Source organism: Mesorhizobium sp. P3_A8, from assembly GCF_056402995.1.
Genome location: NZ_JBFUGI010000010.1, coordinates 169019 through 226689, shown reverse-complemented (window position 1 = coordinate 226689; position 57671 = coordinate 169019). Strand labels below are relative to the sequence as shown.

47 protein-coding genes and 1 pseudogene (1 of these 48 cut by a window edge) are annotated in these 57671 nt (G+C 60.7%); 24 read left to right on the top strand and 24 right to left on the bottom strand.

Going from position 1 to position 57671, the window contains the following annotated elements:
* The 3 genes in view from hisD to AC1DX4_RS23610 are tightly spaced (at most 16 nt apart) and all read right to left on the bottom strand, a layout consistent with a single transcriptional unit that may run on beyond the window.
* Nucleotides 1–741 carry the 5' portion of a histidinol dehydrogenase gene (hisD, locus tag AC1DX4_RS23620; protein ID WP_477222655.1) on the bottom strand. The gene continues 567 nt to the left of window position 1, outside the view, so only the first 741 of its 1308 coding nucleotides appear in the window; the start codon lies at nt 739–741; its stop codon lies off the left edge, out of view.
* Entirely contained in the window at nt 738–1667 is a 930-nt protein-coding gene (gene mmsB, locus AC1DX4_RS23615) for a 3-hydroxyisobutyrate dehydrogenase (RefSeq protein ID WP_477222582.1), read from the bottom strand. The genes hisD and mmsB overlap by 4 nt, the downstream gene beginning before the upstream one ends.
* Nucleotides 1668–1683: 16 nt before the next feature.
* Nucleotides 1684–3099, bottom strand: coding sequence for an aldehyde dehydrogenase family protein (locus AC1DX4_RS23610; RefSeq protein WP_477222581.1), 1416 nt, complete (start codon nt 3097–3099; stop codon nt 1684–1686).
* A 183-nt stretch (nt 3100–3282) separates the two neighbouring features.
* On the opposite strand from AC1DX4_RS23610, the gene AC1DX4_RS23605 reads away from it, so the two are divergent.
* From AC1DX4_RS23605 to AC1DX4_RS23590, 4 genes are all read left to right on the top strand, one after another.
* Entirely contained in the window at nt 3283–4281 is a 999-nt protein-coding gene (locus AC1DX4_RS23605; protein WP_477222580.1) for a 4-hydroxythreonine-4-phosphate dehydrogenase PdxA, read from the top strand.
* Between the two features lie 36 nt (nt 4282–4317).
* The gene (locus AC1DX4_RS23600) at nt 4318–5319 is read left to right on the top strand and encodes a LacI family DNA-binding transcriptional regulator (protein ID WP_477222579.1); all 1002 of its coding nucleotides are present in this window, start codon (nt 4318–4320) and stop codon (nt 5317–5319) included.
* A 78-nt stretch (nt 5320–5397) separates the two neighbouring features.
* Nucleotides 5398–6165, top strand: coding sequence for an SDR family NAD(P)-dependent oxidoreductase (locus AC1DX4_RS23595; protein WP_477222578.1), 768 nt, complete (start codon nt 5398–5400; stop codon nt 6163–6165).
* A 186-nt stretch (nt 6166–6351) separates the two neighbouring features.
* Nucleotides 6352–7128: an SDR family oxidoreductase gene (locus tag AC1DX4_RS23590; protein WP_477222577.1), complete on the top strand. Its 777-nt coding sequence runs from the start codon at nt 6352–6354 to the stop codon at nt 7126–7128.
* A 228-nt stretch (nt 7129–7356) separates the two neighbouring features.
* On the opposite strand, the pseudogene AC1DX4_RS23585 reads toward AC1DX4_RS23590, so the two are convergent.
* From AC1DX4_RS23585 to AC1DX4_RS23565, 5 genes and pseudogenes are all read right to left on the bottom strand, one after another.
* Nucleotides 7357–7593, bottom strand: a pseudogene (locus tag AC1DX4_RS23585) (GlxA family transcriptional regulator); the annotation flags it as partial.
* A 171-nt stretch (nt 7594–7764) separates the two neighbouring features.
* Entirely contained in the window at nt 7765–8601 is an 837-nt protein-coding gene (locus tag AC1DX4_RS23580; RefSeq protein WP_477222576.1) for an N-acyl homoserine lactonase family protein, read from the bottom strand.
* Nucleotides 8602–8611: 10 nt separating this feature from the next.
* A complete protein-coding gene (locus AC1DX4_RS23575; RefSeq protein WP_477222575.1) occupies nt 8612–9607 on the bottom strand; it encodes an ABC transporter permease in 996 nt (331 codons plus the stop codon).
* Complete coding sequence (locus AC1DX4_RS23570; RefSeq protein WP_477222574.1) at nt 9604–11136, bottom strand: sugar ABC transporter ATP-binding protein; 1533 nt, start codon at nt 11134–11136, stop codon at nt 9604–9606. Before AC1DX4_RS23570 ends, AC1DX4_RS23575 begins: the two co-directional genes overlap by 4 nt.
* 61 nt (nt 11137–11197) lie before the next feature.
* Nucleotides 11198–12139 carry a sugar ABC transporter substrate-binding protein gene (locus AC1DX4_RS23565; RefSeq protein ID WP_477222573.1) on the bottom strand — a complete coding sequence of 314 codons (942 nt, stop codon included), beginning with the start codon at nt 12137–12139 and terminating at the stop codon, nt 11198–11200.
* Nucleotides 12140–12318: 179 nt separating this feature from the next.
* On the opposite strand from AC1DX4_RS23565, the gene AC1DX4_RS23560 reads away from it, so the two are divergent.
* The gene (locus AC1DX4_RS23560) at nt 12319–13323 is read left to right on the top strand and encodes a LacI family DNA-binding transcriptional regulator (protein WP_477222572.1); all 1005 of its coding nucleotides are present in this window, start codon (nt 12319–12321) and stop codon (nt 13321–13323) included.
* Between the two features lie 530 nt (nt 13324–13853).
* On the opposite strand, the gene ccoS is transcribed toward AC1DX4_RS23560, so the two are convergent.
* The 12 genes from ccoS to AC1DX4_RS23500 form a co-directional block, all read right to left on the bottom strand.
* A complete protein-coding gene (gene ccoS, locus AC1DX4_RS23555) occupies nt 13854–14009 on the bottom strand; it encodes a cbb3-type cytochrome oxidase assembly protein CcoS (RefSeq protein WP_477222571.1) in 156 nt (51 codons plus the stop codon).
* Nucleotides 14006–16288 (bottom strand): cation-translocating P-type ATPase, encoded by a 2283-nt coding sequence (locus tag AC1DX4_RS23550; protein ID WP_477222570.1) that lies wholly within the window; start codon nt 16286–16288, stop codon nt 14006–14008. Before AC1DX4_RS23550 ends, ccoS begins: the two co-directional genes overlap by 4 nt.
* A 5-nt stretch (nt 16289–16293) precedes the next feature.
* Nucleotides 16294–17100, bottom strand: a complete 807-nt coding sequence (locus tag AC1DX4_RS23545; protein ID WP_477222569.1) for a DUF2189 domain-containing protein — start codon at nt 17098–17100, stop codon at nt 16294–16296.
* 46 nt (nt 17101–17146) lie between these two features.
* Nucleotides 17147–17359: a hypothetical protein gene (locus AC1DX4_RS23540; protein WP_477222568.1), complete on the bottom strand. Its 213-nt coding sequence runs from the start codon at nt 17357–17359 to the stop codon at nt 17147–17149.
* Nucleotides 17356–18237 carry a cytochrome-c oxidase, cbb3-type subunit III gene (gene ccoP / locus AC1DX4_RS23535; RefSeq protein ID WP_477222567.1) on the bottom strand — a complete coding sequence of 294 codons (882 nt, stop codon included), beginning with the start codon at nt 18235–18237 and terminating at the stop codon, nt 17356–17358. The genes AC1DX4_RS23540 and ccoP overlap by 4 nt, the downstream gene beginning before the upstream one ends.
* Nucleotides 18228–18398 (bottom strand): cbb3-type cytochrome c oxidase subunit 3, encoded by a 171-nt coding sequence (locus AC1DX4_RS23530; RefSeq protein ID WP_477222566.1) that lies wholly within the window; start codon nt 18396–18398, stop codon nt 18228–18230. The genes ccoP and AC1DX4_RS23530 overlap by 10 nt, the downstream gene beginning before the upstream one ends.
* The gene (ccoO, locus tag AC1DX4_RS23525) at nt 18395–19135 is read right to left on the bottom strand and encodes a cytochrome-c oxidase, cbb3-type subunit II (RefSeq protein ID WP_477222565.1); all 741 of its coding nucleotides are present in this window, start codon (nt 19133–19135) and stop codon (nt 18395–18397) included. Before ccoO ends, AC1DX4_RS23530 begins: the two co-directional genes overlap by 4 nt.
* A 5-nt stretch (nt 19136–19140) precedes the next feature.
* Nucleotides 19141–20793 (bottom strand): cytochrome-c oxidase, cbb3-type subunit I, encoded by a 1653-nt coding sequence (gene ccoN, locus AC1DX4_RS23520; RefSeq protein WP_477222564.1) that lies wholly within the window; start codon nt 20791–20793, stop codon nt 19141–19143.
* A 156-nt stretch (nt 20794–20949) separates the two neighbouring features.
* On the bottom strand, nt 20950–21402 hold the full coding sequence (locus AC1DX4_RS23515; RefSeq protein WP_477222563.1) for a group III truncated hemoglobin: 453 nt from the start codon (nt 21400–21402) through the stop codon (nt 20950–20952).
* 61 nt (nt 21403–21463) lie between these two features.
* A complete protein-coding gene (locus AC1DX4_RS23510; protein WP_477222562.1) occupies nt 21464–22327 on the bottom strand; it encodes an SUMF1/EgtB/PvdO family nonheme iron enzyme in 864 nt (287 codons plus the stop codon).
* 78 nt (nt 22328–22405) lie between these two features.
* Nucleotides 22406–23509, bottom strand: coding sequence for a copper-containing nitrite reductase (gene nirK / locus AC1DX4_RS23505; protein WP_477222561.1), 1104 nt, complete (start codon nt 23507–23509; stop codon nt 22406–22408).
* A 224-nt stretch (nt 23510–23733) separates the two neighbouring features.
* Entirely contained in the window at nt 23734–24180 is a 447-nt protein-coding gene (locus tag AC1DX4_RS23500) for a pseudoazurin (protein ID WP_477222560.1), read from the bottom strand.
* A gap of 285 nt (nt 24181–24465) precedes the next feature.
* Between AC1DX4_RS23500 and AC1DX4_RS23495 the strand changes: the two genes are divergently transcribed.
* From AC1DX4_RS23495 to AC1DX4_RS23455, 9 genes are all read left to right on the top strand, one after another.
* Entirely contained in the window at nt 24466–25986 is a 1521-nt protein-coding gene (locus AC1DX4_RS23495; protein ID WP_477222559.1) for a PAS domain S-box protein, read from the top strand.
* Nucleotides 25973–26593, top strand: a complete 621-nt coding sequence (fixJ, locus tag AC1DX4_RS23490) for a response regulator FixJ (RefSeq protein WP_477222558.1) — start codon at nt 25973–25975, stop codon at nt 26591–26593. The genes AC1DX4_RS23495 and fixJ overlap by 14 nt, the downstream gene beginning before the upstream one ends.
* 121 nt (nt 26594–26714) lie before the next feature.
* Entirely contained in the window at nt 26715–27074 is a 360-nt protein-coding gene (locus AC1DX4_RS23485) for a transcriptional regulator (RefSeq protein ID WP_477222557.1), read from the top strand.
* A 101-nt stretch (nt 27075–27175) separates the two neighbouring features.
* On the top strand, nt 27176–27823 hold the full coding sequence (locus AC1DX4_RS23480; RefSeq protein WP_477222556.1) for a helix-turn-helix domain-containing protein: 648 nt from the start codon (nt 27176–27178) through the stop codon (nt 27821–27823).
* A 380-nt stretch (nt 27824–28203) separates the two neighbouring features.
* A complete protein-coding gene (locus tag AC1DX4_RS23475; protein WP_477222555.1) occupies nt 28204–30627 on the top strand; it encodes a phosphoketolase family protein in 2424 nt (807 codons plus the stop codon).
* Between the two features lie 48 nt (nt 30628–30675).
* Nucleotides 30676–31869, top strand: coding sequence for an acetate/propionate family kinase (locus AC1DX4_RS23470; protein WP_477222554.1), 1194 nt, complete (start codon nt 30676–30678; stop codon nt 31867–31869).
* Nucleotides 31870–32036: 167 nt separating this feature from the next.
* Nucleotides 32037–33095, top strand: a complete 1059-nt coding sequence (locus tag AC1DX4_RS23465) for an Acg family FMN-binding oxidoreductase (protein WP_477222553.1) — start codon at nt 32037–32039, stop codon at nt 33093–33095.
* Complete coding sequence (locus tag AC1DX4_RS23460; RefSeq protein WP_477222552.1) at nt 33092–33460, top strand: hypothetical protein; 369 nt, start codon at nt 33092–33094, stop codon at nt 33458–33460. The genes AC1DX4_RS23465 and AC1DX4_RS23460 overlap by 4 nt, the downstream gene beginning before the upstream one ends.
* 14 nt (nt 33461–33474) lie before the next feature.
* Nucleotides 33475–34188 carry a DUF6544 family protein gene (locus AC1DX4_RS23455; protein ID WP_477222551.1) on the top strand — a complete coding sequence of 238 codons (714 nt, stop codon included), beginning with the start codon at nt 33475–33477 and terminating at the stop codon, nt 34186–34188.
* 70 nt (nt 34189–34258) lie between these two features.
* Here the strand turns inward: AC1DX4_RS23455 and AC1DX4_RS23450 are convergent, their stop codons facing one another.
* From AC1DX4_RS23450 to AC1DX4_RS23440, 3 genes are all read right to left on the bottom strand, one after another.
* A complete protein-coding gene (locus tag AC1DX4_RS23450; RefSeq protein WP_477222550.1) occupies nt 34259–34705 on the bottom strand; it encodes a pyridoxamine 5'-phosphate oxidase family protein in 447 nt (148 codons plus the stop codon).
* A gap of 45 nt (nt 34706–34750) precedes the next feature.
* Nucleotides 34751–35005, bottom strand: coding sequence for a lipoyl domain-containing protein (locus tag AC1DX4_RS23445; protein ID WP_477222549.1), 255 nt, complete (start codon nt 35003–35005; stop codon nt 34751–34753).
* A gap of 123 nt (nt 35006–35128) precedes the next feature.
* A complete protein-coding gene (locus AC1DX4_RS23440; RefSeq protein WP_477222548.1) occupies nt 35129–35560 on the bottom strand; it encodes a potassium channel family protein in 432 nt (143 codons plus the stop codon).
* Between the two features lie 634 nt (nt 35561–36194).
* Here AC1DX4_RS23440 and AC1DX4_RS23435 point away from each other — a divergent pair.
* The 6 genes from AC1DX4_RS23435 to AC1DX4_RS23410 all read left to right on the top strand — a co-directional run bounded on the left by AC1DX4_RS23435 (nt 36195) and on the right by AC1DX4_RS23410 (nt 52151).
* Entirely contained in the window at nt 36195–36866 is a 672-nt protein-coding gene (locus AC1DX4_RS23435; RefSeq protein ID WP_477222547.1) for a response regulator transcription factor, read from the top strand.
* Complete coding sequence (locus AC1DX4_RS23430; protein WP_477222546.1) at nt 36856–38229, top strand: sensor histidine kinase; 1374 nt, start codon at nt 36856–36858, stop codon at nt 38227–38229. The genes AC1DX4_RS23435 and AC1DX4_RS23430 overlap by 11 nt, the downstream gene beginning before the upstream one ends.
* 225 nt (nt 38230–38454) lie before the next feature.
* Nucleotides 38455–40638 (top strand): type I secretion system permease/ATPase, encoded by a 2184-nt coding sequence (locus tag AC1DX4_RS23425; protein ID WP_477222545.1) that lies wholly within the window; start codon nt 38455–38457, stop codon nt 40636–40638.
* Nucleotides 40635–42167 carry an HlyD family type I secretion periplasmic adaptor subunit gene (locus AC1DX4_RS23420; protein ID WP_477222544.1) on the top strand — a complete coding sequence of 511 codons (1533 nt, stop codon included), beginning with the start codon at nt 40635–40637 and terminating at the stop codon, nt 42165–42167. Before AC1DX4_RS23425 ends, AC1DX4_RS23420 begins: the two co-directional genes overlap by 4 nt.
* A gap of 374 nt (nt 42168–42541) precedes the next feature.
* Nucleotides 42542–42910 carry a hypothetical protein gene (locus AC1DX4_RS23415; protein WP_477222543.1) on the top strand — a complete coding sequence of 123 codons (369 nt, stop codon included), beginning with the start codon at nt 42542–42544 and terminating at the stop codon, nt 42908–42910.
* Entirely contained in the window at nt 42903–52151 is a 9249-nt protein-coding gene (locus tag AC1DX4_RS23410) for a beta strand repeat-containing protein (RefSeq protein WP_477222542.1), read from the top strand. Before AC1DX4_RS23415 ends, AC1DX4_RS23410 begins: the two co-directional genes overlap by 8 nt.
* A gap of 470 nt (nt 52152–52621) precedes the next feature.
* On the opposite strand, the gene AC1DX4_RS23405 is transcribed toward AC1DX4_RS23410, so the two are convergent.
* Nucleotides 52622–53707: a LacI family DNA-binding transcriptional regulator gene (locus AC1DX4_RS23405; protein ID WP_477222541.1), complete on the bottom strand. Its 1086-nt coding sequence runs from the start codon at nt 53705–53707 to the stop codon at nt 52622–52624.
* Nucleotides 53708–53833: 126 nt separating this feature from the next.
* Between AC1DX4_RS23405 and AC1DX4_RS23400 the strand changes: the two genes are divergently transcribed.
* The 4 genes from AC1DX4_RS23400 to AC1DX4_RS23385 are packed head-to-tail and all read left to right on the top strand — an operon-like array spanning nt 53834 to nt 57617.
* Nucleotides 53834–54874 (top strand): ABC transporter substrate-binding protein, encoded by a 1041-nt coding sequence (locus AC1DX4_RS23400; protein WP_477222540.1) that lies wholly within the window; start codon nt 53834–53836, stop codon nt 54872–54874.
* 37 nt (nt 54875–54911) lie between these two features.
* Entirely contained in the window at nt 54912–55949 is a 1038-nt protein-coding gene (locus AC1DX4_RS23395) for an ABC transporter ATP-binding protein (RefSeq protein ID WP_477222539.1), read from the top strand.
* On the top strand, nt 55946–56833 hold the full coding sequence (locus tag AC1DX4_RS23390; protein ID WP_477222538.1) for an ABC transporter permease: 888 nt from the start codon (nt 55946–55948) through the stop codon (nt 56831–56833). The genes AC1DX4_RS23395 and AC1DX4_RS23390 overlap by 4 nt, the downstream gene beginning before the upstream one ends.
* Nucleotides 56826–57617, top strand: coding sequence for an ABC transporter permease (locus tag AC1DX4_RS23385; protein ID WP_477222537.1), 792 nt, complete (start codon nt 56826–56828; stop codon nt 57615–57617). The genes AC1DX4_RS23390 and AC1DX4_RS23385 overlap by 8 nt, the downstream gene beginning before the upstream one ends.
* The last annotated feature ends 54 nt before the right edge of the window (nt 57618–57671 follow it).

Here is a 57671-nt window from a genome sequence, read left to right as displayed (position 1 = left end):
AAGATCGGTCGCGCATAGCTCGGCGTCGACGCTGTCATCGGCAATGACCAGGGTTTCCGTCGGACCGGCGAAGAGATCGATGCCGACCTGCCCATAGAGCTGGCGCTTGGCCTCCGCCACAAAGGCGTTGCCTGGACCGACCAGCATGGCGACCGACTGGATGCTTTGTGTGCCCAGTGCCATGGCGGCTACGGCCTGCACACCGCCGAGACAGTAAATTTCATCCGCGCCTGCCAGGTGCTGGGCGGCAACGATCGCCGCGGCAGGTCGCCCCTCATAAGGCGGCGCAGCCGTAACGATGCGCGGCACGCCGGCAACCTTGGCCGTAATGACCGACATATGGGCCGAGGCCAGCAATGGATATTTTCCGCCTGGCACATAGCAGCCGACGGACTGAACGGGGATGTTCTTGTGCCCAAGAACAACGCCGGGCAAGGTTTCGATCTCGATATCGCGCAACGCTTCGCGCTGATGCTGCGCGAAGTTGCGAACCTGTTCCTGCGCGAAGCGGATGTCGCTCAGGTTCTGTTCGGACAGTTCCGCAAGGCAGGCGCGTATCTCCGCATCGGTAAGGCGAAAATCGTTGCGGTCCCATTTGTCGAAGCGGATCGAAAGCTCGCGAACCGCAACATCACCACGCGCACGGACATCGGCGATGATGCCTTCTACAGTGGCTCTGACGGTGGCCTGATCGGCTGCCACGGCGCTCGGATCGCGCCCCTCTTTGAGCTTGCGGATCACTTGGTCGCTCCTTCCGTCGTCCTGCCTTCGAAGTAGCTGTCGAGATCGAGCGCCAGTTTGATGATGCTCGAATAGTCCTCGCCGGCATGTCCGTTCTGGCAATGGATGGCGAAGAGCTCTGTTGCCAGATTGCCCATCGCTGCCAGGACTTTCGAGCTGTTCGCCAATTCCTTGGCGAGCCGCATGTCCTTCAACTGGAAATCCGAGCGGAAACCGCCGGCAAAACCGTTGGCAGAGGGCACATTCTCCATCAGGCCCGGGAATGGGTGATAGCGCTCGAGCGCGTAGTTGTTGCCCGAGGAGTTGCGCATGACATCACTCAGCACAGCTGGGTCGAGACCATTGGCGACACCGAGTGCCAGCGCCTCGACGGTTCCCGCCATGCAGATGCCCGACAAGATATTGTTGCAGAGCTTTGCCGTATGGCCCGCTCCCGATGCTCCGACATGGTAGATGCGCTGGCCCATCGCCTCGAGCAGTGGTCGGGCCTCCTCGACATCCGCGGCTTCGCCGCCGACCATGAAAGTCAGGCTGCCCAAATGAGCTCGAGGCGTCCCACCCGAAACCGGTGCGTCGATCATGCGCCGTCCCGCCGCGCGGGCGGCAGTCGCGATTTCCACGGTAACGGTCGACGAAATCGTGCTGCTATCCATCAGCAGCGCACCCTTGCGGGATACCGCGATGAGACCCGACGCTCCAAGATAGGCGTCGCGGACATTGTCTCCGGTCGGAAGCATGGTGATAACCACATCGGCCGACGAAGCCGCCTCGGCGGCGGAGGCCGCACGCTGCACGCCCTGCTTCTCAGCCGCGTCGAGCGCCGCCGAAGACGGATCGAAGCCAATGACTGGAAAGCCAGCTTGGACCAGATTGCGGGTCATTGGTTGACCCATATTGCCAAGACCAAGGAAAGCGACGGTTTTCACTTGAGCATTCTCCCGGTCAGGCAGCCGACGTGTTGACGATGACGGTCTTCGACCAGGTGAAGTGCTGGACCATGCTTGCCAGCGAGAGCTCACGTCCCATGCCGCTCATTTTCGTCCCCCCATATTCGATGTTGGCTTCCGCGACGGCAAACTGGTTGACCTGCACGAAGCCGGCGTCGATGCGCGACACGAAGTCGAACGCCGCCGGGAGGTTTTCCGTGAAAATCGTTGCCGCGAGGCCGTAAGGCGTATCGTTGGCCTCCTGCAGCACGGTCTCGAAATCGGTAAAGCGCGAGACGGTCGCGACTGGCCCGAAGATTTCGTCGCGGCAAACGGGTGAACTTGCGGGAACGCCCTCGATCAGCGTCGTCGAGTAGTAGTAACCCTTGTCGAGACCTTCGGGACGCTGGCCGCCGCAAAGGATACGGGCACCCGGCGTCTGCCGCGCCATTTCGATATAGCGTTCGACGCGATCGAACTGCTTGCGCGATACGATACAGCCCACCTGTGTCACTTCATCCAGCGGGTTTCCAACCCGAAAAGACTGAATGCCGGCCAGGACGCGCTCGATCACCGCATCATAGATGGCGTCGTGGATATAGATCCGCGTACCGGCGGAACACGACTGGCCCTGACGCTGAAGCCGAAGCCCCTGCAGAATGCCACGCGCCGCGCGATCGACATTGGCATCAGCCAGGACGATGTTCGGATTCTTGCCACCGAGTTCGGCTGTGACTGGTATGATCTTGTCGGCGGCGTAGTGCATGATCAAGGCGCCGACGGCGCTCGATCCGGTGAAGCTGATCTTGCGTACAGCCGGATGTTGGCAAAGCAGGCGACCTGCTTCCTCGCCGAGCCCGGTGATTGCGTTCGCGACGCCGGGTGGCAGAACCGCCTGCAGCAGTTCGAACACCCGAAGCACTGCCAAGGGTGCTTGCTCGGCCGGCTTTAGCACGACGGTGTTGCCCGCGGCGAGTGCCGGGGCGATCTTGCTGGCAAGCTGCATCAGCGGTGCATTCCACGGAATGATCGCGCCAACGACGCCAAGCGCCTCACGCCGCGTATAGAGCAGCCGGCCAGGATCGGGCGGATAGGTCTGGCCGTTGATCTCTCCAGCCAAGCCGCCGAAATAGCGCAGTATATCGACCATGGTGCGCGCTTCATTGCGCGATTGGGTTGGCAGCGCGTTGCCTGTCTCCAGGGACGACAGCCGTGCAATGTCTTCGCGGAAACCGTCGAGATGATCGGCTGCCCGAATGAGCAGGGCGCCGCGCTCTCTCGCCGGCAGGGCCGACCACGACCGGAATGCCAAAGAGGCCGCATCGACTGCGGCATCGACATCTTCGGCACCGCAGCGGGGCGCGTACCCAATGACCTCTTCGGTCGCCGGGTTCTCGACATCGAACTGCGCGTGTGTGAGCGCCTTCCTCAATCGACCTCCATAAACGATCTGGCCCGAAAGGCGGCTCGCTTCGGCCGATTGTGCGGCGATGCGCGTTTCAAGCGAGTCTGTTGCAAAGGCGTTCATACGAAGTGGCTTCTATCGGTTTTTGATTGAGCATACGTATGCACTCTGTTAGACATTTGAAACAAGCTTGTCAAACAGGAGCGAGAAATGTCTGTGACAACAATCGGTCTCGTGGCCGGCGACCCATCCGGTGTCGGTCCCGAACTTTGCGCCAAACTAGTCAATGCAAAGAGGCGCCTGAGCGACCTTCGCGTTGCCATCTTTTGTGGGGAAGGGAGCTTTCGCGACGGAATGCGCATCGCCGGTCTCGATGCTGAAATCCTGGTCGCCGACAGCGTTTCATCGGTTCCGGAGCATGGCGGCGTGGCGCTGATTTCAGGTCTGGATCGAGGCGGCTACAAACCCGGCGTGGCGAGCGCGGAGGCCGGAACTGCCACGCTCGCGGCGCTGGAGAGTGCAGCAGACGCGGCCGGGGCAGGGCAGCTCGATGCGATTGTCTATGGTCCGCTCAACAAGCAGGCGATGTGGCTGGCCGGTCACAAGGCGATCGACGAACTGCATTTTTTCTCGAGCCGCCTCGGTGTTACCGGCTTCTGCTGCGAAATGAATAACCAGGGCGCTCTTTGGACCGCCCGCGTAACCTCGCATATCCCGCTTCGCGCCGTGGCCGACAACATCTCCGTGGAGTCCATCGTTGCGGCCACCGTGGCGGGCGCCAAGGCGGTCGAATCATCAAGCGGCAAACGTGCGAGAATAGCCGTTGCCGGCCTTAACCCGCATCTGGGAGAAGGCGGCGCAATGGGCACTGAAGAGATCGAGATTATCCTTCCCGCTATCGAAAGGCTAAGGCAGCTTGGATACGATGTCGCAGGCCTCTATCCGGCTGATACCGTCTTTCTGCGCGTGGGGCCGGAGAAGCTCGACCTGATCGTCACCATGTTCCATGATCAGGGCCAGATCGCGCTAAAGACGCTCGGTTTCGCCAATACCTCGACCGTTCTTGGCGGATTGCCGCTGCCAATCGTTACCGCCTCACAAGGAACAGCCTACGACATCGTCGGACAAAATCGCGCCGACCCCGCCGGCCTGACAGCAGCGTTTGATCTCGCGCATCGTCTTGCTATTGCTGCGGGCAAGGCAGCATAACAGGCGCAAAAGCTGATTTGCGCAAGGATCCAATACATGAGACGGTCAACTTCGGTGGATGTCGCGCGGGAGGCTGGCGTATCGCAATCGACGGTTTCTCGCGCGCTTGCCGGTGATGGGAGAATCTCGGAGGAGACGAAGAAGAAGATCCGCAAGACCGCAGAGCGATTGGGCTACACGCCAAATGGGATCGCGCGCAGCCTGCAGACGAAGAAGACAAATATGGTTGGCCTGATCATGGCCGACATCCTCAATCCGTTCTACCCGGCCGTCCTGGAAATCTACACTCAGAAGCTCAATGCCATGGGCAAGCAGCTCCTGTTGCTTTCCGTACCGAAGGGTTTTGAAGTCGACGACGTGCTGCCATCGATGCTCCAATACGAGATCGACGGTTTGATCGTGACGTCAGCGGTGTTGTCGTCGCGAATGCGCGACATTCTGCACAATAGGAACACTCGGGTGGTTTTATTCAATCGCTCCGTCGACGACTTTTCGATCAATTCGGTGTGTTGTGAGAACAGGTCGGCTTCCATCGAAGTTGCCGCCCTTCTTGTTGCTGCAGGACATAGGCGCATAGCCCTTATCGGGGGCCGCCCTGACACGTCGACCCACCGCGAACGCAGCGCCGGGTTTCAAGATGAATTGCGCCGCCACGGCCTCCAAATCCTTGGCGAGCAATTCGGCGAAAACACCTATGGCGGGGGCTACCGGGCAGCAATCAATCTGCTTTCCGGCCCGAGTCCGCCAGACGCTATCTTCTGTATCGCCGATGTCATGGCGCTTGGCGCACTGGATGCCGCGCGCTTCGGGCTTGGGCTGAAAGTTCCGCGCGATGTTTCGATCGTGGGCTTCGATGACATTCCCTCGGCCGCCTGGCCGGCATACGACCTCACCACCTTCCGCCAGCCGATCGAGGCGATGGTGGGGCGGTCCCTGTCCCTGCTGTTTGATCCGGCAGACTTTCCACCGGCGGCTATTCGCATACCCGGCGAACTGATCATTCGCGGCTCTACCAACATCGGTCCTGCAACCACCTGAACTGATCAAACGCCAGATACTAATTTAGCCAAAGCGTGCGCATACGTATTCCCAGTTCAAAGAAATGGAGAACGGTTTATGGAGGAAAATCAAGTCGCGCCAAATTTCAGGCTGGACGGAAAACGAGCGCTCATTACGGGAGCCGGACGGGGTTTGGGACTGGCTGCCGCACATGCGCTCGCCCACTATGGGGCCGAGGTTGTTCTGGCCGCTCGCACATTGAGCGAGGTGGAGGCTGCCGCGGCCAATATCACTCGCTCGGGCGGACGAGCCGAAGCCATCGCTCTCGATATCCGGGACGTTGAAGCAGTGAGTGAAGCAGTGTCACACAGGTCAGCTTTTCATGTGCTGGTCAACAATGCCGGGATGAACCGCACCAACCCATTCCTTGATGTAACGCAGGCCGATTTCGATGATATCATGGGCCTCAATCTGCGTGCTTCCTTCTTTGTTGCGCAGATCGTCGCGCGACGCATGGTCGAGCAAGGCGTGAGTGGCAGCATCATAAACATGTCGTCGCAGATGGGCCATGTCGGTGCCGCGACGCGCAGCGTCTACTGCGCCTCGAAGTGGGCCATGGAGGGCATGACCAAGGCGGCGGCAATCGACCTGGCTCCATACAAGATCCGTGTCAACACCGTCTGCCCTACGTTTGTCGAAACGCCGCTCGCTCAGAATTTTCTCAAGAATGAGGCCTTCAGGGCGCAGGTGCTCTCCAAAATAAAGCTGGGCCGCATCGGTCATGTCGACGACATAACCGGGGCGGTTGTCTTCCTGGCGTCCGATGCATCCTCTCTCATGACGGGGTCGTCCATGGTCATCGACGGCGGTTGGACCGCGGACTAGGAGCCTGCTGGAGGGGCGCATGATCTGGACGGGACACGCGAACTGAGAATGAAAGCACGATTCAGAAACGGCGCTCGAAAGTGTTATTCAGCAGTTTTTGCATGCTAGCCAGGAATGATCCTTGCGGCTGGCGAACAGGGCCCAGATTGATTGGATCGGAGCCGTAGCTATCGGGAAGGAATGCACATGGACCTCGGCCTTGAAGGCAAGATTGCATTGGTATCGGGAGGCTCCAAAGGCATAGGGCTCGCTTGCGCCAAGTTGCTCGCGGCGGAAGGTGCAAGGATCGTCATCTGCTCCCGCTCGCCGTCCAACATCGATGCCGCCCTTTCCGTGCTTCCAGGTGCGGTTGGTATCGCCGTGGATTTGGGATCGGGCGATGACGCGAAAGAGGCTGTGGACAGGATGTGGCGGGACGTCGGTCCCTTCGACATCCTCGTCAACAGCGCCGGGGCCGCAAAGCGCACGCCTGTACAGGACCTCAGTCCGCAAGCCTGGCGGGCAGCGATGGATGACAAGTATTTTCCCTACATCAACGTCATCGATCCAGTGGTCAAGAAGATGGCTGACCGCGGCTCGGGCGTGATCGTCAACATCATCGGAAATGGCGGCAAAGTCGCCTCGCCGACCCATCTGGCTGGCGGCGCCGCCAACGCGGCGCTGATGCTGGCAACGGTCGGCCTCGCAAACGCCTATGCCGGTCGCGGCGTGCGCATTGTTGGGCTCAATCCCGGTCTCACGCAAACAGGTCGGGTGAGTGAAGGAATGAAAGCGGTTGCGGCAAGCCAGGGGATCAGCGAGCAGGAAGCCCTGCGCCAGGCGACAGACTCCATACCCATCGGCAGATTGGCCGATCCCGCCGAAATCGCATCGTTCGTCGCCTTCCTGTGTTCCGCGAAAGCGAGCTACGTGACCGGTGTTGTTATCAACATGGATGGCGCGTCGGTGCCGATTGTGGTGTGACGCGCGCGGCGTTTCCTGGCCGGTTGCCAACAGAAGTTCAACCGATGGACAAGACCGCGGCGAGCAAGCCGCTCAACAACAAAGTACCGCGAGCAAGTATGGTCTCATCAAAGTCGAAATGCGCCGTGTGGTGACCATCCGCGATATCGAAGCCGAGAACGAAAACTCCAGCAATTCCACCCTCGGTCGGCCATCGCTGAAGTCAGAAGAGTTGCAGCCTCGCTCGCACCGATGCTGCGGGCGTCGCCTCCGCGCTGCCTCGCCCCGCAGGTTCTCGACCGTCTTGGCCGGAGATTGGCCCGCCTCATCATGGAAGGCTTGACTGAACTGCCGGGGGCTGAGATGAGCGGCCTCAGCAAAATCGGGAACGGTCAGCGGCTTGTGCAGGCCATAGGTGAGCGCAACTTGGGTGCGATCCGACGACAGTTCGAGGAGGGTAGAGAACTGCGACTGGCCGCCGCGGCGATCGGCAGATCGGAAAAAAGGCCTCGCGTAGCTCGAGCCTCCCGGTTTCGAACGACCATTTCAGCACCTGGCGCTGCAACTGGCGATGGCGATTCCGATTGAGCGGGCTCTGGTTCAGACGCAGTCTGAAAGGCTGGTTTCGAACCAACCGTTTTTCGAAAAATACCGATCTTAAGCTGCCTTGACGATGCGGAATCCTTCGATTTCCTTGATCACCGGGAGGCCTTTCCAGCGGTCGGAATCATGCAGGATAATCAGTCGGTCGAGGTTGCCTCCGATCTCGATGTTGATGCGGTCGATGGTCTTGAGCTGATCCCAAACGCTCCCGACGGCATTGTTGAGCGGCTGATAGACACCGTCGTGCTTGTGGCCAGTAATCTGCCGAGATGAGTAGAGACAATCGCCCGAAAGGACGATGCGGCCGCGCGACGTCTCAACGATAACGAACTGCTGCCCCATCGTGTGACCCTGCCCCAGCCTCACATGGATGCCCGGCAGAAGATCGTCGCGGTCTCCGTCCACCAACGTCAGGCGGTGCTCCACCGAGGCGTCGAAGGCGGCGCGCAGATCGTCCGGATCGATGATGGCGGTGAGGAAGCCGAATTGCGGCGGCAGCGCCATCGCCTCGTGCCAGGACAGCAACTCCTGCTTCTGCAGATAGAGGCGGGCTTTGGGAAACTGATCGATCGAGCCCATATGGTCAAAATGCGCATGGCTGACGATGATGTCAGTGATATCGCCCGGCGCCAGCCCCAGTTCGGCAAGCATGCGAACGGGGGAAATCCACCAGGGTATGCCAAATTTGTCGGAAAAGTTCGGGCCGCTTTCGTCCTTCATGAAGCCGGTGTCGACAAGCACGTTGCGGTCGCCGCGGCGCGCCAGGATGAAAGAAAACGGCAGATCCGTGGGGCCGTCGTCATACATCCCGTTGACCAGATCGACCCATGGCTGGTTCTTCGATCGTGCGAACTCGATGACATAGATTTCCCAGTGCTCAGTCGGTCCCATGCGATCCTCCTCAACTTTCCGCAAGCGAGCGGCCAAGGCTGGAAAGCCCGACCGCGATGATCAGGATGGCGCCCTGAAACACATATTGGGAGAAGGTTGGGGCGCCGAAAATGTTGAGGCCGTTGAAGCCGAAAGCAATGATCAGGGCGCCCACCAAAGTCCCGAGGACATGGAACTCGCCATCGCGCAAGGTTGCCGAGCCCAGAAAGACTGCGGCGAACGCGGTCAGCAGATAGGAATCGGCCGCGCTGGTCGTGCCGCTGCCCAGCCGCGACGCGAGCAGAATGCCGGTAAGGGCGGCGCACATGCCGGAAGTGACGAAGCCAAGCGTCTTGATGCGATCGACGTTGATACCGGCGAGGCGCGCGGCGGCGGGATTGCCGCCGACCGCCTGAATCTCTTGCCCGATCGAGGTGCGCTCCACCAGAACCCACAGGATGCCTAGCACAACGACCATGACTACGATGTTGTTGGGGATGCCGAAGAGCCAGCGGCCGAGCGAAAGCTGAAGAAAGGCTTCCGGTACGCCGGCAACGATGGGTACCCCGGCTGAGTAGGCGAAGGCGAGACCCGTGATGATGGTCCCGACGCCAAGCGTCGCGATCACCGAATTGACTTTCATCTTGGTGACGATGAAGCCATTGACCAGGCCGATCAGCGCGCCAAGGGCGAGCACGATGAAGATGGCCAAAGGGATCGGCAGCTTGTCATGGACAATGAAGCCGGTGACGAGAATGCCGTGCAGACTGGCGGCAAAGCCGATCGACAAATCGAGCTCGCCAACGACGACCGCCAATGTCAGCCCGCCGGCGATGATCATGGCGAGCGAGGCCTGGTTGAGAACATTGGTGAAGTTGCCCAGGGTCGAGAATGCCTTCGGCGACAGGATCGAAAAGGCTACGATCATGGCAAGCAGCCCAAGGATGGTCGCGTAGCGCGCGAAAATTCCGAGCGCAGACTTGGCTCTTGGTGTGAGGCGCCTGTTGTAGGTCGAAACATCGCTCATGTGGTCATCCTCTCGGTCAATGGCTCCCGCTCACCGTAGCTTGCCTCGACAATAGCGGAGCGCGACACCGATGCGCCGCTCAGTTCGCGAACGACAAGGCCTTCCGCCATCACCAGCACGCGATCGCAAAGGTCCGGCAGTTCATCGGGTTCGGACGAGATGACGAGAACCGCCATGCCGGCCGCCGCGAGGTCGCGGATTTGGCGGTGGATCTCCGCGCGTGCGCCGATATCGACGCCGCGGGTCGGTTCATCGAGAATGAGGATGTGCGGCGCGCGCCGCAGCCAGCGGCCGATAACCACCTTCTGCTGGTTGCCGCCGCTGAGCCGGCCAACAGGGGTGTCCACGCTTGCCGCCTTGATCGCCAGCAGCTTCATCGTATCGCGCGCGAGCGAGGACTGCGATTTTCGGCTGAGAAGCGGCACCCTGCGACCGAGTACAAGCTTGTCCAAACTGACCAGACCAAGATTGAAGGCGACGCTCTTCGACAGGAAAAGCCCTTCCGTACGCCGCTCCTCCGGCACCAAGCCGAGCCCGGCGGCAACCGCAGCCTGCGGCGATTTCGGCGCGTAGGGCTTGCCTTTGAGCATCATACCGCCCGAGTCGGCGCGATCGGCACCATAGATCAGCCGCACCAGTTCACTGCGTCCGGCACCGACCAGGCCGCCGATGCCCAGAACTTCGCCGTGGCGAAGTTCGAAACTTACGCCACGCACCTTGGGCAGGCGTGTCAGGTTCCGAACGCGCAGGACGATCTCATGGGTCTGCGGCGCATATTCAGGCCTACCGTCGTTACCGACATGGGCAGAGCCGACGATCGCCTCGACCAACGCCTTCCTGGTCAATCCAGCACGGGTGAATTCGGCGACGGAATTGCCGTCGCGCAATACCGACACCCGATCGCAGAGTTTCAGAATCTCATCCAGGCGGTGCGAGACGTAAAGCACGGCCACACCGGATGCCGAGAGGTCCTTGATGATAGCGAAGAGCTTCTCGCTCTCGTCGGCCGAGAGCGAGGCGGTCGGCTCGTCCATCACGATAAGTCGCGATTTGCGAACCAGCGCTCGGCAGATGTTGATCAACCAATTCTCGGCGGTCGACAACCCTTTCACATTTGCGTTGAGGGAGGCCGTAATGCCGACGCGTCTCGCGATGGGCTCGACATTGCGGGCGATCGCCGCCCAATCGGTCAAGCCGAAGCGCGAGCGTTTCGGCACGCCGAGCATGATGTTCTGGAGGACAGTCATTCCCGGAACGAACGCCAGTTCCTGGTGAATAAAGCTCATGCCGAATGCCGTCGCGCGGTGCGCCGTCTCGATGCCGACGGCTTGTCCGTCGACCTCGATCGACCCCTGATCCGGATGGTTGAGGCCGGCGAGAATCCTGATCATCGTCGACTTGCCCGCCCCATTGGCGCCGACCAGCCCGTGAACCTCCCCCGCGATAATGTCGAGGGAAGCATTTCGCAATGCCTTGGCGCCACCGAAGGCCTTGCTGATGTTGCGTACGACAAGAAATGGAGGCGCCACGGGCGCCCCCATCTCGATTGCCGCATCTCCTGTTACCCTATCGGTCAAAAGCTGGCTGCGCCTACTGGATCGCGTCAGGATGCTTGGTCAGAAAATTCGCCACTGTATCCTTGGTCACCAGCACCGCCGGCACTTCGGCGGCTTTCGGCGTCCAGCTCTTCCCGGCGGCGGTGATCTCTTCAACCATTTTTGCCATATTGTAGCCTTCGGTGTAGCTGTCTTGCCATGCCGTTGCGGTCATGAAGCCATTTTTGATATTCTCGAGAGCCTGGGCATTTCCGTTGATGCCATACACCATCACATCGGTGCGGTTCTGAGCACGCAGTGAGCCGATCGCGCCGATCGCAGGATCATCCCAGCAGCCCCAGATAGCTAGGTTTTCAGCGCCTGCCGGATGCGAGGCGAGCCATGCATTGGCGTACTGCGCGCCATCTTCAAAGTAGCCGGGAATGCGCACTTCGTTTTTGGTCACCTTGATGTCGGGATATTTGGCGACCATTTCATCCATGACCTGCTCGCGGTTTCGGCAAACTTCACCCGTGTGATACGTGAGGGCAAGGATGGAGCCCTTGCCGTTCATGTTTTTGAGCATCAGGTCCACGACCGGGATGGCCATCGGGCCGCCCGAGCCGTTGGTGGCGGCAACGGTGCCGCCCAGCCCGCCCCCCCAAGTGACTACGGGAATGCTCGCGGAACCAGCCGCGGCTAGCCCGGCGCCGATCGAAGAGAACGGGAACACCATGTCAACGATGGCATGCGCGCCCAGCTGCGCAAAGTTCTGGATGGCAGCGTTGGCTTGGTCTGCATTGCCCGCCGCGTCGACCACGGTAACTTTCCAACCGAGTTCGTCGGCCGCTTTGGTCGCGCCCTGGATATAGCGGACATTGTTTGCTTCCGTGGCGCTGATCGACACTATGCCGAGCAGCGGCTTGTCGGCCGCGCTGGCGTGCGCGCCGGACAATGCTAGGGCCACTGCGAAAACGCCGAACGTCAGGTTTTTCATTGTTCTCTCTCCCATGTGAGGTTGGACGCGCATCTTCAGATTCAAAGCTGATAACCGCCTAACCGTTTCGGTAGATTTTCCCATCTTGGGCGGCTTCGCAAGAAAATTCGTGCAAACGAGCACGAAATAGGCGAGAGATTGGCGCCAAGATACAGCTAAACGATTAGCTAAGAGAGCAGATGGCCACCATAAAAGACGTCGCAAGAGCTGCCGGTGTGTCGACGGCGACGGTGTCCGCGGTCGTCAACGACACTGCCTATGTGAGTCCGGATTTGCGGGGTCGTGTGCTTGCCGCGGTTCGCGACCTTCGCTACGCGCCCTCGTTGGTCGCGCGGAATCTACGCAGCGGGCGCAGCCAGCTGATCGCGCTTGCCGTGGCGGATCTGGCAAACCCGTTTTACGCCCGCATCGTCACGGCAGCCGAGGCGGCGGTCGCCGCCTGGGGCTACTCTCTCGTGCTGTTCAACAGCGATGAGAAGCCCGATATTGAAAAACGCATTCTTTCGCGCATTCGAACCCTAGGGTGCGATGGGTCGGTCCTCGTTCCGGTAGGTCCCGAAAGCCAATACCAACGAAGGGATTTCGAGGGCGGCGTGCCGGTGGTCCTGCTTGGCCGTTCGATCGGAGATGCCGGTGTTGACACCGTCACGATCGACAATGTGTCGGCCGGCAAGCAGGCAACCAACTACCTCCTGGACCTTGGCCACCGCGAAATCGGATCCATCACCGGGCCAACGCAATTGACGACCGGCAGCGGCAGGCTGCAAGGCATGCTTGAGGCAATGGCCGCGCGCGGCCTCGCTCCGAAAACCGGGCATGTCCGTTCCGGCGAGTTCCGTGAAGACACCGCCTATTCAGTCGCGCGAGACCTGCTTGGACAGTTGGCCCGGCCCACGGCGCTTTACGTCGCCAATGGCGTCATGGCAATTGGAGTCATGCGCGCTGTCGCCGATCTTGGCCTGCGCTGTCCCGAGGATATCTCGATCGCGTCGACCGATACAGTCGCTGGAGCAGGCGGGTTGAAGCCGCGGCTTACCCGTACAGAGCATCCCGTTGCCGACATGACAAACGAAGCGCTGCGCATGCTAGTCGATCGCATCGAAGATAAGGTCACCTTGCCGGCGCGGAACGTCGTCTTCCAGCCCGCGCTCGTGGTCGGTGAAAGTTGCGCCCCAGTTAGATAGAATGTCGAGCTGCGAACGAGGGGTACTTCGATGAGAGACCCTCCACCTTTCGTCGTCGAGGTCATGACGAGCCTGGAGTGAGTGCGGCGAGGACAGCCGGTCGGGTTCACCTACCTCCCCATTTCGCGACAAAACAGCGCCCAGCCGCACCGCGTCGCCTTTTGTCCGGGCCGTTGCGCCACGAGGCAGCAGTAAATGTGATACCTATTGTGATACAAATAAATCTTGGCGGTCGAAAAAATATAATAAAAGCAATATCTTGAATCGCGTATTGATCCCAGCCAACGGTACCATCGGATTTGCTGACAATTTCAAGGTTCTGGCCGTCGAACTCGCTTCATTTTACTCATTTGTGTTACGGGTTTCAGCCTGTTCGTCAATTTTCGCCGTCTCATCGATGGCGCCTGTCACTCGTAGCTCAAGCCTCTCGGTCTCGAAAGACCTGCAACGATACGTGCGGTAATCGGCGGCAACGACGTGCAATTAGGCGGGTTCTGAACTCTGTATGGCGAGGACACGTATGAAGACGACTATTTGGGCTCGTCCAGATCGTCGTCCATCAAGATACGTGCCGCAGCCCCGTCCAGATCCTCGTACTGCCCGTTTCGCAATGTCCACATGAATGCTGCCAGGCCCAGCAGGCCGAGCAGGATTGCGACAGGCACAAGGAAAGCCAGATAGCTCATGTCGCCGCCTTCAAAGTCTGGGCGGAAAGCCGGCCTGACGCCCTGCGTTCGAAAGGCGCGCGGTAACCCAGACGCATGGCATTGGCCACCACCAAGACGGACGAGAGCGACATTGCGACAGCCGCAACGAGCGGCGTGACATAGCCGCACACGGCAAAAGGCACCGCAATGGCGTTGTAGCCCACTGCCAAGGCAAAATTCTGCCGGATCAGCTTTCCGGCATTGCGCGAAATCTCGTAGGTGTCGGCGACGCTCGCAAGGCTTTCCTTCAGGAACACGAAGTCGGCTGCGTTGCGGCCGACATCGGCCGCCGTCGCCGGAGCCATGGAGACGTGCGCGGCCGCGAGGGCTGGCGCGTCGTTCAGGCCGTCTCCCACCATCAACACCTTGGAGTGGGCAGCGGTGAGAGCCGCGATCCGCTCAACTTTGTCGGATGGAAGCATTTCCGCTGTGAAATCATCGATGCCGAGCTTCGAAGCCAGATCGGCCACGGCAGATCTGCGGTCACCGGACAGGATGCCAACATTGAGGCCCTGCCGGCGCAATCGATCGATCGTCGATCTCGCGCCGCTTCGCATGGTGTCTTCAAATACCAGCCGCGCCAGTTGCTGCCCATTCTGGACCAGTAGCGACACCGAAAACCAACCGTCCACGTCTTCCGGCATTTTGCGGCCCAGCGCCCAGTCGGGCCGACCCAGGCGATAGATGGTGGTTCGCATCCTGGCTTCGAGGCCGCGGCCGGGATATTCGGTGAGGTTCTTCATCGGGCTCGCTTCAACCGAGCCCTGCGATGCGGCAGCCAGAATTGCGACGGACATCGGATGCCTCGAGCCCGATGCCATTTTGGCGGCAAGCGCCAGCGCACTGGGGTCAGCATCAGCCCTGTTGACGAGATGGGGCCGGCCGAGCGTCAGCGTGCCGGTCTTGTCGAACAGCACAGTGTCGACTTCGGCAAGACGCTCGAGAGCAGAGCCATCCCGGACCATCACGCCTTTTTCGAAAAGCCGGCGGGCGGCGACGACCTGTACGATCGGGACGGCAAGACCGAGCGCGCAAGGGCAGGTTATGATCAGCACGGCGATGGCGATCGAAACCGATGCGTGCCAGTCCCTGGTGATCAGCAGCCAGCCCAGGAAGGACAGCAAGGCGATGGCATGCACGACGGGCGAATAGAGCGCCGAGGCACGATCCGCCAGCCTGCGATAGCGCGCCCTCCCGCCCTCGGCGGCTTCCATCATTCTGACCATTTCCGCCAGAAATGAATCCTTTGCCTCGGCTGCGGCCCGCATCGTCAGCGGTCCCGTCAGATTGAGCAGCCCGGCCTGGACCAAGGTCCCCGGAATGGCGGGCCTGGGTGCGGTCTCTCCGGTGACGACCGAACAATCTAGCTCCGAAGCGCCTTCCGTGACGATCCCGTCGACAGGGACCCTGTCGCCGGCGGCAATGAGGATCGAGGTTCCCGGCCTGATCTCGGCAATCGGCACATAGCGCCGGCCGTCGGCATCGACCACGATCGCGCCCCTCGGCGCGAGGCTCGCAAGCCCGGCCACGGCCGAGCGCGCCTTTTCCCGCATAACATGGTCGAGCGTGCGGCCAATGAGCAGAAAGAACAGAAGCGATGTCGCGGCGTCGAAATAGGCATGTGGTCCACCGTGAATGGTGTCGTAGAGGCTGAGCCCGAACGCCATCAACACGCCGATGGAAATCGGCACATCCATGTTTGTCCGGCCATTGCGCAGGGCAGCCCATGCGGAGAAAAAGAATATCCGCCCGGAATAGACGATTGCCGGCAAGGCGAGCCCTGCGGAAATCCAGTGGAACGCCTGACGGGTTCCGCCTTCGGCTCCGGACCAGACCGAAACCGACAGCAGCATGATGTTCATGGCGCAGAAACCGGCGACAGCGAGCGCCTTGATGAGCCGGGAATATTCGGGACTGCGCTGGTCGGTTTGCGCTGTGAAGACATGTGACGCGTAGCCCGCCGCTTTTAGTGCGCCAATGAGATCGGGGGCCTCATCGGCAATCGGTCGCCATTTCACGATGGTCCGTTTCATCGAAAGGTTGGCCCGGGCATACTCAACGCCGGGCAAGGCCGACAAAGTGCGTTCGACCGTGGCCATGCAGGATGCGCAATGAATTTCGGGTACCGACAGATCGGCCTGGTAAAGGCCGCCACCGAGGTCGCAACTTACAAGGACAAGTTCTTCGCGTGGACTGGAAAGCCGGCCCCCCGGGCCGATCTCCAGGGCAGCCTCAGCCCCAGGCGCGCAGCAGCTCATGAGCGCTACTCCTTCGACCCCGGCTCAAGCAAAATCGTCCTGTAGGCGTGCCACGTGGCATGGCCGAGCAGGGGAAAGGTGACGATCAATCCGACCAGCCCGGTTCCTAGACCAACAAGGGTTAGCAGCAGCACGATTGCACCCCAGGTGATCATCACCGGGCGGTTGTTCCAGACAAGCGAAATGCTTGTGCCCATCGCGGTAAACGCATCCGTTCGCCGGTCGAGCAGCATGGGAACCGAAAAGGCGCTGATGGCGAAGGAGAATGCGGCGAACACGCCGCCAACCACCGTGCCGGTGGCCAACATTGCCCAGCCGATGGTGGTGGTGAAAAGCATCGGCGCAAGATGGTCGAGACCAAGAAATGGCCGCCAGCCGAAGAATAGGGCGTAAATGATGACCGCGGCACGCATCCACAGCAGCGCCAGGCCGAGCATGATGAAACCGACGAAGAGAATCTGGCCGCCGGAGGCCGGCCGCACGAATATCATCCTGGCAAGCGAGATGGCTCTGCCCTGTTCCAACGACCGACTTTTTTCATAGAGGCCGACCGCTATCAGCGGGCCGACCACCATGAAGGCGGCGGTTGCGGGAAACAGGATGTAGTCGAGCCGAAACAGGAAAAGGCCGCCGACGATCAGCGCGGACACGGCAAAGACCGCCAGTCCATAGGCGAGACTTGGGGCCGGCGTCGCCATCAGGTCGCGCCAGCCGGCGCGCAGCCAGCCGAACGCTGCACTGGCCGGCAGACCGCGGTTGCGCGATGCGATGCGGACGAATTCTTCGTCGGTGGCCAAATGGAGATCACTCATTCCCATGATCCTTCCTGTCGTTTCGCTGGGTCGCGCATCTCAAGCGTCAGCACGACGAGCTGGCCGCAGCGTAGCTGTTCTTCGCGGGATCGCCGGGGTCCTTCAGATGCGGCACGCAGTCGGCTTGCGACGCGAAGGACACGTAGACCAGATGGGCATTGGCGGCGGCGACCAGCGCCAGTCCCGCCGTGACCAGGATGAGCGCGACAGTGCGCGATCGCGATCGCGGCCTCGACGGCAGGGCGGGGTCCAGGCTCACTGGGGGGCCTTCCTGAGGGAGAGCACATAGAGGGCAAGTATCTTGCGCTGCGTCGCGGAGATACGCTGTTCCCAACTAGGCATGGTGCCTTGCCGGCCGCCATAGACTGTCTCGTTGACGGACTGGAGGTCGCCACCATAGATCCAGTTGCTGTCGGTCAGGTCAGGCGCACCGAGGTCGTGCTTGCCCTTGGCATCGTCGCCGTGACAGGCGACGCAGTTCTGTTTGAACACGTCCTGTCCGGCAGCAATGCTTTGCGGATCGGCATCGAGGCCGTCGGTGGTGCCGCCGAGAGAACGCACATAGGCGACGACGTCAGCCAGTTGCTTGCTCTCGATCACCCCATCGCGGCCAAAGGCCAACATCTGCGAGGTTCGCGTATCGGGATGGGTAGAGTTGATGCCGACCCGCAGCGTTTCAAGGATTGTCTCGGGATCACCGCCCCAGAGCCAGATGCCGGCGGTGAGGTTGGGAAATCCCGGACCGCCCGTCGCCTTGGTGCCATGGCAAGCCGCGCAATTGTCGCCAAACAGCGTGTGGCCGGCCTCGCCGACGATCTTCATCATCGAAGGATCGGCCTGAATTGCGGCAAAATCCATTTGATCGATCTTTTGCGTCCAGGTTGAACGCTCCAGCGTCGCGTCCTTTACCAGGCGGTCGACGCTGGTTTTCTGGTCGATACCAAGCAGGCCCTTGGTGTAGGTCCGGCCCAATGGCCAGGCCGGCATGAGGACCCAGTAGCACACGGCAAAAAGGATGGTGGTGGCTAGGAAGAAGAAGACAATGCGCGGAATCGGCGTGTAGAGTTCCTTGATGCCATTCCACTCATGGCCGGTCGTGACCTGTCCCGTGACGGGATCGCGCTCGCCTATTTCCATGACTTGTCATCTCCGTCGAGAATGCTGTCTTTCGCCCTTTCAAACCGCTTCTTGTTCGACGGCCAGAACGTGTAGACGAGGACGCCAACTGCCATCGCGATCAGATAGAAAAGGCCCCAGCTTTTGGAGAAGCCGACGACGGCTTCGTGTTCCCAGCTCATTCGCCGTCCTCCGGCTGGACGACAATTTCCGCCTGGGCGGCGCCAGTCAGGCGGCCAAGGATCTGCAGATAGGCGACCAGCGCGTCCATTTCGGTAACGGTGGCCGGATTGCCGTCGAAGGCCCTGACCTGCGTTGCTTGCCCGTAGCGCTTGATAACGCCGGCGGCGAAATCACCATCCGGCGCGGTTTGGCCGAGCGCATCCTGGGTCGCGTTGGCGATCATGTCGTCGGTGTAGGGAACGCCGACGTCCCGGAGCGCGGTGAGATGCTCGCCGAGGTCATCGATGCGCAGCGGATTGTCGCGCAGCCAGCCAAATTTCGGCATGATCGATTCCGGAACCACGGCGCGCGGGTTGATCAGGTGGGCGACCTGCCAGGCGTCGGAATATTTGCCGCCGATGCGAGCCAGATCCGGACCGGTGCGCTTTGATCCCCACAACATCGGATGATCGTATTTCGATTCAACGGCGAGCGAATAAGGGCCGTAGCGTTCGACTTCGTCGCGCAATGTCCGGATCATTTGCGAGTGGCAGGCGTAGCAACCCTCGCGCATGTAGATGTTGCGGCCGGCCTGCTCCAGCGGGGTGTAGACCCGCATGTCCGGCGCGTTCTCGACTGTGTTGTCGATGGTGAACAGCGGGGCGATTTCCACGAAGCCGCCAATGCTGGAGACGACGACGATGGCAAGGACGAAGCCGATGGCGCTGCGTTCGATTTTGCGGTGGAACTCTGGCATGGTCCTCACTCCGCCGGCTGGGCGACAGGCGCCAGATGGCGCTGCGGCGTGTCATCGCCCGGTTGCAGCGCGGCTTGCGAATGGCCGCGGATCGTCATCAGCATGTTGTAGGAGCCGGTGATGGCACCGAGCAGGAACAGCAGCCCGCCAAAGGCGCGCGCGATGTAGTAGGGATGCATCGCCACCATGGATTCAATGAAGGAATAGGTGAGCGTTCCGTTCTCGTTGTAGGTCCGCCACATCAAGCCTTGCAGAATTCCGGAATTCCACATGGCGAAGACGTAGATGACCGTTCCCGAGATCGCCAACCAGAAATGCACCTCGACCAGCCTGGCCGAGTACATCCGTTCGCGCTTCCAGAGTGCCGGCACCAGACAGTAGAGCGAGCCGAAGGTGATGAGCGCCACCCAGCCCAGGGCACCGGCATGGACGTGACCAATGGTCCAGTCGGTATAGTGGGAAAGCGCGTTGACCGGACGGATCGCCATGAACGATCCTTCAAAGGTGGTCAGGCCATAAAACACCGCCGCCGCCATCATGAAACGCAGCGTGGCGTCGTCGCGCACCTTGTGCCAGGCGCCGTTGAGGGTGGCGAGCGCGTTTCCCGCCGAGGCCCATGACGGCACCAGGAGGACCAGCGAAAACGTCATGCCCAGCGTTTGCACCCATTCGGGCAGGGCGGTGTAATGCAGGTGGTGTGACCCGGCCCACATATACATGAAGGTGATGCCCCAGAAGCTGATGATCGACAGCCGGTAGGAATAGATCGGCCGACCGGCCCGCTTGGGCAGGTAGTAGTACATCATTCCGAGGAAGCCGGAGGTGAGGAAGAACGCGACGGCGTTGTGGCCGTACCACCACTGGACCATCGCGTCCTGGACGCCGGAAAATGCCGAATAGCTTTTGGCGTGGCCGAACGACACCGGCACGGCCAGGTTGTTGACGATATGGAGGATCGCCACGACCAGGATGAAGGCCATGTAGTACCAGTTGGCGACGTAGATGTGCGGCTCCTTGCGGCGAGCCAGCGTGCGAATGTAGATCGCGAAATACACCACCCAGACGATGACCAGCCAGATATCGGCGTACCATTCCGGTTCCGCATATTCCTTCGACTGCGTGACGCCCATGAAATAGCCGGTCGCGGCCAGGACGCAGAACAAATTGTAGCCGAGCAGGACGAACCAGGGACTGAACTGGTCGGGCAGCCGGGCGCGTGAGGTCCGCTGCAGCACATGGAAAGACGTTGCGATCAGCGCATTGCCGCCAAAGCCGAAGATCACGCCGCTGGTATGAACCGGCCGCAAGCGGCCAAAACTGGCCCAGGCCGCATCGAATGTCAGATCCGGCCAGGCCAGCAGGCTCGCCACCCAGACGCCGAAGAACATGCCGACCATGGCCCAGATCATGGTGAGGATGACGCCCACCTTGCTCGGGTCGTCATAATAGTGATCCAGACGTTCGGCAGACGGTTCGGGGGCGTAAAACACTGAAAGCAGGACGAAGATCATCGCAATGCTTGCAACCACGATGATGAAGCCGTGCACGCCGATCGGATCGCCGCGACCCGCTGCCGCCATGGCCAGTCCGACCATGGTCATCAGGATCAGCACGACGATTGAAAGTTGGCGTTCGCCGGATGTCAGTTGAGCGAGCATGTGCGTCCACCGTCAGATGCCCCGTCAGGGCGAAATCGTCCCTCGGGTTTCGCATGGGTGCGCGGCCGCTGATTTGATCTGGCGCAAACGCGAGCCGATTTCACCAAGAAGAGGTTGTCGCTTTTCGAGCGGCGGGCGCCGGGCAAGTGTTCCTGCTCAGCCGTCCTGGACAGCCGAAACGCTATCAGCCGGCGGAAGGCGAAAGAACATCGCCAGCTTGAGGCTTTTCGCAATGCGTTCGGCTCGATCGACAAAGACCGCAGCCGTTTGCGGGGCAAAGAGCGCTGCCGCTGTCTCCCCAAATATACCCAGCCAGATGTCGAAATCGGCCTCGGTCACGTCCTTCAGTTTCAGATGCGCAGGCACCGGGCGCCCGTGATAGTCGCCGGTCTTGAGAATGACGGAACACCAGAAGTCGGTCATTTTCTCGAGGTGCGGCTCCCAGTCGCCGGTGATCTCACGCGCGAAGATCGGCCCGAGCCGTTTGTTCGTCCGCAGTCTGGAATAGAATTCGCGGACCAGCGCGCCAATGCTCGCCCGGTCAACTCCCGCATCGGCCAACGGCTGCTCGGCAGCCGGCCGCGCCTGATCGATGGCGGATGAACTCATGGTGATCCTTTCGGCGATTGTGTTCTCTCCAAGCCTCGCCTCGAAACGCGGCATCCGCGCGTCAAGAGAATCCAAGACGGCGCAGGGTGGCTCGCACGACGTTGAGCCGTTCGCGGACAAGGCGGAAACCCAGATTGTCTGGCGGCGTGCCGACCGCACAGCCACCACTTTTCCCGTCCCGGATGAAGTTGGACATGTATGTGCGGTGGAACCCCTCCACGACATGCACCCCACAATTGTCAATCGAACTCACAATGGTGATGCCGTCAGCGGCTACCGCTGCGTGGAGGTAGCAGGTCGATGTCCATTCCCAGACATTGCCCGCGATATCCGCCAACCCTTTTGAGTTGGTACCAAACGCTCCCTGAAACCTCGGCTCTGGATCCGATTTACGTCCGAGCGAAGCCTCGGTGCGATACTGGGCGAGCCAGCGCAGCGCCGGATTGTTGGGATCGCCGGCGCCGCCCTCGATGTCGCCGTGGAACCGTTCGCTGGCGGCGTAGGCCCATTCCTCATCTGTCGGAAGCCGCCAGGTCGCGCCGGTCTGGGCCGAGAGCCAGGCCGCATAGGCCTCGGCGTCGATGTGGCTAACGCCGGTAACCGGCAAATTGCCGCTGCCCTGAGTGTCAGCCGCCTTGCAACTGCCGGCGTTGACGCAATGTCCGTATTCGGATGCACTCACCTGGTACTTCATGATCTTCAGCGGAGCACCGACCCTTGCCAGGATGCGCGGCGCTGCGACAGGATGGCCTTCGCCGAGGAATTCACCTGGTTGAGGATGGTCGAACGATCCGGGCGCGAGGGTCACAAGTTCGGGGCTCGCCATGAGCGAACCGGCTAACCTATCAAGCGCGCTGGTCGCGCCCATGACGATCAACGCGGCAGTCGCGATACTTCCGAGGGCAACGATGGGATTGAAAGACATGGCGTTTCGTCCGGCGCGTACGTGACCTTGCGCGGATGGCGCAAGGTCGCGTCGATGTTCAGGATCGGATCCTCGTCACTATGACGTAATGGCCCTTGGGGCTTCGACCTGCTTCATCAGGTCGTCATCCCAGGTTCCGTCGACCGTAAAATGCGCGGTCGCGCCAAGTTCCACGGCCTCGATCAGATTGTGGTTCACGTAGGCGTAGATGCCCGGCTGCAGGAATGTGTACAGGGCCGAGCCGGCCGAGCCACCGCGAATGAACCAGGTCTCCAGGTCCTTTGCGGGCGGGTTGGCGAACTTGCCTTGCTCCCAGACGTAATCGCCGTGCCCGCCGATCAGATGCGGCCGCGTATCGCGGTTGGCTTGCGAATGGACGATCAGAACAGTCTCGCCGACCTTCGCCTTCATGGCGTTCTCGCCGGTCAGCGATCCTGCCTTGCCATTGAACACGACGTGGGTCGGGATCAATCCGCGCAGGACCTTGACGGTGTCGTCGTAGTTGTCGCCGGCGGTATCGTATTTCTTGAATTTGCCCTGCTCGTCGCGAGGGACGTAGAAGTCGTTTTCGCCGATATAGTAGATGCGGTCGTAGCGGATGGATTTGCCCTTGTCGTCCCTTAGGCCGTCACGCGGCAGCACCATTACCGCACCGCTCATGCCCGACACGACGTGCCACGGGATCATCGGTCCGCCGGGGGCGCAGTGGTAGACGAACGTCCCCGTGCGCGTTGCCTTGAAGCGCAGCGTTACCTGCTCGCCGGGGTTGATCAGGGTCAGCCCGCCGCCACCAAGCGCGCCGGTGGCAGCGTGGAAGTCGATGTTGTGCGCAAGCGTGTTGGTGTCGGGATTGATGAGGGTGAGCTCGATATAGTCGCCTTGATGGACAACCATCAGCGGACCAGGGATCGAGCCATTGTAGGTCATTGCATTGAGCTGCGTCCCATCGGCGTCGATGACGACGGGCTTCTCCTCGATTGTCATGGTGAACTCGACGACTTTCGGACCGTCCTTGGCCACCTGGTCGTGCTCGTGGACGAAGGGTGGCGCGACAAGGGTGACCTTTTCGCGCGGCAGTCCGGCCACTTCCTTGGCGTTCGCCACAGCCGGCATTGCGCCGATCGCCGCCACCGCGGCTGCAGTAAGGACAGATCCCAGCAGAGCTTCACGTCGCGTAAGCATTTCAATCTCCTTGTGCGTCAACCACTTGATGCGCTGAGATTAGCCTGTTTGCGGGAACCGTCTTTGCGCTGGCGCAAACCGCACTTATTTCCGGGCGACTGTCGAGTTGGCGGGAGAGGGTCGTGCGGAGCGCTCTATACGAAATAGGCCGGACTGGACCTCCCCCATGGTCCGTCCGGCCGTTTCCCTCCGGCGATCGCCAACCGGAGGGTATCTATGGAGGGTCAGTTGGAGGCGGCTTTCGTCGCCTCGCCGAACAGCTCCGCAAACACCGTTTTGGCTTTGCCGGGCTGCTTGACCGCCTCTGCAGCGTCGAGGTTCACAGGCTTGCCGACGACGATCAAGGCAACCATGCCCATGCCGTAGTGGGGTGCGCATTTCACGCCGTAGACGCCTTCCTTGGTTAGGGTCACGGTGATCTCCTCGCTTGCTTTTCCCTTGAAGGGGTCAGCGCCGTCCGGCAACATTCCCTTGATGGTTTCGGCATTGTGGGTTTTGTCGGTTGGCACGAACTTGATCGTGTCTCCGGCCACAGCTTTTATGTAAGCGGGCTGGAAGACCATCGAGCCCTTGTCGCCCTTGTTGAGCATCTGGACGACGTGTTCTTCAGCGCTTGCCGAGCCGGTCAGAGCGAACAACGCGATGGCCGCGGCGATCAGGGGCAGTTTCATGGAATAGTTCCTTTCCTGGGTTCATCACGGCATCAACCGTTGCGGCTTTCTACGCTGGGGGATGGCATTGCGATTTGCGCTGGCGCAAACCGGCGCACGAAATATCCGGATATGACGCGGCCATCCGGCACGCCGTGAGGAACTACGGCCCGCTTGCTTGCCTCGCGGGCCAGCGCTCCTTCCCATTCTGTTCGGGACGAACGGAAAAAATGCGCTAAGTGACAGGTGTTCAGTTACGTTGGCTGAGCTTGGCAGCATCCTTTCAGCTCAGCGGTGACCAATTTCATGCCAGCGCGGGACATTACCGGTATCAAAGGACGCTTCCTGCAAGCGGTGCTGTCTCGCCGTTTCGAAGGACGCGATGGCTATTTGCTGGCGATTGTCATGGTCGCAGCCGCTGTCCTGATCCGAATTCTGCTGCAAGGAGTGCTCGAAGACCGGGCGACTTTTACTCTCTTTACGCCTGCCATCCTCATCGCCTCGATCGCCGGCGGCATCCGGCCCGGGCTGTTGTCCGTGGCGCTTTCGTTAGGCGGAGCATTCTGGCTGGACAATTTTCAGCACGATCTTGCCCACAATCCGGTTGAACTCGTCGTCTTCGCCTCGGTCGGCCTGGCAATCGCCTGGATGGGCGAAATGCTGCACCACGCCAGCAAGGCAATCGATCGGGCCGAAAGCGCGCTCGATGCTCGCGAGGCCCATCTTCGCTCCATTCTCGATACGGTGACCGACGCGACCGTCGTCATCGAAAAGGACGGCACGATCGTTTCGTTCAATGCCGCCGCGGTTAGGCAGTTCGGCTATGCCGAAGAAGAGGTCGTCGGAGAGAATGTGCGCCTGCTGATGCCGGAGCCTTATCGCCACGAGCATGATGGCTACATGCACAGGTACCTGACCACCGGGGAAAAACGGATCATCGGAATCGATCGCGTTGTCGTCGGACGACGCAAGGACGGCTCGACGTTTCCGATGAAACTGGCGGTCGGCGAGATGAAGTCGGGTGGCAAGACGTTTTTTACCGGCTTCATCCGCGACCTTACCGAGCGTCAGGAATCGGCGGCGCGTCTGCATGAAGTCCAGGGCGAACTGGCGAGGTTGGCACGCCTCAACGAACTTGGCGAAATGGCCTCGACGCTCGCCCACGAGTTGAACCAGCCGCTTTCGGCGATTGCGAACTACGTACAAGGCTGTGCCCGCCTGCTGCGCGACATGGATGACGCCGTGGCGGCCAAGATGCGGTCTGCGCTGGAGGAAACCGCGCGGCAGTCGCTGCGCGCGGGGCAGATCATCCGCCATCTTCGCGAATTCGTCACCAAGGGCGCCACCGAGAAGGCGCCGGAGAACCTTCGCAGCCTGGTGGAAGAGGCTGGGGCCCTGGCCTTGGTGGGATCGCGAGAACGCGGGGTGCGGACGGTGTTCGACTTCGCGCCCGGACCGGCAACCGTGCTGGTCGACCGCATACAGATCCAGCAGGTGCTGACCAACCTGATGCGCAATGCCATGGACGCCATGCACGACAGCGCGCGCCGCGAGCTTGTCGTGCGCACCCATGCCGCGCAGGATGGCGAAATCGCCGTCGTCGTCGAAGACACCGGGCCAGGGATTTCCGAGGAGATTTCCGGCCAGCTTTTCAAACCCTTCGTGACGACAAAGCCTGGCGGCATGGGAATTGGACTGTCGATCTCCAAGCGGATCGTCGAAGCGCATGGTGGCACGATGACGGTGAGCCGCAACGCTGCCGGTGGCGCGACGTTCAGGTTCACGCTCCCCGCATTTACGGAAGAGGACGCGCATGGAGACGGGTGACTACATCGTTCACATCGTCGATGACGAGGAAGCGGTCAGGAAGTCGTTGGCTTTTCTGCTCACAATGTCCGGCTTCGCCGTCAAGATGCATGAGAGCGCAACCGACTTTCTGGTCGCGGCTTCAAGCATCAGAAATGGTGTTCTGGTGACCGACCTGCGCATGCCTGACATGACCGGGGTGGAGCTTTTGCGAAATCTCGTGAGCGCCAATGCCGCACTTCCAGCCGTTGTCATCACCGGTCACGGCGATGTCCCCATGGCGGTCGAGGCGATGAAGGCCGGCGCCACGGATTTCATCGAGAAGCCGTTCGAGGACGTTGTCCTCATCGAAGCCATCCAGCGTGCGGCCGAACAGCTTGTCGACAAGCCGGTGGAGCTCGACGATGTCGCTTCGATCCAGACGAGGCTTGGGCGGCTCAGCGACCGTGAACGCCAGGTTCTCTCGGGCGTTGTGGCTGGATTGCCCAACAAGTCGATCGCCTATGATCTGAATATCAGCCCACGCACCGTCGAGGTGCACCGCGCCAACGTCATGGCCAAGATGCAGGCGACAAGTCTGCCGCAGCTCGTGCGGATGGCATTGGCCGCCGGTTTCGGCCCAGCCTGAATTTCGCCCAATCTGAATTTTGCAAGGATTGATCTGGCGCAAGGCATCAGGCGCCATATTGCCGCTGGCTGTGAGACAACCGGCGGGATGACCTCGCCAGCAAAATCCGGAAGCGTGATCCTTGACCGTCGCCAAAACCATATTAGTCGTGGCGCCCGACCCTGGGCTCAGGCGTTCGCTCGAGTTCGCGCTCGAAGTCGAAGGTTTTGTGGTTGAATCTCATGCGTCGCTCTCGACAGTCGAGGCTTCGCACGAGGCAAACGCCGCGTCCTGCGTCATCGTCGACGAAAGTGCGATCGGGCGCGGTCCTGCCGGGCGCCAGCCACTTGCGGGCTTCGCCGGGCGGGTGATTCTGCTTGTCGAAGGCGTTGATCCAACCGCCGGCCCGGAGGGGTTCTCGGTCCTGACCAAACCGGTCGAGGGGAGTGACCTGATTGACATGGTGCGGGCCTTTTCGGTCCGCCACGTCCCGGCTGACTAAGCCACCCCTCGCTGACTACGTAGAATCCCTTAGGACATAACCCAATTTCGCAGACCGGCATTCCGCGCGATGGCTATCCCACCGAAATTAAGGGAACAGCCATGAACGCGATCGCCGACACTCGGGTGCCCTTTGAAATCCTGACCGCACTGGTCCCGCGACCGGACGTGTCGAATGATGGCCGGCCGGTCCCGCTCTCGTTCTTCAACGCAGGCGCGGAGATCTACGCACAGGGCGAAAAGGTCACTTCCCACTATCAGATCGAGTTCGGCGCGGTCCGCATTTACCGGCTGCTGGCCGATGGGCGCAGACAAATCACGGCGTTCCATCTGGCGGGAGAGACGTTTGGGTTTGAAGCCGACCTTGCCCACCATTTCTTTGCCGAGGCCATCGTCACGACGGGACTGCGGACATTCCGACCAGTGGCCGGCCTGGACAGATCGCGCGAACTGCTGCCGCTTGCCCTTCGCTGCATGGTGCGGGCCCAGGAACATTTGCTGGTGGTGGGCCGGCAGACAGCGATCGAACGCATCGCCGCTTTCCTGGTCGACATGGTCGCACGACAGGGAGATCTTGCCCAGATCGAACTGCCGATGTCCCGGCAGGATATCGGCGACTATCTGGGTCTCACCATCGAGACTGTATCGCGCGTGCTATCGAGACTGCGCGACAAGGGTGTGCTCAAGTTCCACGGACTTCGCACCCTCGAAATCCGCAAGCCTGAAACGCTCCGTTCCATGTGCGAATGATCTCTAAACTAGAGACGTCGCAGTAGCCGATATGGCCGCATCGGCCGACATCGCATGGGCTTCTAGATCGTCCCGGAAGATCCTGCCAGCTTCAGGTCTCCATCGAATACGACCTGCCGGAAACCGCGGCTTGTTGGCTCAGCCTGATATTTGCGAATTCCTACGCGCGTTGGTGTACCGGCAGGATGGCGAAAGACGCGGCCGCTTTTTTCGGGAAGACCGGGATCACTTTCCGCGAGCGGTCGAGCACCTAGCAAATCCGTCGAGCAATGACGGACCGAATGGTGCGCGAACGCGTTGGTGTCCATTCACCGCGCGTCGACAGACACAGGCATACGCAGCGGGTGCGGCGTTCGCGGACATGGCAAAGGGAGCCAAGCATGACCGAACACATTACAATACCAGTCCCTGGCGACCGGCTTTCAGAGCGCCAGTTGCGCGACATCGATGCATACTGGCGCGCCGCGAATTATCTGACGATCGGCCAGATTTACCTCCTCGACAATCCGCTGCTTCGCGAGCCGCTCCGGCTTGAGCATGTCAAGCCGCGACTGCTCGGACACTGGGGAACATCGCCGGGCCTCAGCTTCATCTACGCGCACCTCAACCGCGCGATCCGGCTCCGGGACGCCGACATGATCTACGTCTGCGGCCCCGGCCATGGTGGCCCGGCAATGGTGGCGAACACCTATCTCGAAGGCACATACAGCGAGCTCAATCCGGACATATCGATGGATGAGCAGGGCATGCGCAAGCTGTTCCGGCAGTTCTCTTTTCCGGGCGGCATTCCAAGCCATGCCGCACCCGACGTGCCCGGCTCCATCCACGAGGGTGGCGAGCTTGGTTATTCGCTCTCCCATGCCTATGGGGCCGCCTTCGACAATCCCGACCTTGTCGTGGCCTGCGTCGTCGGTGACGGCGAAGCCGAAACCGGGCCACTGGCCGCGGCCTGGCATTCCAACAAATTCCTCAATCCGGCGCGCGACGGCGCGGTGCTGCCGATCCTGCATCTGAATGGCTATAAGATCGCCAATCCGACGATTCTTGCCCGCATTCCGGAAGACGAACTGCGCGCGCTTTTCGTTGGCTACGGTTATGAACCGCTGTTCGTCGAGGGCCATGAGCCGGCGCTGATGCATCAAAGAATGGCCAATGTGCTCGACGATGCGCTCGATCGCATCCGCGCGATTCAGCATGCGGCGCGCGCTGATTCCCCCGAGCCGATGTCGCGACCGAAATGGCCGATGATCGTGCTGCGCAGCCCAAAGGGCTGGACCGGACCGAAAGAGGTCGACGGGCTGAAGACCGAAGGCTTCTGGCGTTCGCATCAGGTACCCTTGTCCGGCCTTGCGGAAAACCCTGCTCATCTGAAGTTGCTTGAGGAGTGGTTGAAAAGCTATCGGCCCGAGGAGCTGTTCGATGTCGCCGGCGCCCCTGTCGCGGCGATCCGCGCCACCGCTCCGCAAGCCGCGCGGCGCATGAGCGCCAACCCGCATGCCAATGGCGGCCTGCTGCGCAAGTCCCTCGATCTGCCTGGCTTGCACGACCATGCCGTGGTCGTCGCTGAACCCGGCGCGGTGAAGGCCGAGGCGACGCGGGTAATGGGCAATTTCCTGCGCGACGTGATGGCGTTGAATGAGGCTGCGAAGAATTTCCGCATCGTCGGCCCAGACGAGACCGCCTCCAATCGGCTTCAGGACGTGTTCGAAGTCACCGAACGTGCCTGGATGGAGACGATCCTGCCCGAAGATGTTCATCTCGGCCAAGATGGCAGGGTCATGGAAATCCTCTCCGAGCACACCTGCCAGGGCTGGCTCGAAGGCTATCTGCTGACGGGGCGGCACGGTCTGTTCTCTTGCTACGAGGCGTTCATCCACATCGTGGACTCCATGTTCAACCAGCATGCAAAATGGCTTGATGCCTGTAGCGACATTCCTTGGCGGCGGCCGATCGCCTCGCTGAACTATCTGTTGTCGAGCCATGTCTGGCATCAGGAACACAATGGCTTCAGCCATCAGGATCCCGGCTTCATCGACGTCGCCCTCAACAAGAAGGCCGACATCGTTCGCGTCTATCTCCCGCCGGATGCCAACACCTTGCTGTGCGTGACCGACCATGTGCTGCAGACCTGGAATCGTATCAACGTCATTGTCGCCGGCAAGCCGCCATCGTGGCAGTGGCTCTCGATGGACAAGGCAATTGTCCACTGCAGAGCGGGCATCGGCATCTGGGACTGGGCGTCGACCGAGAACGGCGACGAGCCGGACGTCGTGATGGCTTGCGCCGGCGATGTTCCAACGCTCGAAACGCTAGCGGCCGTGCAGATTCTCAGGCATCACGTTCCGGAGCTCAAAATCAGGGTGGTCAACGTCGTAGACCTGATGACGCTGCAGCCCAAGGAGTACCACCCGCATGGTCTGTCGAATCGCGATTTCGACACGCTGTTCACCGCCGACAAACCGGTCATCTTTGCCTATCACGGCTATCCCTGGACTATCCATCGCCTGACATATCGGCGCACCAACCACGACAACATACATGTGCGCGGTTACAACGAGGAAGGAACAACGACGACACCTTTCGACATGACGGTGCTGAACGGCCTAGATCGTTTCCATATTGTCCAAAGCGTTCTTGACTGGGTCCCGCAACTGAAGACCGTGCGCGTCGGGCTGGGTCAGAAGATGGACGCCAAGCTGCTTGAACACAGAGCCTATATTCACGCCCATGGCCAGGATATGCCGGAGATACTCGACTGGAAGTGGGGCGGCGATGCCGATGCTACGACGCGTCTTTCTGGTTGAGCCGGTACCGTCCACAAGGGGATGGCGAAGACGGGATCGGACGAACCCATGACCGATTTGATCCTCGTTCTGAACGGTGGCTCGTCCAGCCTGAAGTTCGCTGTCTTCGAGGGATGTGATGAACTTCCGCTTCTGCTGCGTGGCAACGTCTCCTCGCTCGGTGGACATCCGCGGCTGCGCGTCGGGGCAGCGGCCGGCCGGGCCGAGGTTGACAGAAGCCTCGGTGACGGCCCGATCGACATCGGCAAGGCATTCGCGACGATTGCCTCAGAGCTGAAGGATCGCGATCTTCTCCCCCGCATCGTCAGGGTCGGACACAGGATCGTTCATGGCGGCCGCGACTTCACCGGAGCGACGGTGCTCGACGGGCGTGCGCTCGAGGCACTGCGTCTGCTCGAGCCGCTGGCTCCGATCCATCAGCGGATTAATCTTGAGATTGTGGCACTGGCTGCTGGCCTCCTGCCGCAGGCCATGCAGATTGGATGCTTCGACACTGCGTTTCATTCCGCTCGGCCTGGGATCGCCAAGATCTATGGCCTTCCGCGTGCGATGACCGATGCCGGCATCGTTTCCTATGGGTTTCATGGGCTTTCCTATATCCATATCGCTTCGCAGCTACAGGCCCGCTACGGACCCGCGGCTGGCGGAAAAGTCATCGTTGCCCATCTCGGCAGCGGTGCCAGTCTGTGCGCCATGAGTGCCGGGACAAGTGTTGCCACAACGATGGGATTTTCGACATTGGACGGCCTCGTCATGAGCACGCGTTGCGGCGCGCTCGACCCGGGCGTCATCGTCCATTTGCTGCAGGACTGGAAGCTGCCGACGGACGAACTGGTTACGCTTCTCTACGAGCAATCCGGCCTGCTCGGAGTGTCGGGAATCTCAGGTGATATGCGGACGCTAGTCGACTCCGATGATCCCCGTGCCGCCGAAGCGGTCGATCTCTTCGTCTATCGTATCGGCCGCGAGATCGGGTCGCTGGCCGCTGCGATAGGCGGACTGGACACGCTGGTGTTCACCGCAGGCATTGGCGAAAACGCGCCATCTATCCGAGAGAGGGTCGGGGCTGTGGCCGGCTGGCTTGGGGTTAATATCGACCAGAAGCTGAATCGACGAGGCGACGAGGTCATCAGCCTTGCTGGTTCCGGTGTCGACGTGCTTGTGATCCCCACGGATGAAGAGAGAGCCGTGGGAAGCCAGCTTCTATCTGTGCGCCCACAAGCTTCGTCGCTCGTACCCTGAGCGCCGAACCTGATGCGCGGTGGGTGTCTCGGCCCGTCAATAATCGGAGTTGGCTTTGATCCAACGCAATGAACACCAACGCCGCCTCGTGATAATCGCTTCGACTTGTCGAACAGATCGGTCAAGCGATGAACAGGCGAGAATATCTAGCCGGTGGAAGCGCCCTGGTGGCGGCCGGCGCCGCAGCAACCTATTTCGGGCTGCGAAACATCGGGTCGATGGAGGAATACAACGCCTCCGTTGCTGCCGCGCGCACGGTGTTGACGCAGGCGCCGGGGATCAGCGACCTGATCCGTTACGCGACGCTGGCGGCGAACAGCCACAACACCCAGCCGTGGCGGTTCAAGATCAGCGACGTCGGGATAGAAATCCTGCCCGACATGGCGCGACAGATTGAGATCGTTGACCCGGACAATCATCATCTATTCGCCAGTCTCGGTTGCGCGGCGGAAAACCTGGCTATCGCCAGCGGCGCGTGCGGAAAGCCCGGCGAACTCAGTTTCAGCCTGGTGAATGACGGTGCCGTGATGTTTATGTTCGGGAGCGGGCCGCCTGTAGAGCCGACGCTGTTCGATGCGATCCCGAAGCGGCAATCAACACGTGGCGACTATGACGGCAAAGCCGTCAGCAGCCGCGATTTACAGACGCTTTCCGCAGCAGCGGCCGTGCCGGGTGTCGATCTCATTCTAATCACGGATCGGCCACGGATCGACCGCGTGCGCGACCTGGTCATCGCGGGCAACAATGCGCAGATCGCCGACGCCGCATTCGTGCGGGAACTGAAGACCTGGCTGCGCTTCAGCCCCCGGCAGGCGATGGTGACCGGTGACGGTCTCTTCAGCGCGTCAAGCGGCAATCCCGCCCTTCCGGAATGGCTTGGTCGGGTCATGTTCGCTCTCGTTTTCAAAGCCAAGACCGAGAACGAAAAGTACGCACGGCAGCTCGCATCCTCGGCGGGCGTCGCAGTCTTCGTCGCCCAAAAGGAAGACCCCGAACATTGGGTTCTGGCAGGCCGCGCCTGCCAGCGTTTCGCTTTGCAAGCCACCGCGCTCGGCCTCAAGCACGCTTTCATCAATCAGCCCGTCGAAGTCGCTGGCCTGCGTCCGGAACTGGCGACGCTTGTCGGCTTGCGCGGGCGACGTCCCGACCTCGTCATGCGCTTCGGCTACGGAGCAGCACTCCCTTTCTCGGCGCGCCGGCCAGCAGAAAGTGTAATCCTGTCTTGAACGCTCCCGTTCAGAGCCCACCCGCATCGGCGGTGCGCCTTGCGACAATCAAGGCCATTCACACTGTCGTCTGGGCTTTTTTCGTCGCGTGCATCCTCGCAATCTGGGTGTTCGCCTCGCGGGGCGACTATTTCTACGCGGTGCTGTCGATCGGTGTCGTCCTGGTGGAGGTGCTCGTGCTGGTCCTGAACGGATGGCGGTGCCCCCTCACATCGGTCGCTGCGGGCTACACCGACGATCGACGCGACAACTTCGACATCTATCTTCCAGAATGGCTTGCGCGTCACAACAAGCTGATCTTCGGCACCCTCTATGTGGCAGGAATAGCGGCCACGCTTGCGAAGTGGAGCCGTGCGTCAACATAGAGGAAGGCCGCATCATGGCTGAGGATGATCTTCTGATCAGGCAGCGATTGCCAGCCGCTGTCTATGACCTGGCCCGCCGACTCGGCGCCAATCCCGAGATCCGCCTATCGACGGTCAAGCTCACCCAAACAGGACGGATGAAACAGGCGCTTGGAGCCACGTCCTGGATGTCATTTACTGCAAAGCAAGCGATCGACACGTGCGAATGTGCCTTCGACTGGCGGGCACGGGTTGGTCCCTTCGGTATGATCTCAGTGCGCGATGCATTGAAGGGCGGCCAGGGACGGTTGGATGTCATGGCGCTCGGGGTCATCCCGATCGCCCGCGCCGAGCGCTCGTCGGCGCTGATGCGCGGCGAGCTGATGCGATACCTTGCGGAACTTGCCTGGGCGCCCGACGCTATTCTCTTCAACACCACCTTGCGCTGGCGTGACGACGGGCCCGACGGGCTGGCCGTGAGCGCCGGCGTGGGAGAGACAGCGGCCGAAGTCACGCTCAGCCTCGACAGCGACGGGAGGATTGCCGGTGCTTTTGCCCCCGATAGGCCGCGTTCGGCTACGGTACCAATCCTGCCAACGCCGTGGCGCGGCCGTTTCTCTGATTATCGTTATCACGGCAACATGTGGCTTCCGTTTGCGGGAGAGGTCGCCTGGGAGATCGACGGGAAGGAAACCGTCTACTGGCAGGGCCGGATCGACGGGTGGGTGGCGTCCAACGATCGTGCTTGATCTGTGCGATCTCCGCACTTCCAGCCGTGGCTCTTCGGCAGTGGCGATGTTTTGAGGCACTGAAAACTGCCTACTCGCTTGCTTCACGGCCGGACACCTGCTCGACGAGGATCCGGAAGAAGACGTGCGGCGTGCTGTCTGACACCGGAGGCGAAACTGGTTTGAGGGCGCCGGGCTCCCACCAGTCGGCGTGCTTGCTGAGCAACGTCCAGGCATGGTCGCGCTCGAGTTTGTGGCCTATCCGGTCAGGCAGTTCCTCATAGCGGCCATCGACAACCACGCTTTTCCAGCCCCGTCCTTCGCCGCGTTCGTCGACCTGGACGGACACAAGCGGGTTGGCGCGCATCCAGTCGATTTTCTTGCCCGGCATAGAAAACGCGTAGAGGTGACTGTCGGCATACGCATAGTGCACCGGAACGACATACGGCTGCCCGTCCTTGGCACATGCCAGGCGACCCATACGATTGGCCGTCAGCATTTTGGTGCATTCCAGCGCAGAAAGTGTGCGGATCAGCATCGTCTTATTTCCTGTGGTCTGCGTCGATTCTGTTGTTGAGCGTGGTCAGCCAGGGCTCAGCCTGTCATCCAATGTTGCGAGCACCGAACCGGGTTCGACGACGGCGTTGGTTGCCGCGACAATCGTCGCTCGCCCGCCTGCTGGCGCGACGATCTCGTGCAGCGCGTCTTCAATTCGAACTTCCGCTATCCGCTCGCCGACCCTGATCGCGGCACCGCTCGCGATGAACCATCGCTCTACAATACCCTCGGGCAACATGCTGGATGCCCATAGTGCTTCATCGACCTTGATGTTCTGCATCTTGGTTCTCCTTTGAAGCGGTAAGCATAGTCCACTCGCCAGGGCAATCTTTGATCGCGATCAAGGATCGTAACACCGAGCTTGCAACTCGGCCCTCGCATTCGGTGGTGGTTTGACACTCAATCAGAAATGCTCCCCGGCCTTGAACGGACCGATGCGCGTTCCCGCCGCGATCAGGTAGGCGGTCGACCAGCCAATGAGCAGAAATCCGTTCACGCCCTCCAATGCCGCCAAGACGCGCCATGTATGAGCGGGTACGACGTCGCCATAGCCGACCGTTGAAAAGGTAATGGTCGAAAAATACAGGGCGGTCTCGAAGTCGGCGAAGATATCAAGCAGCCGGTACAGCCCGGCCCACAGCCAGATCTCGATTGTCATGACGGCGAAGAGCCCCATCACCACGCTGATCATTGCCACCGTGCGGCTGTGACGCCCATGCATGCGAAACCGCGCCACAAGGTACCCCATCGCATGGGTTACGGCGATCAGGCCAAACGTATGGACCAGGACCGTCAGACTGATGACGACGGTGCCGATGAGCAGATTGAGGATCATGCGCGGAACCTAGCGACTCCAAAGGGTCCTAGTCCTTGTGCGAGATCAATCTTGGCGCCGGCGAGCTCCGGCGTGTTTGAAGCTCCCTGTTCAATCGGTCCTTCCCTAGCCAACGGGAATACAGGACAAAAGCGCCCAAGCCGGTGGTGAGGCGCGGACGCTCAGAAGGTGGCCGAGAGAGCGCGGCCACCTGACTGACCTAGGCGTATGCGGCTTCGGTCGTCATCGCACTCGTCACTATCGGCGCGGTGAGATCCAGCACCACGATTGCGCCCCGAGTTTCTGCGGAGACAAATCGACGACGCTCGTCAGAGCTGATGAAATTTTTCGTCAATCAAGTATTCGTGTACAAGGCGGCTTGCGACGGTGCCGCAATTGGCGCGAAGGGCCGTTGACTTGATGTTCGAATTTCATAATCGTGTATAGTCGCTAAAGGTGACCTACGCTGATATTCCAAGGAGGCGCTTCAACTAGCACTGGAGCGCCGTTGAGTTTTCTGAAATGTCATTTCGGGGCGGAGATTCCTTCGTAACCCGCAAATAGATCGTGTATATTTCTTTGTCTGTTGCGAATGTAATGTGGCACGATGTGAACACCACGAAAGCATCGCATCGATCCGATGGAGGCAGTGCTTTTGGCGCGGTTGCTGGTTCTTGAAGACGAGTGTGTCCTGGCGCGACACATGAGGGCTACGCTGGAGCGGGCGCGCTATGCGGTCGATGTCGTCGAGACCATCGCCAGTGGGATGGACGCGCTCGGCACCACCGCCTATGACCTCCTGCTGCTCGACAGGCAGGTGCCCGATGGTGACGGGGTGACGCTGCTCGATTTTGCCCGCCAGGCCAAGTTGGCACTTCCGGTGATGTTCCTTACGGCCCGTTCCGGCGCCGATGACCGCGTCAGCACGCTCAATCGCGGCGCCGACGATTATCTCTGCAAGCCCTTCGAACCTGCCGAGCTTGTTGCGCGCGTCGCCGCTCTGCTCCGCCGCCCGGGACAACTGACTGTGTCGACGCTGAAGGCCGGCAACATCGTCCTCGACAAGGTCGAGCGTTCAGTGATGATCGCGGGCAAACCTCTGATGATCGCACGCCGCGAAAGCATGCTTTTAGAGCAACTCGTCACCCGTTCGGGTCAGGTCGTTACCCGCGAAGCGCTGAACGCCAAGCTGTTCGGCTTCGAGGACGGCGCCTCTCCCAATGCCATCGAGGCCAGTGTCTACCGGCTGCGCAATGTGCTGAGCAGTTTGGGGGCGGACCAGCAGATCCACACCGTTCGAGGCATCGGGTATTGCCTTGCGCCTTAGCGAGCGCCTGTTCGGCTCGATCGGTGTCCGCCTCAGCATCCAGCTCTCGTTGCTGTTCGTGCTCTTTGCCGCGGCCTGCGCTGGCCTGATCGGTTACCAGCTTTCCAACATCGACGAGACGGCGCGATCGTTGCGGCTGCAGGGTCAGGCTCGGGAAGTCAGGCAAGCCCTGCATTTCACCACGGGGACCGCTCCAGCCGCGGAACTGCCGCCTGTGCGCATGGCCGACTACCAGGGGGAAAACCCGACCTTGTTCTACGCGCTGCGCAATACCGCCGGTGATCTGGTTGAGGCGTCGTCGAAGACCCTGCAGGACGGTTTCAGTGCTCAGTTTTTCCGCCGCATGGCGCGTGGCGAAAGCAACACGGCGGCCAGGGACGGCCTCGACAATGCCTTCTACTTCCTGTCGGAGCCGTTGGAGACGCCGGACCATCAAAAGTTCCTGCTTATCGTTGGCCAACACGCTTCGGCGACAGACACCCTGCTGCGCGACGTCGAATGGCGGCTGATGGTCGGAACCGGCCTCGCTGCCATTCCGATCTGCCTGGCGGTGTTCGGCGCCAGCTTGACGATCATCCGCTTCGGCTTTGCGCCGATACGCCGGCTGTCGCAGCAGGCCGACAGGATCGGGCCAGCTGATCCTGCGGCACGCATCGGCGAGGCGAACCTGCCGGTGGAATTGCGTGACCTCGCTGAGGCCGCCAATGCCGCTGCCGACCGCCTGCAACAGGCCATCACCAGTCAGCGCCGCTTCACCGCGGATACGGCGCACCAATTGCTGACGCCGCTGGCGCTGCTGTCCGCGCGGATCGAGCAAGGCGAGGGGCCGCACCCGGACCCCGGCCTGCGCGGCGACATCAGGCGCATGCAGAACCTGATCCGGCAATTGCTGCATTTGTCGCGCCTCGCGTCAGTATCTGAGCCCCACCAAAAGCTGGATCTCAGGTCGATCGCCAGGCAAATCGTCATCGACATGGCTCCGCTCGCCATCACCGAGGGCAAATCACTGTCCTATGACGCGCCTGACACGCCGTGCTTGACGACGGGGGATGCCATGGCCATCAGCGAAGCCTTGGCCAATCTCATCCGCAACGGATTGCGCCACACGGCCCCCGGCACCAGCGTCGACATCATGGTGGAGCGGCCGGCAATCATCAGCGTTGCCGACAGGGGCGCCGGCATCGCGGAGGTGGATCGCGATCGCCTGCTGGAGCCATTCTTCACCACGCAGGCCGACAAGGGCGGCTCCGGCTTGGGTCTCGCCATCGTCGACGAGGTCATGCGCCAGCATGGCGGCACGGTGGAGGCTGAAAACCGCAGGGAAGGCGGCGCCCTGTTCCGGCTCAGCTTTAAACCGGCGTAAAGGTCGAAGGCGGCGCAATCCGCCCGAGGATGCTTGTCATCGGTATGAAGAAATCGCACGGGGCCGCGAGTTCGTCAGGTTGTCATCAGGTTGGCCATGTAAGGTCGCTGCTCGGGCATATGCGAGGCGGCTTCTGCGAAAGTTCTTTGATCGCCCAGGACCGAAGGCAGCCGTGTCAGCAGGCTTGAAGGCCTGCCAGCCACCGCCAGGGAATTGCGAGGGGCGATGACGGAAACGATTCCAGCGGCGGAGTACTCGATCCCGGACACGGCGTCGCCGATCGATCCGGCATTGGCCGGCCTCTCGCTGATCGCTGGCTATTTTCGCGTCGCAGCCGATCCGGTCCAGCTCCATCATCAATTGGCGCTCGGCGCGCAGCGAGGCACGAACGACGACGTCGTGCGAGGCGCCAATCTGCTGGGCCTTCGATCACGTGCGATCCGGATCAGGTCGCCCGAGCGGCTCGCCGCGGTTCCCTATCCTGCGCTGCTGCGGCTCGCGGACGGCAACAGCGTCGTACTGGGCGCCGGAGCGGACCCCAGCCGGGTGCGTCTCATCGATCCGATCCTTCGTACGACCCGCGAGATGAGCCTGACAGAGGCTTTCGCGGCTTCATCGGGCGAAGCCGTTCTGGTCACGCGCCGGCTGGGTGGCGCCGGTTACGACCCAACGACGTTCGGCTTCCGGTGGTTCCTGCCGTCGCTGTTGCGCTACCGTCGGCCGTTGACGCAAGTCGCGGTCGCCTCGTTGTTCGTCCAGCTTTTCGCCCTTGTCACGCCGATCTTCTTCCAGCTGGTCGTCGACAAGGTGCTCGTACACAAGGGGTTGTCGACGCTTGTCGTCCTCGTGGTGGGCATGACGACGCTCGGGTTGTTCGAGGCGGTGCTGCAGTTCCTGCGCGCCTATACGCTGAACCACACGACAAACCGCATCGACGTCGAGCTCGGGCGCCGGCTGTTCCACCATCTCTTCCATCTGCCGCTGGCCTATTTCGAAACCCGTGCCGCCGGACAGACAGTGGCACGGGTGCGTGAACTGGAGACCGTCCGTGGGTTTCTCACTGGCCAGGGCCTGACATCGCTCCTCGATCTCGTCTTCACCCTCGTTTTCTTCGTCGTCCTTTTCATCTACTCAGCGACGCTGACGGTCGTCATCCTTGGCTCGATCCCGATCTATCTGCTCGTCGCAGGTCTGCTTCGTCCGGTATTGCGCCAGCAGATCAACGAGAAGTTCAATCGCGGCGCGCGTTCCCAGCAGTTCCTGGTCGAGTCCATCGTCGGCGCGCAGACGCTGAAGGCCGCCAGCGTCGAGCCAACGATGCAGGCGCAATGGGAGGAGCGGCTGGCGGCCTATGTCAGCAAATCCTTCGACGCCAGCGTGACCGGCGCGATCGGGCAAAACGTCATCCAGTTCATCAGCAAGGCGACAACGGCGCTCATTCTGTTCCTCGGCGCGCAGGCGGTCATCGCGGGCACGATGACGGTGGGCGAGCTCATCGCGTTCAATATGATATCGGCGCAGGTCGTGCAGCCGATCCTGAGGCTCTCGCAGCTCTGGCAGGATTTCCAACAGGTGCAGGTTTCGGTGTCGCGCCTTGGCGACATCCTCAACGCACCGACGGAGCCGGCACCGCAAAATCTCCTCACGCTGCCGCCGCCGCGCGGCGCGATCGAGTTTCGGGGCGTCACCATGCGCTATAGCCCCGAAGCTTCCGAAGCGCTGAAAGGCGTGACGCTGTCCATACCTCCCGGCGAAGTCATCGGTTTCGTTGGACAATCGGGATCGGGCAAATCGACGCTGACGAAGCTCGTGCAGCGGCTCTACAGCCCGCAGGCAGGACAAGTGATGCTCGACGGCGTCGACATCGCGCAGCTCGATCCCGGCTGGCTGCGCCGACAGATCGGCGTCGTGCTGCAGGAGAATATGCTCTTCAACCGCACGATCCATGAGAACATCGCGCTGGGCGACCCGGCGATGGCACGTGCGATGGTGATGCAAGCGGCGCGGCTCGCCGGCGCCGACGAGTTCATCGCGCAATTGCCGCAGGGCTACGACACGATGGTCGAAGAGCGCGGCGCGAACCTCTCGGGCGGGCAGCGCCAGCGGCTCGCCATCGCCCGCGCGCTGGCGACAAACCCACGTATCCTCATTTTCGACGAAGCAACGTCCGCGCTCGATTACGAGAGCGAGCGGGTCGTACAGGAAAACATGCGCGCCATCGTTCGCGGACGCACGGTGCTCATCATCGCGCATCGTCTCGCGGCACTGCGCCCCTGCACGCGGATCGTCGGCATGGCGCGCGGCGAGATTGTCGAAGTGGGATCGCATGATGAACTGCTGCGCCGCGACGGCGGCCTTTACGCTCGGCTTTGGGCCCTGCAGTCGGACCAGGCGAGGGTCACGGCATGAACAAGCCCGTCTCGCCTCCTTCCTCACCCGCACCGAGTTCGCCGCGGCCTCTAGGGTCGCTTACCTCGGGCCGTGATCGCGAGTTCCTGCCGGCCGCGCTCGAAATCCTTGAAACACCGCCGGCACCGCTGCCCGTCGTTTTCATGCTGACGATCTGCGCCTTCTTCGCGGTAGCGCTCGTCTGGTCGTTCTTCGGGCGCCTCGACGTCCTGGCCGTCGCGCCAGGAAAGATCGAATCCATCGGACACGCGAAGGTGCTCCAGACGCTGGAACCTGGCAAGATCGCCGCGATCCACGCCGAGGCGGGACAGACGGTGAAGGCCGGCGATGTGCTCATCGAATTTGACCCCGCCGAAGCAATGGCGGATCAGCAATCCGCTACCGACGACTGGTTCGCGGCGCTCGCCGAAGTGGCCCGGCGTCGCTACGCCATCGACGCGCTGGCGCCGATCCAGTCTTCGCTGGCGAGCGGCTCGCCCGAGGATCCCGCCCCGTCGCTTGGTTCCATCGTCGCCGAGGCGAGGGACAAGATCGATTGGGGCGCGGCACTGCCGACCAATTTCCGGTTACGTGAGCTTGCCGTCCTCAGCGCCGACGTTGACCAGCTTACGAGCCAGTTGCAGAGCCTCGACAAACAAGCCTCGCAGAAGGTGGCGACGCGCCAGCGCCTGCAAATGAGCATCGAGTTCCAACACACGCTTCTTGTTACGCTCAACCAGCGTGTCGGCACATGGCAGGAGGCGATCAAGAAGGAGGTCGGCACCAAGATCAACCTTTATGACGCGCAAGAAGACCTGCAGAAGTCGCAGTCCGCACTGGCGTCCGATCAGGGCGAATTGATCGAAACCGACGCGGCCTTGCGCGAACTCTCAAGCGAGAAGACCAAGGCGGTCTCAGAATTCATCGCGGACAACGAAAACAAGCTCGCCGACGCCGCCAAGAAAGCCGACGAAGCCCAGCAGACGGTCGCCAAGGCGGCGACGCGCGTCGGCCGCACAAAGCTCGAGTCGCCGATCGACGGCGTCGTGCAGAAACTCGCTGCAACCACGGTCGGGCAAGTGTTCACGTCGGGCCAGCAGCTGCTGGTGGTTTCGCCTCGCGGTGGCAAGCTCCAGGTCGAAGCGCTCGTCGCCAATCTAGATATCGGTTTCGTGCATGCCGGGCAGGACGTGGCAATCAAGGTCGACGCGTTTCCGTTCACCCGCTTCGGCACGCTCCATGGCCACGTTATCCGTATCGCGCCCGAGGCGCTCGATGAGCAGGAGGCTAAACGCGCCCTTGCCAACGCGGCCGCTTCGGCCAACGAAGTGAACGCTCCGGCCCCGGAATCGCCCGGGCAAATCGAGAGCTTTGTATTCCCGGTCACGATAGAACTCGAAGAGACGGCGATGCCGGTTGGCGATGCAAAAATCCCGCTCAGCCCTGGCATGACGGTGAGCGCCGAGATTCATACCGATAGCCGACGCATCATCGACTATCTGCTCTCGCCCTTGTCAAAGATTAGCGCTGAGGCGATGCGTGAGCGGTGAGGGGTTCCGCTGGGCTGGCCTCACCACATGCAGCGGTAGGCGAAGCGCGCTCTCCGTGGCGTTCTTCAAGTGGTTTCGGATTTAAGCGGGACAATGTCGGCTGCCATCGGAAGTTATTTTCAGAAATCGGGATCTCGTCAAGTTGCCGTCAGGTTGGAATGATATAGTTCCGTCAAAGTGGGGTGATGTGGAGGCAGTCGAGCATATGTCTAGGATAAATCAGTCTGTTCTGGATTGCTTATCCCATGGCGGTTTGATCGATGGTTTAATATCACCAACATTCGTATCATGTGGATGTTATACAATGTCTATTCCGGATCACGCGTTTTACGCCTGCCTTGCAGTTTATTTAATGGCGCCAAATGAGCGAGCAAATGGCTGAGGCGCATAGCTCAAAAAGTCCAAATGAAAACTTTATTGGGACTAAAGATTCTGAAAGCGCAACGCGTGATCCTATTCAAATTGATCAATTCTGGGGTAACAACAAGTTAGTGTGGCCGTGGATGGAAAGTTACCTTCCAAAAAATCGTATGTTTGCAGATGGATTTGCTTCGGTGTTGCAGCTATTTATTGGAATATTATTTATAATAGTTATTTTTCACTGCATATTAAAAAAAGACATTTTTTTACCAATTCTTGGAATCCCTCTTATGGGATACCTTCTGGGAAGTTTTAATATAAGAATGGCGCGTGCACAGCAAAAATTCCTCATAGCCAAGAGGAATGGAGGAAGAGATGAATGAAACTAACGCTAAAAATAACCCAAATGAGGAGATAATTGGGTTCGGTCGAGCCGGAGAATGGCTAGACAATGCCCTTTCCGGTCTAAATACTTCATTGGAAGTAATAAAAAATCAATATGCAGAGCCCGCGCTCGAGACCTTGACGGAAGACGCCGATGTCAGCCTTCGTTTTTTGGGATCGGCCACGGGATTCATTCATTATTATTATGAAGACGGAATGTCTTTACTCGATGCTACTACTGCGACAGCTACGCAAGTGGGTGCGGAATTCATTGGGGGCCTCGGCGGAGAGGCGGTATTTCCCTTTGGGGGAGGCTATGCGGGAGAAATCATCGCCGGGCTCGCGACTCAGAAACTCATCGACTCACCTCCTCAACCTATGTTCTCGAACGATCCACAAAGCCCATACTCATATTTGCCGAACTCAATCGACGATCCTAACCCATATAAGCAAGGACCGTTTGCTATCGGGACAGGATATACAGGAGACGGTACCGGGACTGACTCGCCCAAGGAACAGATGACGCCTGCCGATTGGGCATCTCAAGGCGGTGGGAATGGTGCTGTCAACCCATCTCAATTCCCCGGCATCGGCGCGGACAGCTCCAACGACGGAAGCTATCTCAACGGAGCCGAGCCGGGTGTCACCTTGGGTGGGGTTTCCTATCCGGGCGACAGCAGCCCCTATGCGAGCGCTGGTTCCTCTGCAAATTATTCGAACATCTTCGGTGCGGGGTTTGACCCTAGCAATCTTGATAACCCAGACGATCTGAGCCCGGCAGGCGATTACATTGCGAGCGATGCGGGCGGCTACGTCCCCAGCGGTTACTACCCTGACCCGACTGGCGGCAACGATTCGAGTTCGTCCGGCAGCTATGACCCGACTAACTATTATCCCGATCCGACCGTCACTGGCTCTGCTAGCGGCAGTGACGGTTCGAGCGGTGACGGTGGCGATGGAGGCGGCGATGTCGGCGACTACTATCCGCCGAGCGGCGGCGACTACCCGGACATGGGTGACAGCGGCGACGATTTCGCCCCGATCCTGCTCGACGTTTCGGGCAAGGGCATCAACATCACCGAGCTGAGCCGGTCGAACACCTTCCTCGACACGACAGGCTCTGGGCTTTCGCATAGAACGGCCTGGGCTGGGGCGGGGACGGCGGTGCTGTTCTACGATCCGAACAACCTGAACGAGATCGTCGACAAGAGCCAGTACATTTTCACACAGTGGGACCCGACCGCCAAGGACGACATGCAGGCCCTGCGGGATGTCTTCGACAGCAATGGCGATGGGGTGTTCAATGCCTCCGACGCCAAGTGGTCGCAGTTCAAAGTGATGGTGACGAATGCCGATGGAACGACGACAGTCGAGACGTTGGCCCAAGCGGGGATCACGTCGATCAACCTGACGGGCGATACGACGGATATCCAATATGCGGACGGCTCAGCCATCACGAGCGAGACGACGTTCACGAAAGGCGACGGCACGACGGGCACTGTGGCCGCCAGCACTCTTGCATCTGATGCAAGTGGCTATGCAGTCAGCACCAACACCAACACATCCACGGTGGCTGGCGTCACCACCACGGTGATCACCAATACCGGCACCAATGCCGACGGCTCCGTCGCCTTCGCGGATGTGCAGACGACGGTGGTCAACGGCAGCAGCGTGACAAGAACCACAACCTATGACGACAATGGCGACGGGGTCATCGATCGGAAGCAGGTGATCGCCACTTCCGTGGATGTCTCGGGCAACACGACGGAACTGTGGACCAACTATAATGGCGGCGGCACCAAGCTCTCGGCGGTGCAGACGGTGACTTCGGCCGATGGCAAAACCATTACCATCTCGCGGGATGCGACAGGCGGCGGCTGGTTCGCCCAGGTGGAAGTGCAGGCCACGGCTGTCGACGCCTCGCGCACCGATACGATTACCAACCTCAATGCCGATGGCAGCGAGATCAACAAGAGCACGACCAGCTATTCGGCCAATGGCCTGACCAAGACCGTGGCTACCGACATCGACGGCAACAGCACCACCGATCTGACCGTTATAGATAGCCTTGTGGTCAACACCAATGGCTCGCGCAACGAGACCGTGGCCACCACTTCGAACAATGGATCGGATTTGGGCACGGTATGGACAGCCATAAGTGCTGACGGCAAGACCCAGACGGTCTCGACCGATCATATGGGAGGCGGCACGGTGGATCGGGCGGTCAACACCGTGATCACCACCAATGCCGATGGCACTTCGACCTCCACCCTTCAGAACTATGGCGGCAACGGCGCCTATATCGATGGCCAGACCGTTACGAAGAGCGCCGATGGCCTGTCCACCACCACAGTGCAGGACCTGAACGGCACGCATGGCGCGGACCGTACCACCACCGACACCATGACGCTCAATACCGATGGCAGCCGCGACGAGGTGGTGACTATCACTTCGCTCAATGGCAGCCTGGTCAGCCAGATCACCACCCACCTGGGCGCTGACCAGATCAGCAAGACAATCTCCAACGATAGCCTAGGCATTGGCCACGCCACGAGCACCGAGACGGTTAGCATCAATGCCACGACCGGGATCAAGACCGACACGACCTCCAGTCTGGCCGCCAATGGCTCGCTGCTCAACCAAGGCGTGGTCACCACCTCGGCGGATGGCTTGTCCAGGACCACGACGACGGATGTGAATGGCGATGGCGTCATCGACACCAAGGTAACCGATGTCACGGTCAAGAATGCCGATGGCAGCGCCACGGAGACCATTGGAAACTATGCCAGCAACGGCACGTTGCTTGATCAGACCATCATCACCACCAGCGCCGATGGTCTCACGGTGACCACGGCCACCGATGTCAATGGTGACGGGGTGACCGATACCACGCTCAAGGACCAGAAGGTCAACAATGCCGATGGCTCGGTGACAGAGACGGTGACCACCACCAGTTCCAATGGCAGTCTGCTGCACCAGGCGGTGACGGTGACCTCGGCCGACCGGCGCACGCAGACCATCACCGACTATGGCGTGCAGACGGTGAGCGGAACCAACACGGCCTATGTCGATAAGACCGAGTCCATAACCACGGCTTCCAGCGGGACGGTGACCGACCTCACCAGCCGGTTTGCCATCAATGGCAGCCTGGTCAACCGGGCCGAGACAGTGACCTCCGCCAACGGGCTCACAACAACCACCAATATTGACGCGACCGGCCATGGCAATGCCTGGGACAGCACGACAACCGCGAGCACGACCTACAATGCGGACGGCTCGACCCTGACCGAGCAAACGGCCTCGGCACCCAATGGCACGCTGCTCGATCGTGCCGATACTTATGTGAGTGGCACTGGAACGTCGAACAACGTCACCCGGGATGTCAATGGCGATGGCACAAACGATCTCAATACAAAGACGTCGGAAACCTATTCGACGAATGGCAGCCTGACCACCACCGTTGGCAAGTACAATGGCTCAGGATCAACACTGCTCGACCAAACCCAGACCTTGGTCTCCGCGAACGGTCTAAGCAAGACTGTCAGCCATGACTTCAATGGCGATGGGACCATCGACCAGAGCACGACCGACAATTTGCAGTACAATGCCAATGGCAGCACCACCGAGACTGTCACGGACTATACCGGAACGAGTGCGGGCACGGTGCGCGATGTCAGCACCACCACGGCCAATGTCCTGGTGTCCGGTGTCGGCCGGCAGACCACGACGACCTCGCAGTCCAATGGTTCGGTGCCGTTTTATTCCACCGACACGGTGACCCCTCTGGCCACCGGCGAGGTAGACGAGACCGTGCAGATCTATGCCTCGCAGGGTGGCGCCCTGCTGCGGCAGACCAAGCAAGCGGTGAGCGGCAACGCCCTGACCACGACGCTCTCTACAGATGTAAACGGGGATGGGACTTGGGACTTCTCGAAGACCGACGCCAAGACCGTCAATGCCGATGGCAGCGTCACGGATACGGCTTCACTGAATAACACCAGTGGCCTGGTCTCGGAGAAAGTCACGACCGTATCCGGCAATGGTCTTTCAACCACGACGTCCTCTGACCAGAATGGCGCGGTGAGTGGCGGTGCTGCGGTTTTCAACAAGGTCGTCACCGATCTGACAGCCGTCAATGCCGATGGCAGCGAGACGGAAACCGTTACCGCCAAGGCCCAGAACGGATCAACCGAAACCCAGTCCGTCACCACCACCAGCGCCGACCGGCTGACGGTGACCACCAACCACTATCTCGATGAGACGGGAACGCTCACCCATCTGGACCAGTCCGATGTCGACCAGACCAATGCCGATGGCTCGCTCACCGAGACCTTGACCAGTTGGGGTGCCGCTGCCGTGCTCCTCAGCACGATCGTAACGGCGACCAGCGCCAATGGCCTGGCCATCACCAAGACCTATAAGAATGGGTCGGGTGTGGTCACCGATACGCAAAGCACCACCGAGACCCTCAACACCGATGGCAGCGCCGCCACAGTCTTCAGCGACAGCGATGTGGTGGTTTCGGGCACGACGCTCGCCACCTCCGGCACCACGAATGTGAGCGGCAATGGTCTCACATCCACCACGTCCCTTACGCTCAGTGGCCGGTTGAATTCGGCCATGGCGGCAAGCACCACCGAATCGGAGACCAGCAGCACGGTGATTGCAGCCACCGGTGCTGAAACAACGACCAATGCCGATACGGTGGGTGGAACGGCTGCTGACACCGAGACTACCACGGTCTCCGGCAATGGTCTTTCCGACACCACGTCGTTGCAGCAGCAGGGCGCGGCCAGCGCCCTCTATACAGACCAGAAGACCATCAATCTCGACGGGTCTACTACCGAGACCGAGACCTATTACGACCAGAGCGCATTGAGCACCATCCTGGCGCAAACCATCACCAATGTGAGCTGGGACGGGCGCACCACCACGACAACGACCAAGAACGCTTATGATGCATCCGGGCAGACCATCACCGCCGATGCTAGCGATCTGGGGGAAGGGGATTCTCCTCCGGCCACCTATACGCCCAGCTTTGCCACACCCTACAATCTCACAACGGATGTCTATGTTCGAAATGCCGATGGCACGACGACCGAGACCAGGAGCGGTACTGGTGCGTTTGGGGCTCCTGCTTACGAACAGACCTTCAATTGGTCGACCACGGCCGATGCCGGACAACTGCTCGCAATCACTGACCAGGACGCGCGTAGCCTGACGGTCAGCCAGAGTGCGCAGGAGGTGTCGGCCTCGGGCTTGAGTACAGGCTTTGCCTTCGACACGACCGGGCTTGAATCCAAATCGACACTGACCACGGCAGCCTCGGATATCAAATCCGGGTCCGGCCTGCCGGGCTCCATGCTGGCCACCGACATTATAGGTTCCGCCGCCACTATGCTCAATGTCGATGGCAGCCAGACCACGACAACACAAAGCGCCTTCGGCAACAGCTTCAGCAATCTGCGCCAGAAGATCGTCACGACGGTCAGCGCCAACGGGCTGGTGACCGTCAAGCAGGTAGATAATGATGGGAATGGAGTCGTCGAACAGGTTGATACCACAACAGTCAACCCGGATGGCTCCTCCACCACGGTTGACAACTACTACAGCAATACGACGGGACCGAGCGGAGCGGTCACCGGCAGCAATACCTATACCCGCAGCGCCAATGGCCTGATCACGACCCTGGTCGCCTCGAGCGGCATTACCGATACCACGGTGGATTTTGCCAATGCCTATGGCAGCTATCAATGGTCGCGGAGTGTGACATCGGGCAGTGTGGCCGCCAGCAATGGTTCGGCCTCTGGTTGGTCGACCCATGGCATTGACGCCAACGGCATGGACACCTGGACGATCAATGACGGCTTGGGCGATGCTCAGAAAACCATCACCATCTCGGTAGGACTTGAAAACCAATATATCGCCCAGGCGAATGAATTGTACCTCGTGATGATGGGTCATGCGATGGACGATTCCCAAACCCAATACCTATCGGAATACATCACCAACGGCGTCTTCAACGAAGAACAACTGGCCTATAAAATCTACCTTGACTCACCAGAATATCACGCGAACTTCGCTTTATGGCAAACCTATCAAGGCATAGCCGGATATATGAACAGCCCTATTCCATTCTATGAGAATGCTTTCGGTCGATTGCCAACGGCAGAAGAAATGGCCAATACGGGGTATTATATCGCGCAAGAAAACTCCCAAGGCGTGCAAGGCATTTCCGACGATTGGGCACAAGCCGCCGTGCAGGTGGCTCAGTATGCGGCGGACTATGATTTCAACACAAGTCGCACCGCTACGGACCCCAATGTCAGCCTGCTCTTTGCCGGTGCCGGTACCATTGCGACCTCACCCAACTGGATCAGTCCTGGCTCAAGCTCGATCCAGGTCGGAACCGCCGGGACCTATTCTTATTCGCATGACTTCATCGTCGATATGAATGCGACCTCTGGTGATGCGGTGGCGATGACGGTCAATGGCAGCGACGATCTCGTCCAGGTCCAGGGAGATTTGGGCAGCGTGACCATGAACGGCTCCAACAATGCGGTTGAAGTCGTCGGTTTCACGGCAACGGTGACGGCTTCTAATGCCGATGTTCTGATCGATTATAACGGCATCGCCACGGTGACTGGCAATTATGACCAGATTACCCAAGCTGGGCCTTCGCAATTGACGCTGAAGGCGGGTTCCACGAATGACGTCATCTATGTCGGTGCTGGACCATCGGGCTTTGGGGACTATCCAAACACCTCGACTTACTCCACCACCAGCGCTTCGAATGCTTCCATCACGCTCGCGGCCAGCGCTGCGGATGTTCTGACCGGTTCGGGCAACCAGATCTCTCTCGCCAATGGCGACACGCTGACAGCTTCAAGCAATACGATCTCCATTGCCGCTGGTGCCAGCGTAACGCTCACTGGCAGCAGCGACACGATCAATGCCAGCAGCGGTTCGGTCATCAACTTCGGGGCTGGTTCAACCGACACTTTGTCGACCACAGGCCTCACGCTCAATTTGACCAATGGCGATGTGATCACCGCGAGCTCAGAAACGGTCGGTGTTGCTGCCTCCGCCACAGCGACGGTGACGGGGTCTGGCAACACCATCACCCTTGCGACCGGCGCCAAGCTGACGGCCTCAGGCGACACGATCACGGTTGCGGCGAGCGCGACGGCGACGGTGACCGGCAGCGGCGACACGATCAACGCGGGTAGCGGCGACACGCTGACGGCCTCCAACGACACGATCACCTACGCTTCGAGCGCCACAGGAACGCTGTCGGGCACCGGAAACACCCTCCATGTGACGACCAGCGACACGATCACACCCGGTGCGAACGCGACCGACACTATCTCCGGCAGCGGCGCGACGATCGCGGCGGTATCGACGGACATCCTGACCTTCGCGGCCAGCGCCACCGATACGATCACGGGTACGGGCGTTTCGATCACCGAGAACACCGGCGACAGCCTCACAGCAACCAGCGACACGATCACACTGGCGACGAATGCGGTGGCGACGATCTCGGGCAATGGCAATACCGTCAAAGTAGCGTCGGGGAATACGGCGACATTTGGGGCGAGCGCCACCGACACGGTGTCGGGGAGCGGGGCAACCATCGCGGTGGTTTCGACGGACACGATCACGTTTGGCACGAGCTTGACCGACACGATCACTGGAACGGGCGCCTTGATCAATGAGGCGACTGGCGACGTGCTGACGGCATCATCCGAGCGGATCGCCCTGGCGGCGAGCGTGACCGCGACAGTGACGGGCAGCGGCAACACCATCACCGAGGCGACCGGCGACGTGCTGACGGCCTCATCTGACACGATCACGGTTGCAGCGAGCGCGACGGCGACGGTCACGGGCAGTGGCGACACGATCAACGCGGGCAGCGGCGATACGCTTACGGCTTCGAACGACACGATCAATTACGCCGCAAGCGCCACGGGAACGATCAACGGCAGCGGGAACACGGTTTCGGTGGTTTCGACGGACACGATCACGTTTGGCGCGAGCTTGACCGACACGATCACTGGAACGGGCGCCTTGATCAATGAGGCGACTGGTGACGTCCTGACGGCGTCATCCGAGCGGATCGCCTTGGCGGCGAGCGTGACCGCGACGGTGACGGGCAGCGGCAACACCATCACCGAGGCTACCGGCGACGTGCTGACGGCCTCGAGCGACACGATCACGGTTGCCGCGAGCGCAACGGCGACGGTCACGGGCAGCGGCGACACGATCAACGCGGGCAGCGGCGATACGCTGACGGCTTCGAACGACACGATCAATTACGCCGCAAGCGCCACGGGAACGATCAACGGCAGCGGGAACACGGTCTCGGTGGTTTCGACGGACACGATCACGTTTGGCGCGGGCTTGACCGACACGATCACTGGAACGGGCGCCCATATCAATGAGGCGACTGGCGACGTCCTGACGGCGTCGGGCGACACGATCACGGTTGCGGCGGGCGCGACGGCGACGGTGACCGGGAGCGGCAACGCGATCAACGCGGCGACCGGCGACGTGTTGACGGCCTCCGGTGACACAATCACGGTTGCGGCGAGCGCGACGGCGACGGTGACCGGCAGCGGCGACGCGATCAACGCGGGCAGCGGCGACACGCTGACGGCCTCCGGCGACACGATCACCTACGCTTCAAGCGCCACAGGAACGCTGTCGGGCACCGGAAACGCCCTCCATGTGACGACCAGCGACACGATCACGCCCGGCGCGAACGCGACCGATACGATCTCGGGCAGCGGCGCGACGATCGCGGCGGTATCGACGGACGTCCTGACCTTCGCGGCCAGCGCCACCGATACGATCACGGGGACGGGCGCTTCGATCACCGAGAACACCGGCGACAGCCTCACCGCAACCAGCGACACGATTACCTTCGCCGCCAACGCGACGGGAACCGTCGCCGGCAATGGCAACACGATCAAAATCAACAGCGGTGACAACGTCACGATGACAGGGACGAGCGATGCCCTTACCCTCCCGCAACTCTTCGGCCTCGACTCGGTTACCGGCTTCGGGTCGACGGATTCGTTCACCGTCAGCCATCTCGATTTCGCGACCTGGGCGGTGCTTCAGGGCGATATGAGCCAATCGGGGGCGAACACGTTGATTACGTTGGACGGGTCGGATGTCCTGACTTTGAAGAACGTTACCGCTTCCAGTCTCACATCGTCGGAGTTCCACATCGTCTGACCCGCGCTATGGCTTGGCGCGTAGAGTGCCAAGTTTGATGGATGGGAAATATAGATAAATAAAATCAGGTAGTTACAGGGCTTTTTTGGTGGGCCAAGATTGATCGAGACCGGTGGCGGCACCTGCAAGAAGCGTCGCGTGGGTCCTTTCCAATTGCCCGCGGGCTTGCGAGGTCAGGGCTCGCCAACCCGCCGTTTTTTGCTTAGAGCGCCGGCAGTCGCCTGCGCAGACGTCCAACGGGGTAAGACGGCCTTCGACCGCATCGACCTGCCAGCAGGCGTCCCAATCGGTGTCATCAGGCGGGCAGTCGCGACAGACATTTAAATCGAGGGGATCTTCGATTTCTGAATGAGGCTCTTGGCCTCAGTCTCAACAATTCTCATTATCGTACCTCATGCTGCGGATTATCGCCGCAACAACGATGCAAGGCGGCAACAGCCGCCTCACTGGCATTCACGGGGACTTCCGCTCTAGAACATCGGGTCGGCCGGCTCGTATCTGCCTTGCAGCAAGACCGTCTCCACCGGCCCAAGCGGATCAATGATCCGGCTTTCCAGGACTTCGATAAGTTTGCGTCCGACACCCGCCATGTCCACGAAATGAACGCCGATCTTCGCCGGCAGGAAGCGTGCCAGCCGCGTGCTGTCCCGAACGACAATGTGGATGTCGCTCCCCGGCGCGAGACCTCTTCTACCAAGAGCATGCAACGCCCCTAGAAGGCCAAGTTCGTTGGCGCATGCCAAGCCCGTCGGCGGATCTGACCAAGCCAGCAGGCGATCGAACCAGGCTGCGCTCGACTCCATGGTGAACATGCCATAACCGACCAGCGACTGGTCGATCGGAAGTCCGGCCTCGGCCATTGCCCTTCCATACCCGGAAAGACGCGTGACACTCGCCTGATCCTCCGGAACGAGAAGTTGCAGCGCAATGCGTCGACAGCCCTTGTCCATGAGCCGTCGGGTCGCCTCGTAGGCAATCTGTTCATTGTCGATGTCGACATAAGGATAGGCGGTATCCAAGTCGGTTCTTCCAAACGCGACGAATGGCATGCGTCTATCCAGCAATAGCTTGACGCGCGGATCACCCGCGACCATGCGCGTGATAATCAGCCCGTCTGTGCTGCGCGCCCTAAGCTGCCGCTGCACACTCTCGACGGGATCATCGTCGGGTGTGGTGGAATAGATGGAAAGACTATAACCAGCTTGCCGCGCCGCCAGCGTCATGCCTTCGATCAGAGGAAGCTTCGCCAGGTCGGACAGGTAGTCCCGCGTTTCCATCGGCAGCACAGCCGTCAGCGTCATGGTTCGTCCGGTCTTCAGCGCGCGACCGTGATGATCCGGTACATAACCGACCCGCTCCGCCACTTCCTTGACGCGCGCCACGGTCGAGGGATGCACTTCCGGCCCATCCTTAAGCGCGCGCGATACCGTGGTCACCGAAAGGGAAAGTTCCGCCGCGATCTGTTTTAGATTGGCCATTTCGCCCGACTTTATTTGTGAAAGCGCCGGCTGATTTGCTTGGCATCGTAACGTTACCGGATTCGATACAGCGGTCAAATCCGAACTCACCGCAAGCTGACAACCCGGCTTGACTTTAGGGCATTATGCGGTAATCGTAACGTTACGATTACAAAAAATGCCCGCATATCTGACATTTTGATGAATCCTGGAGGAGGAGAACCTATGTCCTGGCTACGCATTTCCTTGGCCGCAATCGCAGTCACGGCTGCCTTGCCCGTCTCTGCCCAAACCGTCACCATCACGACCGCGGGTGGCGATTATGGCAACGCCGTCAAAGAGGCCATGTGGGCCCCCGCCGCAAAAGAACTTGGCTATGATGTCCGAGAAGAGACGCAAAGTGACGGGCTGGCCGCCCTGAAGATGCAGGTCACCGCCGGTGCGGTGACGACCGACATCATCCACCTGGGCTCGCCGGAAGGCGCGCAGGCCGCCGCACAGTCGCTGTTGGAGCCGCTCGACTACAAGATCATCGATCCTAAGTCGGTGCCAGATGGTGCAAAGTCCGACTACTGCTATCCGTTCGACTCCTATGGCACTGTCATGTCGTGGAGCACCAAGACTTATGGCGAGACTCCGCCGAAGACCTGGGCGGAGTTCTGGGACGTTACCAAGTTCCCGGGCCGCCGCGCACTGCGCGCCAATGCGCAGGATCTGATCGAAATCGCGCTGCTCTCCGATGGCGTGGCGCCGGCAGACGTGTATCCCGTGCTCAGCACGCCGGAGGGCTTGGAGCGCGCCATCAAGCGGCTCGAAGCGATCAAGCCAAATGTCTCAGTCTGGTGGACCTCGGGAGCCCAATCCGCACAGTTGTTGAAAGACAGCGAGGCGGATCTGGTCGTTACTTGGAACGGACGGGCGCAGACCGTGAAAGCGGATGGTGGCGCGGTTGACTATACCTTCAAAGGTTCCGTCATCGGCACGGACTGCCTTGGGGTGCCGAAGGGAGCGCCTAACAAGGAAGCGGCCATGAAACTCATCGCGGCGATGACGCAGCCCGCGCGCGTGGCCAAGCTGACCGACTTCATCGCCTACGGCCCTGTCAACCCTGCTGCATATGAGGGAGGCCTCATCCCCAAAGACCGTCTGAAGACCCTCGCGACCGCGCCTGAAAATGCTGGCACTTCGGTGTTTTCGAATGCGGACTGGTGGGTCAAGAACGGCGAGGCCGCTCAAAAGGCCTTCGATGAGATGATGAACCGCTGAGCCTCGAATTCGTCAGCTTTAACGCTGGAGGCCTATGATGAAGTCGCTCCCGATCACCATCGACAGCGTGCGCAAGGCCTATGGGTCGTACGTCGCGCTGGACGATGTCTCGCTCGACATTCAGGCTGGCGAGTTCCTCACGCTGCTGGGTCCGTCCGGGTCGGGCAAGACCACGCTGCTCATGGCTTTGGCCGGGTTTGTCCGGCCCGATTCCGGGAGGCTCTTTTTGGGTGATCGGGACATTACCCGCCTGGCCCCCAACAAGCGCGACATCGGCATCGTGTTCCAGAACTACGCCCTGTTTCCCCACATGAACGTCCTGGCGAACGTCGAGTATCCGCTGGTGCTGCGCAAGATGCCGAAAGCGGAGACCCGCCAGCGGGCGCTTGACGCACTGGCCCGTGTGAAGCTGGACGGTCTGTCGGAGCGCAATATTGCCGCATTGTCCGGCGGCCAGCGCCAGCGGGTGGCGCTGGCGCGGGCGATCGTCTTCGAGCCGCGCGTGATGTTGATGGACGAGCCGTTGTCGGCGCTCGACAAGAACCTGCGCGAAACCATGCAGTATGAGATCCGGCGTCTGCACGATGATCTGGGGATCACCACAATCTACGTGACGCATGACCAGCGCGAAGCGCTGATCATGTCTGACCGGGTGGCAGTGATGAATTCCGGCCGCATCCAGCAGATCGACACGCCACAGCAGATTTATGACCGTCCATCGACCCGCTTCGTCGCGGAATTCATGGGCGAGGCCAACATTGTGGCCGCGGGCTCTGTGCGCAGAATCGACGGCGCCGATGCTTCACGCGAGACCCTGATGATCCGCGCCGAAAGCTTCCATCTTGATGCAAAGCTCGTCGGACGAGACGGGATAGCGCTTGAGGGAACGCTGCGCGCCAAGGCGTTTCGCGGCGAGAACTGGCTTTTGACTATGGTCCTTGACGCCGGGCAAGACGTTCTCGTCTGCGTTCCGGCAGCGCTGGCCAGCGGCTGCGCCGAACTCGCCACTGGTCAGCGGGTGACCGCCTATGCACCAGCAGCGAAAGTTCATCCGCTACCGGGAGCGAGAGCGTGACCGTCCTCGCCGATCCTGCGCTTGCGGCAGATGCGCGACGCGAGCGGCGCTTCTTCCTGTCGCTTTCACTGCCTGCGCTGTTCATCGTTGGGTTGGCGGCGATACTGCCCATCCTATGGATTATCCGGCAATCCTTCCTGACCACAGGGGGCGAATACACCGTCGGCAATTACGAGAAGGTGCTGTCGAGCGGGTTGACATGGTCGGCACTCGTGACAACCGTTGAGCTGTCCTTTGGGACGCTGGCGCTCTGCATTCTTCTCGGCACTCCCCTGGCGCTCGCCCTGGCCAGCGCCAGACCGAGGGTGGCCAATTTGCTCATGGCCTTCGTCATGCTGCCGTTATGGACCTCCATTTTGGTGCGCACCTATGGCTGGCTCGTGCTCTTGCGGCGCGAAGGCCTGATCAACGCGGCTTTGACAGGTTCAGGCCTGACAGCCGAGCCATTGCCGCTGGTCTACAATTTCACGGGAACGCTCATCGGCATGGTTCACTACATGCTGCCGCTCTTCCTGCTGCCCGTCTATGCCGCGATGCGCGATATCGACGCCAATCTTGTCCGCGCTTCGGCGAGCATGGGCGCCACGCTCGGGCAAACGATCCGCGCCGTCATCCTGCCGCTTTCGACCGGCGGCATCTTCTCGGGCTCATTGATCGTCTTCATCTACACCATAGGCTTCTTCATCACGCCGGCGGTGCTTGGCGGCGGCAAGGTAAATCCTCTCTCCATCCGGATCGAGCGCACGCTGTCGACCTTTCAGGACTGGGGATCGGCGAGCGTCCTGGGCATTCTGCTCCTCGTTCTCATGGCGCTGATCGGCGTGATGTTCCTGGCGGCACGCCGACTGATGGCGCGCAACAAATTCGGTACGGCCCATGCTTGAAGCCTATCCAGACAACAGGCTGGCCCGCATTCTCCTGTGGAGCTTTTGCGCGCTCGTATTGGCGTTCCTGATGCTGCCGACGCTGGTCGTCGTCCCGATCTCCTTTTCAGCGTCCGATCTCCTCGAGTTTCCGCCGCGCGCATACTCGTTGCGCTGGTACGAGAATTTCTTCGGTTCGGCGACATGGATGGCCGGGCTCAGGACGAGCCTGATCCTCGGCACATTGACGGCGACGCTCGCAGTGCCCCTGGCGCTGCTGGCCTGCATCTCGATCAACCGGCTCGGCGGAAGGACCGCCTTGGCCATTCAGGGCGCTCTGCTCACCCCGTCCATCGTGCCGGGCATCCTGCTTGCGATCGGCCTCTTCTTTGTGCTGGCGGCGCAACGTCTGGTCGGAACGCTGTTCGGCGTGCTGGTCGGGCATGTGGTGCTGGCCATTCCGGTCGCCTGCATTGTGTTGTTGCCCGCTCTGGCCCGCTTTGACTGGAACCAGGTTCAGGCGGCGCGCAGCCTCGGCGCAAACTGGGCGAGAGCCATTGGCGGGATAATCGTACCGCAACTTCAGATCAGTCTGTTGTCTGCCACGCTGATGGCCTTCCTGACGTCGCTGGACGAGTCTGTGATTTCGATCTTCGTCGCCAGCGGTCAAAACAGCACGCTGCCGAAGCTCATGTTCCTGTCGCTGCGCGATCAGATCGACCCGACCATTGCGGCGATTTCGACCTTGTGGACCGTCATCGTCCTGGTCGCCGTCCTGATCGTGAGCCTTCGCCAAAAATCCTGACAGAGACTGGAAACATGCCTACAGATCATCAAGCAGCCGGTGCTCCGGCGGATC

Bases quoted from the DNA above. Each gene is read 5' to 3' on its own strand.
- AC1DX4_RS23605 (WP_477222580.1), top strand. From the start codon at position 3,283: ATGTCTGTGACAACAATCGGTCTCGTGGCCGGCGACCCATCCGGTGTC.
- AC1DX4_RS23600 (WP_477222579.1), top strand. From the start codon at position 4,318: ATGAGACGGTCAACTTCGGTGGATGTCGCGCGGGAGGCTGGCGTATCG.
- AC1DX4_RS23595 (WP_477222578.1), top strand. From the start codon at position 5,398: ATGGAGGAAAATCAAGTCGCGCCAAATTTCAGGCTGGACGGAAAACGA.
- AC1DX4_RS23590 (WP_477222577.1), top strand. From the start codon at position 6,352: ATGGACCTCGGCCTTGAAGGCAAGATTGCATTGGTATCGGGAGGCTCC.
- AC1DX4_RS23580 (WP_477222576.1), bottom strand. From the start codon at position 8,601: ATGGGACCGACTGAGCACTGGGAAATCTATGTCATCGAGTTCGCACGA.
- AC1DX4_RS23575 (WP_477222575.1), bottom strand. From the start codon at position 9,607: ATGAGCGATGTTTCGACCTACAACAGGCGCCTCACACCAAGAGCCAAG.
- AC1DX4_RS23565 (WP_477222573.1), bottom strand. From the start codon at position 12,139: ATGAAAAACCTGACGTTCGGCGTTTTCGCAGTGGCCCTAGCATTGTCC.
- AC1DX4_RS23560 (WP_477222572.1), top strand. From the start codon at position 12,319: ATGGCCACCATAAAAGACGTCGCAAGAGCTGCCGGTGTGTCGACGGCG.
- ccoS (WP_477222571.1), bottom strand. From the start codon at position 14,009: ATGAGCTATCTGGCTTTCCTTGTGCCTGTCGCAATCCTGCTCGGCCTG.
- AC1DX4_RS23550 (WP_477222570.1), bottom strand. From the start codon at position 16,288: ATGAGCTGCTGCGCGCCTGGGGCTGAGGCTGCCCTGGAGATCGGCCCG.
- AC1DX4_RS23545 (WP_477222569.1), bottom strand. From the start codon at position 17,100: ATGAGTGATCTCCATTTGGCCACCGACGAAGAATTCGTCCGCATCGCA.
- ccoP (WP_477222567.1), bottom strand. From the start codon at position 18,237: ATGGAAATAGGCGAGCGCGATCCCGTCACGGGACAGGTCACGACCGGC.
- AC1DX4_RS23530 (WP_477222566.1), bottom strand. From the start codon at position 18,398: ATGAGCTGGGAACACGAAGCCGTCGTCGGCTTCTCCAAAAGCTGGGGC.
- ccoO (WP_477222565.1), bottom strand. From the start codon at position 19,135: ATGCCAGAGTTCCACCGCAAAATCGAACGCAGCGCCATCGGCTTCGTC.
- ccoN (WP_477222564.1), bottom strand. From the start codon at position 20,793: ATGCTCGCTCAACTGACATCCGGCGAACGCCAACTTTCAATCGTCGTG.
- AC1DX4_RS23515 (WP_477222563.1), bottom strand. From the start codon at position 21,402: ATGAGTTCATCCGCCATCGATCAGGCGCGGCCGGCTGCCGAGCAGCCG.
- AC1DX4_RS23510 (WP_477222562.1), bottom strand. From the start codon at position 22,327: ATGTCTTTCAATCCCATCGTTGCCCTCGGAAGTATCGCGACTGCCGCG.
- nirK (WP_477222561.1), bottom strand. From the start codon at position 23,509: ATGCTTACGCGACGTGAAGCTCTGCTGGGATCTGTCCTTACTGCAGCC.
- AC1DX4_RS23500 (WP_477222560.1), bottom strand. From the start codon at position 24,180: ATGAAACTGCCCCTGATCGCCGCGGCCATCGCGTTGTTCGCTCTGACC.
- AC1DX4_RS23495 (WP_477222559.1), top strand. From the start codon at position 24,466: ATGCCAGCGCGGGACATTACCGGTATCAAAGGACGCTTCCTGCAAGCG.
- fixJ (WP_477222558.1), top strand. From the start codon at position 25,973: ATGGAGACGGGTGACTACATCGTTCACATCGTCGATGACGAGGAAGCG.
- AC1DX4_RS23480 (WP_477222556.1), top strand. From the start codon at position 27,176: ATGAACGCGATCGCCGACACTCGGGTGCCCTTTGAAATCCTGACCGCA.
- AC1DX4_RS23475 (WP_477222555.1), top strand. From the start codon at position 28,204: ATGACCGAACACATTACAATACCAGTCCCTGGCGACCGGCTTTCAGAG.
- AC1DX4_RS23470 (WP_477222554.1), top strand. From the start codon at position 30,676: ATGACCGATTTGATCCTCGTTCTGAACGGTGGCTCGTCCAGCCTGAAG.
- AC1DX4_RS23455 (WP_477222551.1), top strand. From the start codon at position 33,475: ATGGCTGAGGATGATCTTCTGATCAGGCAGCGATTGCCAGCCGCTGTC.
- AC1DX4_RS23450 (WP_477222550.1), bottom strand. From the start codon at position 34,705: ATGCTGATCCGCACACTTTCTGCGCTGGAATGCACCAAAATGCTGACG.
- AC1DX4_RS23445 (WP_477222549.1), bottom strand. From the start codon at position 35,005: ATGCAGAACATCAAGGTCGATGAAGCACTATGGGCATCCAGCATGTTG.
- AC1DX4_RS23440 (WP_477222548.1), bottom strand. From the start codon at position 35,560: ATGATCCTCAATCTGCTCATCGGCACCGTCGTCATCAGTCTGACGGTC.
- AC1DX4_RS23425 (WP_477222545.1), top strand. From the start codon at position 38,455: ATGACGGAAACGATTCCAGCGGCGGAGTACTCGATCCCGGACACGGCG.
- AC1DX4_RS23420 (WP_477222544.1), top strand. From the start codon at position 40,635: ATGAACAAGCCCGTCTCGCCTCCTTCCTCACCCGCACCGAGTTCGCCG.
- AC1DX4_RS23415 (WP_477222543.1), top strand. From the start codon at position 42,542: ATGGCTGAGGCGCATAGCTCAAAAAGTCCAAATGAAAACTTTATTGGG.
- AC1DX4_RS23410 (WP_477222542.1), top strand. From the start codon at position 42,903: ATGAATGAAACTAACGCTAAAAATAACCCAAATGAGGAGATAATTGGG.
- AC1DX4_RS23400 (WP_477222540.1), top strand. From the start codon at position 53,834: ATGTCCTGGCTACGCATTTCCTTGGCCGCAATCGCAGTCACGGCTGCC.
- AC1DX4_RS23395 (WP_477222539.1), top strand. From the start codon at position 54,912: ATGAAGTCGCTCCCGATCACCATCGACAGCGTGCGCAAGGCCTATGGG.
- AC1DX4_RS23385 (WP_477222537.1), top strand. From the start codon at position 56,826: ATGCTTGAAGCCTATCCAGACAACAGGCTGGCCCGCATTCTCCTGTGG.